Here is a 57671-nt window from a genome sequence, read left to right on the forward strand (position 1 = left end):
ATTCTATAAGAGAAATATTGCAACAGAATGGTTTTAGTACCAATATGCTTGGCGCTATAGACTTTGTGACTAATTATGACCTGTTAATGGAGCTAATAGGAAAAAAGCCTGAGGCAGTCATCTCTATATTAAAGATGAGACATACCTCAGACAATCTAATTCAATTCCTGAGAAAACATATGGAATTATTTGATTTACTTGTATCTGTATCCAGAAAAATGCGTAGAATCAATCCTTTGAAATACAACGGTGATGATTTAAAGGCTGAGGATGCAACCATAATCATCAATTCTCAGTTTATGATTTCAAGGAGAACCCTGTCATTTTTAGTATTTGGTGCAATAGTAATCACTGTCACCTGTATATTTATCTTGTGGCTACGCTAAAAGTTTAGCTAAGAACTCATCACCCTTTGGCGAACACATTCCACATGTATGGGCTACAATTCTATCAAGCTCAGTCTTCTCGTCTGCTCCGCCCTCTAACATTGTGCCATTATATGCATTACCGACTGCTGACTTAACAGTCTTATATTTTGTAGTAAACTGAGTTACCTTATCGTATGTACCAAAAACCTGAATGGTAGAAAACAGCTTTTTAATATTTTCATAATCTTTATTCTTAACGTACTCTGACATCTTTTCATATAATAATGAATCTTCACACTGACCATCTTCAGAATACTTATCTACAAAATCAATAAAATTCTGTCCTAAGCTGATTATGAATGCTTCTTCCTTAGTACCACCAAGCTGCTGCTGCGTCATTCCAATCTTTCTTCTAGTACGAACTGTAATCATAATTCCTCTTCCTCAATACAATCAAAAACGTTACAATATTAAATCAGTTTCCAAAACCTTGACAATTCTATAACATTTCATTTGCCTTGTCAATCACTTTTTTTGTATTTCTTTTTAATGCTTGAAGAAGTTATTGCAAGGCTATAAAATTGTGTCATGAATTATTTAAGCCTTTCTGATTATTTAAAAGCAAAATACGGCACAAAGGTATATAAGCTTTCCCTCACCAGCGGTTGCACCTGTCCTAACAGGGATGGAAGCATCAGCATTGGTGGATGTATCTTCTGTTCAGAAGGTGGTTCTGGAGATTTTGCAGCTGAATATGCTGATTTAGAGGTTCAAATCAAAGAAGCCAGGGCTCGTGTAGATACAAAAATTTCTGCGAAGATACCTGCAAATGAGAGAAAGTACATTGCATACTTTCAGTCTTTCACCAATACTTATGGTGATCAGAAAAGATTAATGGATTTGTATTCCAAAGTGTTAGAATACCCTGAGATTGTAGGACTTTCTATTGGCACAAGACCGGACTGTCTTTCTGATGAGATGATTAGTTTTCTTGCGGAATTAAATCATACTAAAGAAGTATGGGTTGAACTTGGACTACAGACAATTCATGAAGATACCGCCTCACTCATAAACCGAGGCTACGAGCTTTCTGTATTTGAAGATGCTTATCGAAGATTGACTGATGCTGGTCTTAAAGTGGTAGTTCATGTAATTCTAGGGCTTCCTGGTGAATCTGATGAAGATATACTTGAAACTGTAAAATATCTGTCTGACTTGAATCCAACTTTATTTGGAATCAAGCTACAGCTTCTTCATGTTCTAAAAGGCACAAAGCTTGCTGACATGTACGAAGCCAAACCGTTTCGAATATACGAATTAGACGAATATTGTGTTCTTGTTGGAAAATGTCTTAAACTTCTTCCAAAGGAAACAGTTATCCATCGCCTCACTGGAGATGGACCAAAAAAGCTCCTTATCGCCCCACTTTGGAGTGGCAATAAGAAGCTTGTAATGAACACTATGCGTAAATATATTTCTGAGCTTTAATTTTGAACCATATCTATGATACCAGCCACGGCTTTGCTGTATTCCATCAGCTGCTGCTGTGCGCTAGTATCATTTTCTTCAATGATTCTCTTATACTCTACAAATTCAAAATACAATCTATGACTTCCATCAGATAGATCCACCTCTTTTGTATCTGTATTCATATCATTAAATAATACATCATATTCTGTCATACCATTTACATGTGGATAGATACATATTGTGGCGTCAACACCCTGTATAGTAGAAGGTCCTGGAGCATTACAATCCTTGGTGGCTGCGCAAATACATTTAAAGTTGCCATAATCAGCAATTAAAACACCACTTGTATCAACACCTTTTTCCATGTTTGGACTATAGCTGGCTGCCTTTGGCATTCCAAACAAGCCAACCATTGCAGAAAGATTATAAACATTTAAATCTCTAAGTGCTCCACCCGCATGTGAAGCGTCGAATACTGCTGGAGTAGATGTTCCCTCATGGAATGCTTTATATCTTCGAGACATCTGGCTGTAATTGAAATTACAAAGCTTAATATCACCCACAAGTTCTACATCCTTCTGTAGCTGCTTGTAAGCAGGCAGATGATAAATGCTCATAGCTTCAAAAAGCATGACATTATTTTTCTTTGCCAGTTCATCAAGCTGCTTAAGCTCTTCTAAAGTAATAGATATAGGCTTTTCACAGATTACATGTTTACCTGCTTCAATTGCACGCTTTGAATAATCAACGTGCATATCGTTTAAAACACCTACGTAAACTACATCAATATCTGATTTCAAAAGAGCATCATAATCTGTATAAACACCATTAAGATGATACTTTTTTGCTAATTCATTAAGCTTGTCTTCGCTCTGTTTTCTTCCGCTGATGTATATTTCATCAAATCCTATCTCATCTACAAATGACAAAACTTCCTGAACAATTACACCATTTCCTGCTATACCAAGTTTCATAAGTTTATTCTCCTTAATTTATGCAAATATCTGTTTAACCTTTTGTTCATTAATCATTAAGTAAGTCCTCTAGGGCTGACAGCAGCTTTTCGTTATCTTCATGAGATTTGACTGCTACTCTATAGAACCCTTTTTCCAACCCATTATAATCTGAGCACTCCCTAATTAAAATACTATGCTTCAATACTTTTTTATCCAGCTCTGAGTCTGCGCATCTGAACAGGATATAATTTGCATCGCTGGAAAATACTTTTGCACCTAGGTTAGCAAGTCCCTGAGTCAGGTAACTTCTCTCCTTTTCGATCAGCTTGGCTGAGTCCAGTAAATATTCCTTATGTTTCAGACATTCGGCTCCTGCCATTTGCGCAAATATTGAAAGATTCCATTCAGGAAGATGATTCTTCAAGGATGATGCCATTAATTTATCAGCGCAAATGCAGTAACCAATTCTCACGCCCGGTATTGCAAATGTCTTGGTATATGCCCTAAGCACAATCAATGATTTGTGTTTTGTAATATCATAAGCAAGAGAATTCTCCATATCCTTTCCTGTAAGAGCAAGAAAACACTCATCCACAACAAGTACTGTTCCAGCCTTTTCACAGGATATGACTATTTCATCTAAAAGTGACTTTGATATAAGTCTTCCATTTGGATTATTAGGATTGGTCAGAAACATCAAATCTGCTTTTTCAACTTGAATATGCTCCAAAATATCATGATGAATTTCAAAGTCATTATCCTCTGACAACGTGTGATATGAAATACTGCAATCCTGGCATGCACCTTTCACACAAGTCTCATAACCTGAGAAACATGGAGCAAGCAGCAATACCTTTTTAGGTGAAATACTATGGCAAATTGCCATTATTATCTCTGATGCGCCATTTCCATATACTATATTTTCATTTGGAGCATTAAATAGATTTGCAGTTTCCTCCACAAGTCTCTCGTGATAAATATCTGGATACTTATTAGCGTGTAAAACTGCCTCCGTCAAAACCCACTGAACCTCAGAGGGCATTCCCAAAGGATTTATGTTTACTGAGAAATCAGTCCGTATGCTATTCCTGTAAATATCACCACCGTGCATATTAATAAAACCTCACATATTATGGCTGTAGCCAACATCAAAATGTTAGCCCTTTTTATGTCATCCAGTTCTACAGAACGGATTGGTTCGCCAATATATTTTTTATCTACTATCTTTCCAAAATAACTGGCTGGGCCTGCCAGCTGAATTCCAAGTGCACCAGCGCAAACACTTTCAGTCTGTGCCGAATTAGGACTAGCGTGATTAAATCTGTCTCGCTTAAAAATTCTAAAAGCACCAGTCATGCTATAATCTCTGCCTAAAAACAGACAACCTATAATCATCAACACAGCACTAACTCTTGCTGGAATAAAATTCACCACATCATCAAGCTTTGCTGCAGCCCTTCCAAAATCCATATACTTTTCATTTTTATAGCCCACCATGGAATCCATAGTGTTAATGGCTTTGTAAGCAATTCCTAAAACCGGGCCACCTATGGCAAGATAAATAAGCGGAGCTATTATTCCATCTGAAGTGTTCTCGGCAACAGTCTCCACTGCCGCTTTAATAACTCCCTTTTCATCAAGACATGCAGTGTCTCTGCCTACTATCATGGAAACTGCCTTACGACCAACATCCAAACCCTGACTTTTAAGTGCCTTATATACCTTCATACTCTCAACATAAAGACTTTTTGTAGCAATACACTGGTACGTAATTACGGTTTCGATTATAACTCCCAATATTGAATTCAAAGTGTAAGCTACGTGAAGAATAGCAAAACATATCCCGGCTGAAATCGTAATTACGATAATTACCATTATCAGTCCATATCTTCTCTTAAGTTTATTAGTCTTTTCTGGTTCCAGTATCCTCTCAGCTTTATTCAAAAAGAACTCAGTAAGATAGCTTATAAGATTACCGATCCAGCGAACAGGATGTGGAAACCCTATAGGATCACCTACGAAAAGATCTAGGATAAAGCCCGCTAAAAATGCCGTCATGTGATAAATCAATTGAATATCCCTCGCAGTTCTCTACATGATATGAATAGTATTCTCCCCCAAAGATATGACTTAGAATCCCCATGATAGTTCCTCCATGGGCAATCACGGAAATATTATAATAATCCTTACTAATCTCCAATAGCTTATCAAATCCTATTAAAGCTCTGGCAGTGGCCTCCTGTTTACTCTCTCCACCAGGAAATTGTAAATCTCCACCACTGTCTATCCATAACTGATAATCTGGATTTGATGATAGCTCTTTATAATTCTTCCCCTCAAAATCACCAAAATTCGTCTCTTTAAGCTCATCAATGATAATAGGCTCAAGGGCTGGATAAATAATCTTGGCAGTTTTTATACAACGAATCAAAGGACTTGAAAAAACAATATCTGCCTCAGGATAATTCCTTTCCATAATTTCCTTCTCACCTTCTAAGGTAAGCCCTTCATCAGTGATTCCAATATAACAGTTGGTAAGATTTCCAGCTGTTTTTCCATGACGAATAAAAGTAATTGTTCTATCCATTTATTTTATCCTTTGTCCAATTCCGCAAACCACACGGTAAACCTCTGTTGCATCTTTGGCAAGTTCAATCATGATACGACCACAAATCTCTCTCCAGGTCCTGTCATTCTCATCTAAAGGAACGATTCCATTTCCTATCTCATCCGAAATAATTACCCATTCTCCATCATTAACAACCTCTCTTATTTCCGCAAGGATTTCGCTATTGTTCTTCCCCTCTGAAATACGCTTTTTTACAAAAAGATGAAGTTGATTAAAATACTTGGCCTCAGGGAACTCATTTCTTGCAAATTCAGTCTTGCCCTGATAACTTCCACCAACAATTAAAATCATAAATCTACCTCTAATTTAATCTAGAAAATCAATGCATTACCCATCACAGATAAAACTGCGACTGCCACTGCCATCAAAGTCTCTGCACTACACACAAACCAGCCTGCCAAATCACCTGTAATCCCACCAAATTTAGAATATGCTACATAGATATACCTAATCAGTGCAATGACAAGCGCAGCCAAAGAAACTGTCCAATACCACTGTAACAAATATCCAGCTGTGAGCGCGCATAAAATAAACTCAATTGCCAGGAATATAATTACCACCTTATCTTTAGCATTTTTAGCTGAAGTGCTAAGTATTCCATCATTTTTTGCTTTCTTTGAGGAAACAACACAAATCCCACTGACACATCTAGCCGCCACAAATGAAAAGCACCATGCCATAACAGCATTGTCATCCATTAGGAATAAAGCAGAAAAAAGAATTAAGCCAAGGGCAACAAGTCTTATTACCGCAAACGCACCAATATGAGAATCCTTTAATATCTCATGTCTTTTTTCTTTGTCTCCCCATGAAGCCAACGCATCACTTGTATCCATATAGCCATCAATATGAAATCCACCTGTAATAACAATAGGAATTACAATTGCAATGGCAGAAAACACTATATCCCCAATATAAAACATTACTGTAAACTGTCTCCACCAATACACTAAAAATCCAATTATAGCCCCAATAAATGGAAAGAATATCAAGTGATATTCCATATCTTCACTATCCCAATTAAATCTAGGCATTGGAATTCTTGAATACATGGAAAAAGCAACCACTATTGATTTAAGTAATTTCATCTTTCTACTCCTATTCCTACAACAACTTCCACTGATTTGTCAGCCATTCTGGCGATTTCAGCGTTAATCTTTCCTAACGCTCTGAGATATTCTTTTGTATAATCGTCATATTCAAGGCCATCCTCAAAAACGTCGTTTGAAACAATTACCAGCTGGGAAACCTTTTCATCAAGCGTCTTTATATCTTTAATAATTTTATCAACCGTATATGACTCGGAATTAACTTTGCCATCTCTGAACATCTCGTTGGCTACCAGATTGGACATACACTCCAAGAGAATTATGCAGTCCTCACTGGTTTTTATCGTATTTGCAATATCATAAGGCTGCTCAAGGGTAATAAACTCCTTGCCTGCCCTAAGGCTTCTATGCCGTTCAATACGCTCCAGTGACTCGTCATCCTGTGCCTGCATTGTGGCAAGATAATATCGATTTTTACAATTGGACTGGCAAACATAATCCTCTGCATAAGCAGATTTTCCACTGCTGCTGCCACCATAGATCAATGTAATCATTTATTAAATCTCTCGTATTGTTCAACCTCTGAATCCTGAAACTTAAGTGCGTTATGAAAAACCTCATCAGTAAGACGAAGCATATGTGCCATCATAACAGCCCCTGCACCTTCGCCTACTGCCATCTTTCCATCAATAACAGGCTCAATATTGAGCTTGCCTGCGATTTTTCTTGCTACAGGCTCCTTACTGATATGAGATGGAATGATATAATCCTTAGAATTATCAAGTAATCTGTCCGCCACAAGTGCAGAAACCATACTGAGCATTCCATCAAGAATAATTGGCACCTTATATAACGCACCTCCAATAACAATTCCAGTCATTGCCGCAAGCTCAAGTCCACCAAAATTACTACAGATTTCAACTGGGTCTAATCCACTGTATTTTGAAAGTGCCATAGATACTACTGCACGTTTTCTGCTGAAGCCCTCATCATCAAGACCAGCACCTCTGCCAGTGACTGCCTCTGCATTTAAATCAAGTAAGTACCCAGCCATAACTGAGGCTGATGTAGTATTTCCTATTCCCATTTCGCCAATAAGAATAATATTTTTGCCTTCATCCTGACTATCCTTAACCAAATCCATTCCCACCTGAACGGCACGTGAAAACTCTTCCACAGACATGGCTGGTTGCTTAAGGAAATTGCAGGTGCCATACTTAACTCTTCGGTTAAGGGTATAAGGAACTTCTTCAGAATAATTTATTCCCACATCCACAGACAAGACATCTATACCCAGATATTTAGCCATAACACCAGCAGTAGTAACACCCTTGCCAATATTTGTAGCACAGATTCTTGTAACATCCTGGCTTGTTTGGCTAACTCCCTCTTCTACTATGCCATGATCACCACAGCACACAATCAGTTTCATATGGGATAAATCAGGTGCTTTGAATCCCTGTATTGCTGCAATCTTTGAATATACTGCCTCAAAGGTACCAAAACTTCCAATCGGTTTTGCTACCTTATCCCATTCATTTTGCATCTCCTTTAAGGCTTCCTTATCAACAGGCTCTACTTTAAGCTTGTTTTCGAGTACGTCGTCAAATAAATATCTAATGTCCCCCATAATTTTTCATAACCTCCACAAAATTATTTATAAATTCTGGATTGGATGGATAGTAAAGATGTGGAAAACCTATATAACCTCCATTTTTACTATGAATACAATTCCAGCTTTTTCCTCCGAAAGGCTTTGTAGCAACACAGCAATCTCCATTATTATCTGTATCATAATAATGGAATTCATGGCCTTTTATCTGAAGCTCACCCATATCAACTGTTACATAACCAAAACGGACAAGCTTACCTTTCCACTCGACTCTTGCTTTTATTGCACCAACCATATCATATATCTGATTATCTGAATTCTTAATAGAATCTGAAAGATACATAAAGCCACCACACTCTGCAAGAATTGGCATACCGGAATCGATTGCATTTTTGATTGATGCCTTCATACTTTTATTGGAAGAAAGCTCCTTCATATAGTTTTCAGGATAACCTCCTCCTAAGAGGATTCCATCTACCCCATCAGGAAGCTGAGCATCTTTGATAGGCGAAAACTCTACTAGCTTTACACCTGCTTCCTTTAACATTTCCAAATTTTCTTTGTAGTAAAAACAAAATGCTTCGTCTCTTGCCACTGCAAGCACCACACCCACATTTACGAATTTGCTAGAACTATCTTCCTTAATTATATCTAATTCTGCTGCCTCGGATGCTAATTTTTTTAACTCTTCAAGATTAAGGTTCTCTGTAATAACCTCTGCCAAATCATCTATCTTTTTATTAATCTCCGGTACTTCTTCTGGCATTACAAGTCCTAAATATCTGCTTGAAAGCTGCTGATCTTTAATCTCAGGTATGGTTCCAAGATATTTGATACCAAGCTCCTTTTCTATTATCACCCCGAGAGTATTTCCAAAGGCTACACTGGTCCTATTTAGTATTACAGCCTTAATGAGATGATATTCATCATAATCCAAAAAGCCTTTAAGCTGAGCGATGATAGAACGACCTGCACCTTTAGCATCAACCACAAGAACAATAGGCACTGAAAGGGCTCTGGCTAAATCATAACTGGAGCCCTGTGTCTCAACACCCCCAATTCCATCATAGAGACCCATTACTCCCTCAATTACTGCCATGTCACCTGAATATGATTGTACAAAAAGCGACCTTGTAGTGCTGTCATCAGTGAAGAATGTATCAAGATTTCCTGATGGGATTCCAAGAACTGTTCTGTGAAACATAGGGTCAATATAGTCTGGACCGCATTTATAGCTACACAAACTAAGCCCTGAATTTATCATTGCTCGCAATATTCCGCATGTAATTGTAGTTTTTCCGCTGCCACTTCTAGGTGCAGCTATCATAACTCTTGGATACTCCATAATTATTCTCTCGCTAGTTACACTCTCAATCCTAAGAATCACTCCGCTCAGTGTAGAATACTTCGCTTGAGTAATTCTTAGAGATTGATAGCTACTAGCTATCCTTAACTTTCTACCAAAAAAACTATATGCTAAACGATACTATGTATACGGGGTTTTGGCCCTGCATTATGCTGTAGTCGCCTGCCTTCTTAGCCTTTGATATGCTCACCTGAACAACATCTGCATCCTCAATTTCAAATTTCTTTATCACACTGTTGATTTCTGCAATAGTCTCTATGGTCACGGAGTTTATTACGATTCGCATATGCGAATTCATTTTCTTCAGTGTCATAAGAATATCTTCTAATCTTCCACCACTTCCACCGATGAAAACATGAGTCGGTGTTGGAAGATTATCAAGAGCATCTGGTGCAGTTCCTTCTAAAACATAAACATTTTCCAGCATATGTTTTGCTACGTTTTTTCGAATCAGCTGTGTAGCTTCGCTTTTAAGTTCTATGGCATACACCTTAATAGATGGATCTAGTCTTCCCATCTCCACAGCAACAGAACCACTGCCACTTCCAATATCATAAACAACAGCATCCTTATGCAGCTGGAGTTTACAGATAGAAAGCTGCCGAATCTCCTCCTTGGACATAGGAACCTTGTCCCTTATAAAATCATCATCAGAAAGCACTGGTGCAATTACCTTAGGCTGCCAATTGGCATTTTCAATAATGATTGTGCTAAGTCCATCCAGATTATAGGTGCTGCATTTTTCGGCAGTATACCAACCTAATTTTTCATCAGAATATAGATTTGTTCCAATGAATACTCTAAATTTATAACTCTGATTTGTCTCAAGAGAAACGAGAATATCTCCAATATCTCTTATATCCTTACTACCAGATGTGATAACAAAGGTATTTTTATTATGCTTCACTGCATCTATAAGCTCCGGTCTCCACCTCTCCTGAGGGATTCCATGAGAACTCATTATCTTCGAATCCTGCCAGGTAACATTTGCCTTAGCAGCTACTGCATTTATAGATGAGATGCCAGGTAAAATTTTAACGCTGGCATAGCCTGTCTGATTTAATGCTTTGGCAAGATTTGTGGCACCACTGTAAAATCCCGTATCACCAGAAAATAAAACAACTGCCTTTTTTATTCCAAACTGAATACCATCAGCAATCTCCTGAAGGCAAGGCAAAATATCCTTTGCCAGATAATAAGGGTATTTTTTTGCCTGGCTTTCAATGCCAAGGAGCATTCTTGGTGCGCCAAATAAATAATCCGCTTCCTTTACTGCCGAAACCACCTCTGCAGTAACAGTTCCAAAGCCCATTCCAAAACCAGCTAAAGATACTATGATTTTTTTGTCTTCAGTGATGCTTTCTTTTGTAATCTTATGGATATCTAAATCTGGATTTTCAGTAATATTAAATAGCTTAAATATTTCCTCAACCACCTGGTCAAAAGACAAGGCATCTGTTTTTTCTTCTGGTCTTCTAATAACAAAGCAGCGCACACCACAGGCGTTTGCAGCTTCTATTCTGCTGGCCTCACCTGATGATTTTCCACTTTCCTTTAAGACACAAATCTGTGCATTAAACTCTTTAAAAAAAGCAATGTTCATTCCCTTAGAAAATGGCCCCTGCATTGCCACAATCTGATTTCCCTTTAGGCCTAAATTTTTGCAGATTTCAAGACTCTCATCATTAGGAATAATTCTGGCTATAATTCTTTCTTTAAGAGATTCATCCTCACAAAAGGCTGATAGCTCCTTGCTTCCTGTGGTGAGAAAAACATTTCCTGTTGTATTTAAAAGAGCTTTTGCGCATTCTTTAACAGAATCAAAAAAGGTGCAGTTACTATAATCTATCTGCTCCTCTTCCCTGGCTAATCTATAAAAAGGAACGCTGGTATATTTAAAAAGACTGGTCTCAATCTCCTTTTTTACAATTTCTGCAAAAGGATGAGTAGCATCTACTATGGCATCCGGCTTTTCATCCTTATAAAATTCTGCCATTTCATCAGCATTCATCCTGCCTGTATGAATCTTAATAAGTGGTGATTCTGCAACAGGCTCCTTGCCATATTCTGTTGCCACACAGTAAACAGTAGAAATACCTGCAGCCGCAAGAGTAGCTGCCAAGTTCCTTCCCTCTGTAGTTCCACCAAAAATGATTACCTTTTTCATATTTTGTATCCTCTAGGAGTAACCAGTTTATTATTTATGATTTTAGTTCTGGAGCTTCCAATGAAAACTGTAGTGAACATATTTACCTGAGTATCGCGTAATTCCTTTAATGTACATACTGTTCCACTGCAGCCTTCTCTTCCAATATTTTCCACATAGCCACAGGCTCTGTCTTCGTCGGCCCCTACTGATAGCATAATATCGCAGGCCTTTTGTAAATAATCATGTCTTTTATGACTTGAAGGATTGTAAATAGCAATTGCAAAATCCCCTTCAATGGCAGCCTTTAGCCTGCGCTCTATTACCTCCCAAGGTGTAAGCAAATCACTAAGGCTAATGACACAAAAATCGTGATTAATTGGTGATCCTAAAACGGCTGCTCCAGAAATAGCTGCTGTAACTCCTGGAATAATAGAAATGCTATTTTCGGTTATTTCAGAATTCATATTTGCGTATTCTGGAAGAAGCTCATACATAGGAGCTGCCATACCATAAACACCAGCATCTCCGCTGCAGATAAATGCAACATTTTTTCCTACTATAGCAAAATCATAGCAGGCTCTGCATCTTTCAATTTCTTTTCTCATTGGAGTTGTGAAAAACTCCTTCTCTGGAAAAAGTTCTTTTACTAAGTCGATATACACTGTGTAACCAACAATAACATCTGCCTGCTCCATTGCAGAGTAAGCCTCGTCAGTCATCATTGATTTATCTCCAGGTCCCATTCCAACAATATAAATATGTCCTGCCATACTTTCTCCTACCAAGCTAAATATATTTTCCTTCTTTTGGCTTCAGCAAGGGTCATGCCATCCTGCGCCACTTTCTTTTTTACCAGAACGCCACCTTCTCCTGCCAAAAGCAGGGCTGAGCGCTCGCAGACATTTCCTACACCAACCTGTTCTTTAACAAAATCAGATTCTTCAAATTCTCCATTAACTTTATCTAATTCCTCAGATGAGTAGGTAACAAAAAACACACCATAATACTCTGCCAGTTTGATTAATCCTATTTCCTCTGATTTCACATCAATAGACGCTATTGCATAAAGATTTTTTTCAAGCTCATCATCATTATAAAACGTATTTACGAAAGCTTTTAATTCCTCAAATGTTTTTCCTTTTTTACATCCCATCCCAAGAATCAAACGTTTTGGAATAAGCTTAAGTCCTTCGATAATAATTTCATCTTCTGATTCTTTGATATCAAGCGCTTCGCCCTTCAAAGCTTTTGCCGATACCTTTTTAATTAAACTCTTATCAGTAATTAAAAGACCATTTTTCTTAGCAAAAACATCTACCGCAAATACGTTATTTATATCTGTGGCTGTAGTAATAACTGGATTTGCACCAATAGCTTTTCCAATTATTCTTGCAAGATCATTAGCTCCGCCATAATGTCCTGATAAGATTGGAATTACATTTTTCCCCAACTCATCAATCACAATCACTGGACTATCCTTTAGTTTACTGGTAATAAAAGGGGCTATAGTACGAACTGCTATCCCGGTAGAGCCAATAAAAATAATAGGCAAATGCGTATCAAAGCAGTCTTTTGTCCAATCAGACAAAGAAATGTCATCTGGCTTTGTCTCCACAATGAAGATTTTATTAAGTTTATCTGATATCTTTTTACCATTATCAGTAAAATAAACTACTCTAATTATTAACATTTTTACTCCTAGGCTTCCCCTTGAGGGTTGCTAGGCTCCAGTGGAGCCTGTTCAGCAACGACCGAGCCGGAAGGTGAGACAAGGTGGTCCGAAGGTGACTGATGAGGTGTCCTATACATGGTCTCAAAACTTGGATCATAAAGCTTACTCAAAGAATAATTAGACTTCGCAATTACGTTTCCAACAAGTATCACCGCCAGATTGCTAATTCCTTTAGCCTTGGCAGTACTTGCAAGAGTTCCTACCGTACAAATATATTTTTCTTCATCTGGCCAGGTGGCCTTGTAAACAATTGCTGCAGGGGTGTTTTTATCGTATCCGCCCCTAACCAGTCTCTCCTGAAGTTCCTCAAGCATACCAGCACTTAGATAGATTGCCATGGATGCTCCATGAGCTGCAAAACTTTCTATGCTCTCCTTTTCCGGAACTGAGGTCCTGCCCTCCATTCTGGTTATTATCAAAGACTGACTAATATCTGGAAGTGTATATTCCAAATTAAGAGAAGCCGCTGCTCCAAAGCATGCGCTGACTCCTGGGCAGCTCTCATATGCAATATTGTTTTCATCTAAAATATGCATCTGCTCCTGAACAGCACCGTAAATACTTGGCTCGCCAGTATGAAGTCTAACAAGAGTTTTTCTCTCCCTGTCGGATTTAAGCATTACTTCCATAACTTCATCCAAAGTCATAGTGGCACTGTTGTAGATTTCACAGCTGTCTTTCGCATATTCCAAAAGCTCTGGATTAACCAAAGAGCCAGCGTAAATAATCACATCAGCCAGCTGCAAAAGCTTCATTCCTCTTACTGTAATAAGATCTGCTGCGCCACATCCTGCGCCAACGAAATAAATCATAAATCCTCCAATTTATTTTAGTATGCTGTAAATATAATCCATATCTAAATTCTCTCTAACTATGGCTGCAAGCTTATCGTACTCAGCATCCTTTAGTTGCTGGTAATCAACTCCAGCTCCATCTAGATTTAGGCCTTTTGACTGGGCAATTGCCTCGGCAATCCTATATGCCAAATCACCATTATCAAATATTCCATGTACATAGGTGCCCATTAGGTTTTTATTTTGTACGAGAATAATATTCCCTTCGTCGTCTCGTTCAATTATTTCAGGTAAACCTAAATCCTGTTCTATAGTAGTAACACCATTATGAATCTCATAACCAACGAACTCTTCACCGGCGATTGAGGAAAATACATTAGTCAAATCATCAAAGCAATCCTCAGTCTGACTACGATACTTTTCCCCACTAAGAACGGTTTTAAGCGAGAACAGCTCCATACCTCTTATTGAACCGCCTTCCTCTACCGCCTCAGGGTCGTCAATGATATTCCCCATCATCTGGAATCCACCACATATACCTACCACAGGCTTATTAAGTGCAAAGCGCTTAATAGCTGCCTCCATGCCGGATTCTCTCATCCATCTCAAATCAGAGATTGTGTTCTTACTGCCAGGTATAATTACCATATCTGCATCAGTAAATTCTCTTGGATTTGAAATAAAACTGACTTTAACGCCTGGAATATTTTCAAATGGAGCTATGTCCGTAAAATTTGAAATTCTAGGTAATCTTACCACGGCTATTTCTATCGTATTTACGATATCACCATAGTCATAAGTATTTGATAGTCTTTCACTTAGGCTATCTTCATCATCTATCATAAGTCTGGCATATGGAACTGTTCCCACAACAGGTACCTTTCCGCGCTCCTCAAGCATTTCTATGCCAGAATCTAAAAGACTTTTATCCCCTCTAAATTTATTAATAATCAGCCCCTTTACTCGCTGTCTTTCCTGTGGTTCTAAAAGCTCCAAAGTACCTAAAAGCTGAGCAAACACACCACCTCTATCTATATCACCAACTAAAAGTACGGGAGCATCTACCAGCTCAGCCATACCCATATTTACAATGTCATCTCTCTTAAGATTAATTTCAGCAGGGCTTCCTGCTCCTTCTATCACAATGATGTCAGCCCATTCTTCAAGCTTATTGAATGCAGCCATAATATCAGGAACCAATTTTTTCTTATATGCGAAATAATCTCTGGCAGACATGTTTCCAATAGCCTCACCGTTTACAATAACCTGACTTCCGATATCATTTGTTGGCTTTAACAAAATCGGATTCATGTAAACTGATGGTGCCACTCCTGCACATTCAGCCTGCATAGCCTGTGCCCTGCCAAGCTCCAAACCGTCTGCTGTTACAAATGAATTTAGAGCCATATTCTGTGACTTAAATGGCGCCACTTTATAACCATCCTGCTTAAAAATGCGACACAGGGCACCTACCAAAAGACTCTTTCCAACATTTGACATGGTCCCCTGAATCATTATTACTTTTGACATTCTAATAATTTTCCTCTACTGTTTGCAGACTCCGCTAGAAGTCCAAATTCATTTGAATATAAAATGCAATCGAGTTTAATTCTTCCCTGAGCTCTAAAATCCAGATAAAACAATATCTTCTCAAGAACTATGTCCATAGTTGGCTTAAGGTATCCTGCATCATCAATAATATGCAAGGCTTCCTCAGTGTTGAGACATTCAAGTATTTTTCTTGCCAACTCTCCATCACAACCGGCTCTTAAAGCACATGCTGAAAGAATCTCCATTCTGGAATCCGCCTCATGGGAATGTGTATTCATAATGCCACCAGCCACCTTAACAAGCTTTCCAATATGACCTGTTATAAGCATAGCTTCAAAACCAAGCTTGAGGCACATGTCTACAGTCTCTCCAATAAAGTTTGAGCATTTTACACTCTTATCCAAATCATAGCCATAATGCTCCTTCATGAACTTAAGTCCGTAATTTCCTGGAGTAACAATCGCAGTCTTAAAACCTAATTCCTTCTTTTGCTTCAGCTCTACTTCAATTGTATCTATGAGAGCCTTTGCACTCATTGGCTCCACAATACCAGTGGTCCCTAAAACCGAAATTCCATTTACTATTCCAAGTCGTGGATTAAAGGTCTTGCTTGCCAGCTCCACTCCCTCTGGAATAGAAATAATTATCTGAAGCTTTCCATTGAAATCCAATAGCTTGCAAACCTCAGTCACTTCCTTTTCAATCATCTCTCTTGGGACATGATTAATAGCGGCATTTCCAACAGGCTGATCAAGTCCTGGCAAAGTCACTCGCCCTACTCCTTCACCACCATCTATCTCAAGCTCAAGATTCTGTCCTGTTGTAGCCTCAATAGCTGGTGTAATCACACTTACTGTTGCTGTCACATGACAGCCTGTAGTCACATCAGGATCATCTCCGCCATCCTTTATCACAGCGCAACTCACCTGTTTTTCCTGTCGATTCACATCCACAATATCAGCCTTGAACATGATTCCCGCAGGGGTCTCAATTTCAATATTCAGTTTTTCCTGCCCTGTGAAAAGCATGTACGCCGCCGCCTTCGCCGCCGCTGCCGCACAGCTTCCTGTGGTGAATCCTTTTTTTAAGGCTTCCCCTTGAGGGTTGCTAGGCTCCAGTGGAGCCTGTTTAGCAACGACCGAAGCGGGAGCTGAGAATGCTGTCACCGAAGGTGACTGATGAGGTGTCCTTTTTTCAATCATTGATTAATCCTAAATTCTTTCTTATATCATCACAAACTGCAATGAAATTCTTATTAACATCAAAATTTGAATATCTTAACACTCTAATTCCATTTTCATTTAAGAAAGTATCTCGTTTTATATCTTTTATATGCCCCTCTTCCTCATAATGCTGACTTCCATCCAGTTCAATTACAATCTTTTTTTGCGCACAATAAAAATCAACTATATAATTACCAATTATTTGTTGTCTCTTTACAGTTAATGGTAATACCTTTAAACAATCATACCAAAGGCGCTTTTCTTCTTTTGTCATAGACCTTCTCAATTTCTGAGAATTTTTCTTCAGATTTGGATTATAGTTCTCGTTCATATGAACACCTCATCCGTCAGCTTCGCTGACACCTTCCCCTCAAGGGGAAGGCTTGCAGATTTATCTGCATTAACATCAAAGGCTTCCATCTTTTGATGGAAGGCTTCATTTTACAGAGAGTAAATCAATGCATTACAGATAGCGGCTGCGATATTGCTGCCACCTTTTCTGCCTTCATTGATAATGTACGGTACGTCTGAATTAAGAAATAGTTCTTTGGCTGCCACTACATTTACAAAACCAACTGGTACACCAATAACAAACTCTGGAGTAAATATCCCGGCCTCCATCATTTCGTAAAGAGAAATAAGCGCAGTAGGTGCATTACCTATTGCAAAAATAACAGGCTTTCCAAGCTTTGCTGCTCTTTCCATTGATACAGTAGCCCTTGTAACCTGACGTTCCTTTGCCTCTGCTGCCACTTCCTCATCTGCCATGAAACAATGCACCTGCCCACCAAAGCATGCCAATCTTTTCTTGTTTATTCCAGACAAAGCCATATTAGTGTCTGTAACAATGTCTGCTCCATTTCTAATAAGTTCCTTAGCCTTTTCAATGCCCCCCTTTGAGTAACGCATAGTATCTGCATAATCAAAGTCTGCACTGGTATGAATAGTGCGCATGGTTATTGGAGCCTCATCAGGCGGTAAAGTGACGCCTCGCTGCTCCAACTCCTGAGAGATTATTTCAAAGCTTCGTTTTTCAATTTCAGATGGTAGAACAAATTCGATTTTCATAACACCTCAATAATACTATTAGAATATGCCAACAATCCTGAAATGATTCTGTCACCATCACCTGGTTTCATTCCATATATTTTCTCTATATTCTCCCCTGTGAAAATCTCATCAGGGGTTCCAATCTTATAAATCTGTCCATCGCAAATTCCAATCACATGATCCGCGACGGCTGGTACAAATTCCAATTCATGAATAGACATCAACACTGCTATATTCTTCTCTATTGCCAGTTTTTTTATTACAGATAAAATATCAATCTTATACTGAATATCAAGAAATGATGTAGGTTCATCAAGAATCATTATCTCTGGTTCCTGAGCTATTGCACGAGCCAGCATAACCCTTTGTCTTTGTCCGTCACTGATTTTCATAAAGTCCTTGTCAGCAACATCTTCAGCTCCAACAAGACTTATGGCCTCAGCCACCTTTTTTTTATCCTCGGCATTGAGTATTCCCAGCCTTCCTGTATAAGGATATCTTCCTGCTGAAACTACCTCAAAGCAGGTCATAAGTTCTGGATGAATTCTTTCAGTCATTACCATTGAAAGCTTTTTTGCCAGTTCATTATCCATGATTGATTCATCAATATCACCACCAATAAAAAGCTTTCCCGACATCTTTTTAAGTTGTCTTGTAATAGTTTTTAGTATTGTGGATTTTCCCGAACCATTTGGTCCAATTAAGGCTATTATTTCTCCTGGCAAAACCTGAAATGTAGCGTCTGAAATAACAGCCTTCCCATATCCAACTGTTAGATCTCTTGCACTAATTTGTTCCATGTCCTGCCTCCTTACGCTTAATTAAAAGATAAATCACTACAGGTGCAAGTCCAATAGCTGTAACAGCACTAATGCTTAATTCCACAGGCGCAAAAGCAGTACGGGCAATATCGTCACAAACCAATGTAATAATCGCACCTCCTAAAAAGCATGCTGGAATCATCACGATTGGCTTTGAAGTCTTCAAAATACTTCTCATAATATGAGGCACAGCTATTCCCACAAAGGAAATTGGTCCAGCAAAAGCTGTTACTGTACCTGATAACACGCTGGAAAGCATAATTAAAGCAACTCTAAGAGCACTTATATTTACACCCATATTTCTGGCATAGTTTTCACCAAGCTGATAAGCACCTATAGGCTTTGATAAAAAGAATGACATGAAAAGTGATGCTGTAACAAAAATAATTGAAATATAGACATTTTCCCAACTAATACCCGAGAAACTACCTAAAGACCAATTATGAAGATTTACAATATTTGAATCATCCGCAAATGCGATAATGAATTCCGTAATTGCGGAGCAAATATAGCCAATCATCACACCGCAAACTACAAGCATAGACATATTTCTAACTTTCTTTGATAATAACAAAACTATTCCCATAGAAATCAGAGCCCCTGTGAAAGCATTAATAACCATTCCTGCGGAGCTCATGATTTTTCCCTGTCCTAAGTAAACTACCATTGTTAGAGCTACAAAAAGCTTTGCTCCTGATGAAATACCAAGTACATAAGGTCCCGCAATTGGATTCCCAAAGAAAACCTGAAGTAAGAAGCCTGAAACAGCCAAGGCTCCACCCAGAATAATAGCTGCTAAAATTCTAGGAAGCCTTATAGAAATAATGATTTTATCAAGATAAGCATCTCCTGAACTAAAGAGTGCTTTTAAGATTTGTGGCACAGTAATATCTGCGCTGCCCATACCAATGCTCAGCACAAATATAGCAAAAAGCAATATTGTCATTCCCAAAAATTTAATCAAGTAATATCTTTTTTTGTTGTTCAATGTTTAATCCTCTAGCTGATAAATAAATGATAACGACTCATCTTCTTTAACTAAAATATTATGTATATCCTCTATTAATTCTGCCACATCACTGGTCCTTTGAAAATAGCTCTTTTCAATACAATAAACGCTATTTTCTTTGACAGCCTTGAAATCTGCTAATATTTCGGCCTTTGCGACTAATTCGTCTATAGAAGAAAGTTCGCCCTCTATTGTGCTGTTATATATAAGCACATCTGCATCTGCCGCCTGAAGATAGAAATCCTCCATAGTAATCTTAACAGTGGATACTGCAGTGTCTTCAGACTCATTGATATTTGTTGGGACATAATTACCACCTGCCATCCCAACCATTGTAGAAATATAGTCTCCTGGGCGTCTTACCACCACCTGACCATTAGATGAAATAGAAAATACAGCAACTTTCAACCCTGTATTGGATTTTTCCTCCACTTTGCCTACTCGTTTAACCTGTTTTTCGAAGATATCGTTGGCCTCATCCATTTTGTTATATAAAAGACCATAAAATTTAATCCACTCAAGTCGTCCAAGTGGATTTTTTTCGTAGCTAGACTGCTCTACAATAACAGGTATTCCCAATGCTTCCAGCTTTTCCTTAACGGACGGCTTGTGATAAATCATTGTATTTTCAATGGCAAGATTGCAGCCTTCTGTAAGAAGCAGCTCGTAATCAGGCGCTGAATACTTTCCGGCATAAAGAATATCTTTACTTTTCATAAGCTTCTTCGCCTGTGGAATATACCAGTCATTAATGTCCGTACCAGAAAGTCTTACATTTGATAAGGCATCAATGGATTCTAATAAATCCATCACAGATGTAGATACAAGATATGTCTTATCAATTGCACCAAGGACTGTTGCCCCCTTTACATTTCCTTTAAAGGTTCCTGCTTTTTCAGGGTATATAAAATATTGGGCCGCATCTCCCTCACCAATAGTGATAAATGAAAATTGATTTCCATTTTCATCCTGATAGAAATCAACAGAATACTCAGTGGCATACTGAAGCTTTAAAGAAGATACATATGTGTACCCACTCAGGTCTGGCTTTATGGAAGCTGATTCTGATAATACCTCTTTCTCTGCCGCCGCATCTTCATTTTCATTATCTGGTGAATATACAGTAAGAGTGTACTCTATCTCATGAGGAGTACTCATGGCTGTAGTATCACCAATTACAGTAAATGCTTTATCAAACTGTGAAAATGGTATCGTAAATACGGAATGCTCCTCAGGTGTAGCCTCATTATCAAATCTTACGCCATCAACAAGCATATAGTCATAATGAGAGCTGGACCAAACAAGCTTAACTGTCTTGTTCTCTCCTGTTACTGAAACCTCCGCAGGAGATTCCACCGTAGCCTTGCCGCTGCCACCTTCCAAGGTGACCTGACAGCTATAAACTGCACTTTCCTGCCTGGATTCTACAACATTATTCTCTATTAAATTGTCCTTATTAAAAAAGCTGCAGGCTGTAAGACTCAGAGCCAGCACTGCAGCTATTAAACCAAATTTTTTCAAAAAACACCTCATTAACTGCTACTGCAGTCCCGGATCTATTCTTCTACGACTGGGTTTGTAACACTAACCTTGTGGTCGTACCAAACACCCTTCTCGCCGATAAGAGCAAGATCAAACTCTGTATCTAAAGAAGCTACTGGAACATCAAAGCCATGAACCATTTCTGAAGTGCCATCGTCATATGTCACTTCGTCATCTGTAGACTGAAGCCAATTAGCCTCATCGCTCTCAGCATCAGCTGCAAGACCTACATAGAGATTCTGAATCTTGTCTGAAACAAGCGAAATGTGAACTGTAGCCTGACCATCCTTAACAGTAAGAGTACCGTGACCATTCATAGCCTCATTTACATGGAACATGCTGCTGTCTGTATTAAAATCTACCTGATATACTCCATCCTCAAGATCGATTCCAGCTACCTCAGTAGCCTCACTCTCAGTTTCTTCAACTGGCTCTTCCACCTGCTCAGTTTCTGGAGCTGCTGTCTCCTCTACTGCAGTCTGTTCTTCAGTAACCTCTGCTGCCTTATTTCCACAGCCTACAAGAGAGGCTGCCATTGTTAAAACTAATGCTAATGCTAAAAATCTGCTTTTCATTTAATAAATCTCCTATAATACTGCCTTTGTGTGTTCTACATAAATCTTCTGAACATCTTCGATTCCACCAAGTCCTGAAATCTGACAATCAACTGACTCAAAGCTTCCATCTGCTGTAAACATAGACTTCCAAGAGTCATCATCGTCACCAGCCATATCGTTGTTTGCGTGATCACCAGCAACAACCATAAGTGGACGAAGAACTACCTTTTTGAATCCAGCTTCCTTGACAGCTGCGATAATATTCTCGCAAGATGTCTCTTCTGGCTCACCTTCAACTGTACCAATAAATACATTCTTATAACCAAGGTCATTCATCTGTGTCTGCATCTGTGAATATGTAACCTTTGCTGTGTGGCTTGTTCCGTGTCCCATAAATACAAATGCAACACCTTCATCAGCTGCAGCATCAAGACTGTCAAAACCACCTACAGAAACAGCTTCTGCTACAACAGCCTTTGCAACTGTTTCCTTATCCTTGTTTACCTCAGCTGCATCCTTTCCAACCTGACCAAGAAGTGGCTCTGCAACCTTTACTGAATCGAACTTATCTGCATATGCATCAACTGCTTCCATAAGCTCATCATACTCTGCACCGTGCATAAGATGTGTAGGCTGAACAACAAGGTTCTTAACACCATTATCTACTGCTCTATCAAGAGCCTGCTTTACATTATCAATCTTTTCATTATCACGAGCTAAAATGTGATTGATGATAATCTGTGCTGTAAATGCACGTCTTACTGACCAATCTGGATTAGCCTCTGCGATAGCCTTTTCTACACCACCGATATCATTTACACGGCTATCATTGAATGATGTACCAAAGCTTACTACAAGAATTTCGTTCTCACCGATTTCATCCTGATTTAAAGGATCATCCTTAGATGCATCACCTGTATCTCTACCAAAGTAATCTGGATCAGCTTCCTCTCCCTCAACTAATTCCTTTTCCTCATCAGTAAGTGCATCCCAAGCTTCCTTAGCTGCCTTACACTGTGCTTCTGTGTCCTCTGTCCACTCCTGAACATAAATTGCATCAATTAATTTTGCTACTTCCATTGCTCTGTTTACGTTTGCATCTCCATTAGGCTCTTCAAAAACTGCATCGCTGCTTTCTGTTGAATCGGCTGTTTCAGTTTTAGCCTCTTCACTAGTTCCACATGCCACAATACTAAAAGACATAGCCGCAACAAGTAAAACACTTAAAACTTTTTTCTTCATTTTTTATTATACCTCCATTTTTCAGACGGACAAAAATCAAAAGGGTCGCATAGTGCGACCCTCAATTCAATCAAAATCATGAATTAAGATTTGAAAGTCCGCAAATCATTAATTTGAAGACTAGGCAGGTCTCCTGACTTCGATCAACATCTACATTCCCTTCCCAAGCATGCTCAGTGATATAAATGCAGACTCCCTAACACAGTGACGGCTTCGCTCTGGATTCTCACCAGATTCCCTTTTCACCCATACCAACTTCGCAAATACGAAATCTATAGGCACCTAATCTTTTGAAACATATTAAATTCTATGAAAAGTTAACACATTTGACATAGTATGTCAAACCTAAGAAACGTCACTCTTAATTGCAATAACTGAAACTCCAAAAGCTATATTGTCGTTAACAGGATTCTGCCCAATTCTCTTGATATACACATCCATTATAAGTCCTGCTTCTTTTGCGTCTTCAACAAGAACCCAATCCTTTCCTTCATTTGTTTGGACGGCTTGTAAAAACTGTTCTGATGGAAGAGCTTTCTGCTTAATCATTATATGACCAAGATCAGACTGCTCTACATATCCAAGCTTCACCAGGAAATTTGCAAAGGATTTATTATATCGCACTACATATAAGCCATCATTTCTTAACTCTAATATTCCCGTAGGTATCTGCCCCAAAAACTCGTTTGATCCAATGTTAGTAGTATCCGTTGTAACGTCGAGCTCCATTACATTAGTACGGGTAATGGCATCATAATATGACACTTCTTCTTCCCGTTCTATAACATTTCCTATGTTAGCTTCAGCAATTGTATACCACTCATCTAAAGGAATAGGCTTAGCAAAATGGAACCCCTGAAGCTTTCCTGCTCCAACTTCCCTTAAGAACCTAACCTGATCTGCTGTTTCAACACCTTCCACAACAGTATCTATTCCCAACTGTCTTGCCATTTCGATGAGCTTTGTAATAATGACATGATTCTTTTTATTGGTTGCAAATTCACGTATAAAACTCATGTCGAATTTAATCAAATCAACATCAATTTTTTGTAGCATGTTAAGGGACGAATATCCACTTCCAAAATCATCCATCCAAACCTTAAATCCAGCTTCATGGAATCTTCTGATTTGCTCTATTACAAAACCAATCTCTAACGCTGAAACACTTTCTGTTATTTCTATTGTAATTTTATCAGGCGAAATCGAAGATTCATCTACTCTCTTTTTAATTTCCTCAACTATATCGCATAATTGAAAATCAAATCTGGATAAATTGATAGACACCGGAACAATAGGATAACCCTTACTTGCTACCTCTTCCAAATCTCTTAAAACGCACTCCAGAATATATAAATCCAGCTTATGAATAAGCTTAATATCTTCTAATACATATATAAAATGCTGAGGTGGAATCATACCCCTTACTGGGTCTATCCATCTAGCCAAAGCTTCCTCATCACATGCCTGTCCGTTTACAGCTCTGATTATCTGTTGGTAGTAAGGTTTAATCCAACCTTCCTCCATGGCCCTTTCAAAATTATTAATTACATACTCGTAGTTCGTTGCGGATTCATGAATGTTGGCATCATAATAAGAAAATTTAGATACATAGGCACCCTTTTCCCTATCACTGGTCATCTTTGCTCTATCAAATGCTGTTGCTGCAGATATTTCCTCAAATGCATCAGAATAAATACCAACATGTATAGGTACAGTTCTTCCTTCGTTGGCATACTTCATGTCTTCAAATACTTTTTGCAGAATATCCTCCAAGCCCTCAGTTTTAGTGTATACTGCAAAATGGTCAGATCCCATTCGTCCGCAATTCTCATTAGTAAAATATTTTTTTAGAGTATTAGCGGTGGCAATTATAAGATTATCGCCCTCTCTAAGTCCATACTTTTCATTAAAGTATTTCATGCCCTTTAAATCAAAGAATAACATTGCAGGTGCATAGCCCTCTTTGCGATATTTCCGGCCGCCCGCCTCTGCAAGCGAAAGAAAATAAGACATGTTTGGCAGGCCTGTAAGAGTATCATAAAAATTATCTCTTATCAGGCTTTCCTTCGTCATAATATCATTGAAATTAGAAGCCAGCTTTTCAGTAAGCGGATTATCACTATTCAGTCCCTCTACCATATATATAGTAGATGAAAGCATGGTTCCGTTAGGCATAAAGAAATGCTCTCCGTGTGAATGTAAAATCACATAATCATTAATGAGCTTTGACATTGTCCTGTATACACAGTCAAAGTTATCGCCTCCAGCAGCAAATTTTAGTGCGGCATCAGCAACTCTGGCTTTATCATCTGGATGAGTATCTTTGTACATATCATCATCCAAATATGTAATGACATCTTCTCGCTTCATTCCCATAAGCTTACACATTCCATCAGTAACAAGCAGAGTTACTACGCGCTTGTCTATGTACTGATATATTGCCATGGCAATATTCAATCTTTCAAGAGCTTCCTTTTCAATTTCCCCAAACTGATACTTCTCCATGCTCTTAATATCCCCTTTTTATACACTAAATAAATAGGCGAAATCACCTATCGTTTAATAGTATAAAAAAAAATAATGAATTAACTGTTAAAAAAACAATTAAATCATTATTTTAAAAAATTATTTTATATCAAACTGCTCTCTAAGCTCCTGAGCCCGTCTTTCAACCTCTTCAATAAATTCTCTAGATGAAATCAGTCTCGCTCCTGCTCCTCGGATTATTACCTGTTCCAATCCGTCTGAAGTAACTACAGAGATGTCATATTTTTTGCCGTGCTCATGTGTAAATCTTTCAATATAGGCATCTGCTGTCTGAGCTTCCGCTGTAAACACCTGATGAATATTAAGATAATCTGAAGCCGTCACCTCATGTCCCTTAACACGATATGCATCAAAAACAGCAATAACATTGTAATCTGTCATAGCCTTATAATTGCTAAGAATATCAAGAAGCTTTCCTCTGGCTCCATCAAGATTCACATCTAAAACAGCCTTCAGCTCAGGCCAGGCGTATATCAAATTGTAGCCATCTACAAGGAGATATTTCTCCTTAGCCCTAACTTCCTTCGGTGCAGTATATACGTAGTCAGAATCTACCCTTCTAGGTCTGCTGCTATCTCCATAATGCCACCCCTTTTTAGGATTCTTTCCATGATTACTATGTGTAGCCATATGAAGTATCTTATCTATCTCATCTGGATCAAGCCATTCATCAACAGAGTGATTCATTCTTTTTGTAGCCACAACCTCTGATTCATCCGATGTTTTCTGGCTACGACATGGCACGTGGCATTTTTCTTTAACCTCATCCCAATTAACAATAACAGCACTACCGTGAGAACAGAATACGGATGAGGACGGATTGTCCACATCTGAATCAGGATTATAGCCTACAATCTCCTTTACTTCCAGGCTGTTATGACAAGGTAGGTATCCATAAAATGTCAGCGACAGCTGCCCCTCTCCCTTAGTGTAGGTAATGAGTTTGGACTGATAATTTCTTATCTCCGAAGCAGGAGCAGTACCTGTCAGCTTTGACATACCATTATAATCCTCAGGTACATCAAATGAACCAGACATTGTTTCAATATCAGTCATTGCTCGTCCAATGGCATCAGATGGAACCAAAAGTTCAAATTTATAGTATGGCTCCAAAATAGTGGTACCTACTTCCATAAGACCTTGTCTTATAGCTCTGTAGGTTGCCTCTCTGAAATCTCCACCTTCTGTATGTTTTATATGTGACCGTCCACCTACTATAGTAAATTTTATGTCCGTCAGTGGAGCTCCTATTTCAACACCCAAGTGCTCCTTTTCAAGAATATGAGTTTCAATTAATCTCTGCCAGTTTAGAGCCAAATCGTCTGTGGCAACATCAGATGCCACTACTATTCCACTTCCTGCCTCTAAAGGTTCCATTAAAATGTGAGCCTCTGCATAATGTCGTAAAGGTTCAAAATGTCCTACACCCTCCACAGAAGCAGCAATAGTTTCTTTGTATAACACCCCAGATTCTTGGAATTCTACATCATAATTTAATTCTCTTTTAATTTTATTAATGAGAATTTCAGTCTGAACCTCACCCATAAGATTCATTTTTATCTCTTCCTGATGTGGATCCCAGCTAACATTTAAAGAAGGGTCCTCCTCATTAAGTGCAAGTAGCTTAGGGTATGCAAGCTTTGGCACTGTGCCATCTGTAAAGACAAGCTTATACTGAAGGACAGGTCTTAATGAAAGCTCTGCTCTATTGGCTTCTACTCCAAGTCCTTGTCCTGGGAAGGTTTCCTTTGGACCAACAATAGCCACCACATCTTTGGCCTCTGCCTTTTCTACCTGTTGATATTTAAGTCCCGAATATATGCGAAGCTCGTTTACTTTTTCGCCATTTGGAAGAACTTCCTTAACCTTAAGCTCTCCCCCTGTTATTTTTGTAAATGTTAGTCTGGCATCTCTGCCAAGGCTTTCTATTTTATATATTCTTGCACCAAAATCCTTTGCTTTCTCCATGCCATCTGAAAGTAATGCCATAAAATCCATCAGCTCAATCACACCTTCATTCTTCATGGCTGAGCCAGAAAAAACAGGAATTGTCTTTCGTTCTAAAACAAGTCTGCATATTGTCTTCTGACTTAAATCCTCAGTCTCTAAAAATTCCTCCATGGCGTCTTCATCTTCCATGGACATTGATTCCTTATCTGTGAAAACAACACATCTGTCAGAAAGCTGTGTCTTCAAATCCGCCATCACATCATCAAGATTCGCCGTATCCATATCCATTTTATTTACAAAGACAATTGTAGGAATATTGTTATTTTCCAGAAGTCTAAAGATAGTTTTAGTGTGAGACTGAACACCATCTGTGCCAGAAATCAGAAGAATTGCATAATCAAGAGCCCATATTGCTCGCTCTACTTCAGTAGCGAAATCCACATGCCCTGGTGTATCTAAAAGAGTGATAGATTGATTATTGTGTTGAAAAACTGCAGGCTTTGAAAAGATGGTGATTCCTCTGGCCTTTTCCTGAGAATCAGTATCCAAAAAAGCATCCCCATGGTCTACTCGACCAATGGATGCTATCTGGCCTGCATTATACAGAATTGCTTCGGACAATGTAGTTTTTCCCGCATCTACATGTGCCATTATTCCCCATACTGATTTCATTAATTATATCCTCTAAATCCCTTACCTATTATCTCACTGGAATTCGTAATTGCGATAAATGCAGAAGGCTGATTTCTTCGAATATAATTCTTCAGCTCCACTGCCTGCTGTCTCTTAAGGATTGTAAGAATTACGGTCTTTTCCTTATGACCATAGGCTCCTTCAGCTTTATAAACGGTAGCGCCTTTTCCCAAATCCTTCATAATATAATTAACAATAGGCTCTGGGTCATTGCAAATAATAGTGAAATATTTTGCAAGGTTAATATTTTCTATTGTCTCATCAACAACAAGTGATTTTGCCAACAGTCCCACAAGAGAAAAAAGTCCTGTTTGAACATTAAATACAAGGCATGCACATGCAACGATAAAGACATCTGACATGAACAAAGCTGTACCAATATCTACCTTTGTATATTTCTTTAAAATCATTGCTACTATGTCTGTACCACCAGATGATGCACCAAGATTAAAGAAAATCGCTGATGAAAACGCTGGCAATGCCACAGCAAATAATAACTCCAATACTGGTTCTTCTGTAAGAGGCCCATCCATAGGGCAAACCATCTCAAGGATACGAGGCCCAAAGGAAACCAGTAATGTAATATATGTAGTCTTCACGCCAAATTTCTTTCCAAATACCAGGAATCCTATCACTAACAAAATCATATTAATGATTAAGTTAATATTACCTGGTGTTCTAGGTAATAACTGGGCAAGTACAATGGAAATACCACTCACGCCTCCAAAAGAAAAATGGTTAGGGAATTTGAAGAAATATATTCCAATAACCATAACAGCAGAAGCTATGGTAAACATGATATATTCGTAGATATCCTGTTTGTGCATATAAATTTTATGAATCATAATAAACGTAACCCCTTCGGATAATGATTTTTTATCTGACCCTTAACAGCCTTTCCCCATCCTACAGAATATCCATCTACAGTAATGAGTGTCCAGCCATCCTGTACATCAGCCATCACTGACTGTCCTCTAAGATAATTCTGAACATCCTGACCATCAGCTGGTAAATCGAAGCTGTTTTTAACTTCATCCCTTGTGAGTGCTAATGCCAGTGCATGACTAGGTTCAAATCTGTTTTTCTTAAGTGTACCAAGGAAAAGTCCACCTCGAAGTACATGGAGTTTTGAAAAATCAGGACAGTTGTCGGGAAGCAGGTATAACAACACCTCATCCGAGCCCTTCGGGCCCACCTTGTCTCCGCTTCCGCTCCGGTCTGCTCGAACCTGAGGTCCACTGGACCTCTCTCGCCCTTCAAGGGGAAGGCATTTATCTAATGGAATATCAATTCTTAAAAAATCAAAGTATTCTTTAATCTTTTTATTTACTTTCTTTATTGAGATTACCGCTCTATCAGCAGCGCACTCTTCTCTACGACCATCTGAATCTGCTTTCTCCAGGAGAGCCGCATAATGCCCCTCTCCCTTTACCTCATGAGGCCACAAGCGCCTTTCCTCAATAAGAATCATATCTGGATGACGACTGATGAAAGCAGCCACTGCTTCCTCATCCTCCAGTTTTGCAAATGTACAGGTGCTATAACACATTCTTCCACCAGGAATAAGCATCTCGTAAGCTCTGTCTAAAATCTCTGCCTGACGGTCAGCACACATCTCTACGGATTCAAGGGACCACTCATCACATGCATCATGATTCTTTCTGAACATTCCCTCTCCAGAACAAGGCGCATCTACCATTATCTTATCAAAATATTCTGGGAATGTATCTGCCAGCTTATCTGGATACTCAGATGTAACAATGCAATTTCTGATACCCAGTCTTTCTACATTTTCAGATAAAATCTTGGCACGGTTTTTCATCGGTTCGTTTGATACAAGAATTCCTTCACCGTTTAAATAGCCTGCTATCTGCGTAGACTTACCACCAGGAGCGGCACATAAATCCAGACAGATATCCCCTGGAACTGGGGCTAACATTTCTACAGGAAGCTGAGCCGAAGCATCCTGTATATAATATACACCTGCAGCATGATATGGATGAAGTCCTGGTCTGTAAGTCTCATCATAGTAATATCCGTTTTTACTCCAATCCACTTTTCCTGTAAGCATAGATGACATAGTTTCCACTGCCTTATCATCTGCTTTTATAGGATTAAATCTCAGTGCTGATATCTTATTTTCCTCATAAGAACGCAAAAACGCATGGAAGTCAGGGCCTAAGTCCTGCTCCATGCGATTAACAAAATCAATTGGTAAAAAAGATGTATCCATTTACATACGCTCCGGTGCATTGAAACCGAGAAGGTCTATAGCCTTTTCCAGAACGCCCCTTGTAAGCCATAAAAGCTTAAGGTAGCTGGCCTTAACTGCCGCATCCTCCTCAGCCAAAATCTTAGTGTCATGATAAAATCTGTTGAATGCATTTGCTAAATCGTATATGTAAGCACAAATCTTGTGTGGTGCCATCTCCTCATATGCTGATGCAAGAGCTGCCATAAACTTTGTAAGTTCGAGCTGAAGGCCACGCTCTGACTCAGAATGTGCTGGAAGAATAGCTCCATCAAATGAGCTAACTCCTGCCTTTGTAAGGATTGATTTACAACGTACGATTGTATAAAGAATATATGGGCCTGTGTTTCCTTCTGCTGAAGTGAAACGATCAATATCAAAGATATAATCCTTTGATGCCTGATTTGAAAGGTCACCATATTTAACAGCTGAAAGACCAACGATCTGTGCAGTCTTAGCAGCCTCTTCATCATTCATAGTACCATTCTCTTTGATTTTCTCAAGCATCTTCTCTTCTACTTCCTGAAGAAGATACTCAAGACGCATAACACCACCCTGGCGTGTCTTGAATGGCTTTCCATCCTTTCCATTCATAGTACCAAAGCCTACGAAGTAAAGGTTCTTATCTGCTGGAACAATACCAGTCTTCTTTGCACAACGGAATACCTGTGTAAAGTATAACTCCTGACGCTTATCAACAACATATATAACAGAATCTGGATTATAGTCCTTCATACGCCATACAAGTGTTGCAAGGTCTGTTGTATTGTAAAGAGATGCTCCATCTGACTTAAGAATCATACATGGTGGTACCTCTTTTGTATCTGTATCTTCCTTAACATCTACTACAAGAGCGCCCTCTGAAATGTAAGCAAAGCCATCGTCCTTCATCTTCTGAACCATATCAGGGATGTAAGGCTGTGCATCTGATTCCCCCTTCCAAAGATCAAAATCTACATCAAGCTTCTCATAGTTACGCTTTAAGTCTGTAACTGAAACATTAAGAATGTGTGTAAGGAGTGCCTGATAGCCCTTTCTTCCGTGCTGAAGCTCATAAGTAGCTGTCATAGCAGCTTCCTTATATGCAGGATCCTCTTTTGATTTTCCTGAAGCACATGGATAAATCTCCTCAAGCTCTGTAATAGAGAAAGGTGGCTCTGTAGGATATTCTCCATCATAGTTCTCATCAAAATAAACAAGCTCTGGCTTACGAAGCTTAAGCTCAGTAATGATAAGTCCCATCTGAAGACCCCAGTCTCCAAGATGAACATCACCTATTACTTCATCACCCATAAAACGTGCTGTACGCTTAATAGACTCTCCAATGATAGCAGAACGAAGGTGACCAACGTGAAGTGGCTTAGCAACATTAGGTCCGCCGTAATCTATCATAACTTTCTTTGGTGAAGAAACTTTGTCTACACCAAAACGCTCTGTATCATCAGCCATTTTTGAAACGAACTGCGCAATAAACTCGTCTGAAAGATTCATATTAATGAAACCTGGAGGGCAAGCCTCACATTTAGAAAACATGCTGTTTGCAGCAAGCTTCTCTGCTACCTCACCAGCGATGGCGATAGGAGCTTTTTTGTATTCCTTTGCAGCTGCAAGTGCGCCATTACACTGAAACTGGCAAAGATCTGGACGGTTTGAAAGAGAAACCATTCCGTATTTTTCGTCATAGCCACAGGCTGTAAAACCTGCTACAACTTCTTCCTTAATCTGCTGAAGAATTGCTTTCATTCTTATCCTCCATATAAAATCTATTTATAATTTACTTAAAAAAGTCAAATCCACGGTGGTTGATTATACCATAAAAAAGAGAATCCCACAATCGTGGGATTCTCCATAAATCAAGGATTATATACCAATATAACTCAAAATATACATCACAAGAATAATACCCAGACCGATTGTGTTAAGTACTAGTAACTTTTCTCTAGTCTCCTGTCTGAGCTTTACCTGATTAAGTGTTTCCTGTATTCCATTTAGCTTACTTTCCAAAACATCACATTTCTGCTCTAAAGGCAAAGTAATCTCCTCAAGATTTTCCCGAATTGAGTTTTTCAACTCCCTTGTAATTTTTCCGTTCTCACTTGGCTGTTCTAGATCTTTGGAATCAATAAGCTTTTCAAGCACAGTGATACTGTCCTTAAGCCGTGTAAACTCTTCCTTAATATCACGTTCTGCAAAATCCGATAAATCGATAATGTTTTCTTCGCTAATCATGCCGATTCCCCTTTCTGTCTAGAGTTTAGAATAATTTTACCACTTTATTCATAAAAAGAGTATAATAAATCTATGAACTTTTTAGAGGAAGGAGCATCTAAAAAATATGTTAGAAATCGGAATGAAGGGAAATGCAGAAACAGTTGTCACTCTGGACAACACTGCAAAAGCTTTTACAAGTGGAGCTCTGGAGGTTTTTGCAACACCAGCAATGATTTCACTTATGGAAGAAACATGCTGGAAAATGATTCAGCCAGAACTTGAAGAAGGGCTCGGATCTGTAGGAACTAAAGTAGATGTAAGCCATATGGCACCAAGTGCTATCGGCTCCACAGTTATGTGTGAAGCGACACTAATTAGTATTGATGGACGTAAGCTTGTCTTTGAAGTTGTTTGTTCCGACGAAAACGGAATGGTAGGTATGGGTACCCATGAACGCTTCATAATCAATAATGAAAAGTTTATGCAAAAAGCAACTGGACATAAATAAAAAACGGCTGGGACAATTAAGTCCCAGCCGCATTTTTTATTATCCAAAGAATCCAAAGAATTTTTTAATCTTTATTGAAACAGGTGCTGACTCTTCTGAGTATACACGACTGTTTCCACTTCCCTGGAATGAAACTACCTTATAGTAGTATGTCTTATTGTTAGCTACCATAACATCCCAATATCCATTAAAACCGCTAATTGTAGCAATCTTAGTGTACTTGCCATTCTTTGATGTGCTGCGATATACAACATATCCGTCAGCATTAGGATCCTTTGACCAATGAACATAAGCACCGATAAGTGTCTGGCTTATGCTATTGATAGATGGCTTAACAAGCTTAGGTCTTCCAACCTCAACCTCATCCTGAAGTAATGTCTCTTCAACAACTGCTGCCTCTTCGTTATTGATTCCAAATACCTTTGTGCCGATAGTTGTCTTCTGAGACTTAAGTCCCTTCTTAACTGCAAACTGTACAGTCATAAGAGTGCCATTTACTGTCTTTGGAGCTTCTCCAACGAATGCATAGGCAACTCCCTTTGATGCGCCATCTTCAAATGACTTGTTTACGTCCGCATCCGCAAACTTGATACCCTCTGAATCACTCTTGAGCTCAAGAACGCTTGGATCGTATTCAACAGCAACTCTACCATCAGTAACTGTTGTCTTATCTAATGTTACCTTTACAGTAACCTTCTGGCTGTCGCCCTTACCTGTAGACTGAACTGAAGTATGAACAGGTGTCTTCTCAGCAGCTAAAACTGGTGTAGCAGGTATTCCAGTAAGTAATGTAATTGCTGCCATACCGAGAACGACTGCTCTTTTTAAATTCTTATTCATCATTCTCTCCTCCTAACTGGTCCTCTACTACTTCAGAATCCTCATCAGATTCCTCTGACTTTTCTTCCTCGGAAACCTTTGACTCTGGCTCCTCAGAATCATCTTTATCTTCTGTATCTTCTGCCTTTACATCGTCTGTCTTAACATCAGCTGTCTTCTCATCATCAGAAGTCTCTGTATCCTTAGACTTATCGTCCTCAGGCTTTTCTTCGTCCTCTTCAGGCTCTACAACCTTTACCTTAACCTCTGCTGTGAGATGCTTTCCCTTCTTATCTGTAGCAACTGTGTAAACAGTGATAGTTGTTTCACCAGCCTTCTTACCAGTGATTACACCATTCTGTGTTACAGATGCGATACGGCTGTTATCGCTAATCCAAACGAGGCGCTCATAACCTTCTGCTAACCACTTTGGTCCAACAGTAGCTGTAACCTGAGCCTTCTCATCTACCTTAAGCTCAACCTCATCCTTATCAACAGAAAGTTCTGTAACATACTTTGTATCAGCGTGACCAGTATTGTTGAAACGATATACTGATTCATTCATAGCATAGTCGATAACATCTACATAGAATACATCCTCTGGAGCATCGATAGAGATTGTAACATCCTGATCTGGTGTCTCCTGATTTACTGCATACTTACCGATAATTGTCTCCTTATCGCTACCAATTACAAGAACTGAAGCAGCATATCGATTATCGTATAATGTGATGTCATACTTACCATCTTCACCCTTAACTGCATCTACAACAGCTGGAGCTGTATTATCAATTGTCATAGGAGTTGTAAGATACATTCCTGGTGATGTAAGTGTTGTAACATCCTCTACGTCATCATAGTAAGCAGGGATAGCCTGAAGAGTAATGTCAACCTGTGTTCCATCTGGAAGTGGATTTCCATTAGCATCTGTACCAGCCCAGTTGAGTTCCTGTGCTGCAAGTGTCTCCATCCACTGACCTCTGCTTGCATAGTAGAACTCAGCGTAGTTCTCATTTGTAACATTCTCGAAGTACTTCTCGCCAGTAGCCCTATCCTTAATAGTAAGAACTAATCTACTAGCATTTCTGATTAATGTGTAGTACTGAGAACCAAGGTATGTACCATTCTCAGAGCTGATTGCATTTCTATCTGGGATATACTTAGCATCCTCTGTGAAATAGTTAGGAACATAGTAGTTCTCGTTAGCTATTCCAAGTGGGAAGATTGAAAGGAAGTTTGTTCTCTTAACACCTGAGTATGTTACAGCATTAGCTGCATACTCCTTATCATGCCAGTACTGCATGAAATCAAAATCTTCATACATTGGAGAATCAGCCCAGTTTCCATAGAATGCAAGGAATGGAACTGACATGTTTACTGTACCATTTACATAGATGTAACCATCTACATACATACCGTTTTCAAATCCTGCAAGATACTGTCTGTCATCATCTGAAAGGTTGATGTTAACAGAAATCTTTGTGCTATCCTTAACCTCAACAACCTCAAGGCCGAGATTTACATCTGCGTTACCCTTAAGTGCCTTAGAGAATGTGTAAACATCCTTTGTATTAACAACGCCATCCTTGTTGAAATCGAAGTACTCTTCGTTATTCTCAACGATAGCTACTGTCTTGTTTGCGTTTACTACCTGAAGAAGAACCTTACGATCCTTAGCATTTACCTTACCATCATCGTTAAGGTCATATACAAGCTTTGTATCATCAGCTGTAAGTGTTACTGCTGGGTTAAGCTTATGTGATGTGCCAGAGAAGTATGTTGTACCCTCCTCATCATAAAGCTCCTCAGTTAATACTGTTGAATCAAGTACATAGTACTGTGGATCAACATCCATGTTGTAAATATCGAAATCGAATGAGTAAGAACCTGTCTTTGCTGGATCATCGCCAAGAACAGCCTTAACCTTACCATCGTTACCTTCCTTGTCACCAACAAGGATATATGAAGGTGATGAAACTGCATCCTGAACATTTGCAAGACCTGCACCCTGTGCACGAGGTGAGTACTCAAGACCGTTCTCTCTATCATTTCCTTCATATAATGGTGTTGCTGTACTCATAAGAAGTGACTGAGCAAGTGTACGTACAGATACACCATTTAATTCTGCAAGATCATTCTCGCGAATATACTGCTGAACAAGAGCACTCTGGCCTGCGATTGAAGGAGCAGCCATTGATGTACCACTCATAAGGCCATAAGTACCATCATCTCTTGTAGAGAAGATATTTCCACCAGGTGCTGTGATTTCTGGCTTAAGATCAAGTGTGCCTGGAACACCAACTGATGAGAAATCACTCATTGTGTAACCATCAGCTACATCTCTTACTGTCTCAGGAAGTGATGTTACATTGATTGTTCCTTCGTAAACGCCCTCAGCGACCTGCTTACCTGTTGCAGCTACAGCCTGTCCATCAGCCTGTGTGATAGAACATACTGGAATAGTTGCATCAGAGCCCTGCATTGTCATGCTGATTGTACCTGGCTGGTTATTGTAAATTACACAAGCCTTAGCACCAGCTGCTGCTGCGTTCATGTGCTTCTGAGCAAATGTGATAGAACCACGAGATACAAGTACTACCTTATCCTTAACATCTACACCTTCATAATCAGAAGCTTCGCCGATACCATCAAAGTATACGAATGGATACTCAACACCACTCTGATCAGCTGTTGTATCAAGCTCGTAGAAATGTGGTGCAAGTGAATCTGAACCATCAGAGAAGAATACATGCTTATCATCTGTAGTAGCAAAATAGAAAGATGTTAAACCTGAGTTAACAGCACTAGCTACTGTAAGAGCATTGAAGTATGAACCTGGTGAACCAACTGTATCAAGGTTTACATCCTTGCTTAAGTTTACACCGTACATAGAGCTATCTGACCAGCGACCCGAGTTACCAGCTGAGATAGAAACTACTGTACTTGTTCCTTCAAGCTTCTTGAAAATATCGTTGATATAACCTTCTACATCAGAAGACTCACCAGCAGCTGAAGAACCAAGTGAAAGGTTTACAGCATCAGCTTTAAGAAGGATTGCATCCTCAATAGCTGCCATGTAATCATCTGTGTAAGCACCACCGTTTGTACCAAAAACCTTCATTACAATAAGCTGTGCATCTGGAGCGATACCAACAACGCCTGCAGCCTGCTTATCATAACCTGTTGCTGATGCAGCACTTGGTACATAAGTGTTTGCAAGAGAAATACCAGCTACATGTGTACCGTGGTCTCCCTCATCATCATTGTCGTGAGTGATATCAAGGTTGCTATCTACATAGTTAAATGCAAAAGCAACCTTCTCGTTGTTGTAAAGAGTTTCTGCTGTTACATCAGCATCTCTCTTAAATGCATTAAGATTTGGAAGAACATTTGCGATTTCTTCCTTATCAAGAAGATCATAATCAGCTACAGTCTTGCTTGCAGCCTCTGCTGTCTCCTTAAGGTGAGCATCGAATGCACCGCCATCAAATGATGGATGATCGATATCAATACCTGTATCAATTACAGCGATTCTTGTTCCTGCTCCTGTGTAGCCAGCTGTCCATGTGTTATAGCTGCCTACCATATCGCCTGAAGTGATTGTGTTAGGCTCTGCCTCTACCTGTGGGTCGTGCTGTGCTGCTACATAAACCTTAGCTACACCATCAACCTTCTCAATCTCTTCAATATCCTTAAATGCTACATCTGCTGAAATAGCATTTGCTAAAATAGAGAAATTGTAGTTAACATCAAGAGCTTCTCCGTCAAGAGCTTCTCTCTCGATCTTCTCTACTGCTTTCTCCTGCTGAGCTTCGATTTTATCAGCAGCCTTCATAGCAGCCTTATTCTCTGCTAAATCTGCTGTATCAAACCCCTTGTCGAGGACACTGTCGCCCTCCATAACAATAATAACTCTGGTCTGCTCTTCTGGATCCTGAGCTTCTACAGGTGTTTCAACTTCCTCCCCTGTGATAACTTCCTTAGGATCAACAAGACCTTCTTCTTGAGGATCTACTTCCTCAAACAGTGGCTCCTCAGCATCTGATGTCTCTTCAACCTCTGCAGTCTCTTCCTCTGATGCTTCAACATCTTCGGCCTCATCTGTCTCTTCAGAAGCTGTAGCGGCAGCTTCGTCAGAAACTTCTGCTTCGACGGTTACCTCTGCTGACTCGTCAACTGGACTAGCAAGTGCTGTAAGTGCTGGCGACATTGTCATTGCTGCTGCCAGGATTACAGACAATACCTTTTTTGGTATCCAGTTCCTTCTCATATAATGAGTCCTCCCTTTATATTATTTATAAAAAAACGTACCTAACCAGATATAGTCAGATACGTATTTCTATCTATTAGATTTATTTATAAAAATTCCAATTAGGACAACTATTCCCAAAAGCACAGCTATTGCAATTGGTAAATTTACCCCTGGCCTAATACTCGTATCTAAATTATTCTCCTGAACTTCAGCTGTTGTCTCTGAAGTAATAACATCATCTTCTACTGATTCATTAGCCTGTGATTCAGTATTTGATGAATCTTTTGTATGCTCTTTTTCTATATTTTCTTGTGTCTCATCTAAATTTGTCGTCTCTTCTGTCTCGTCTTTTTTCCCTTCTGTGTTGGTAATCTGAGCACCTTTATCAATCTTCACTAATGAAACCTCTGATAACTGCTCAATCGTTTTAGCTTCTGAGTTAGAAACAACTGCAACTATGGCATTACTTGTATCGTCTTTTCTGTTAACCTGAAGAGTCTGGCCCTTACAGACCTTTTCTTCAATAATAGCAATACCCTGATTAATAGAAATCTCATTCGTAAATACGATATATGCATGAACACTATCTTCGGTGATTGTATCCTCAGAAAGTCCTAAATCGTCTTTATTGATAGTAGAATCTCTATCTTGCTGATCTATGCTTTTTTCTATGAATGAGTCTGATGTAACCTCAGTAAAATCAACATTTGCCATATCTTCGTTACTCAAAAAATAAAACTATGTTTAATTAACAGTGTCAATTTAAATTGATAACACTTTCAAGTGCTAAAGTCAAGAAGTTTAAAATAAATTCCTAATAGAAATTTTCTATACTTCGTATTAGGAATTTATTATAGCTATTATCGCCCTCCAACAATCTCTCTGGCGATTTCTATTCTGGTCATTCTTCTGTCCATAGCCTGTTTTTCAATCAGCTTATGAGCCTCCTCCTCAGAGATGTTATTTTCAACCATAAGCAGTATTTTAGCTCTGGAAATAACCTTCATATCAGCAAGCTTCCTCTCAAGCTTTTCATTCTCTTTTTGTGCCATGTTAATACGTCTTTGGGCCACCTTAGCAAGCTTCAATGCCTGCCAGAAGAGCTGCTTATTGATAGGCTTCCCCACAGTGATAACACCATAGTCCTCCACCTGAGCAGAGATTTCCTCTAAGCGCTCTGCCTTAACAAACAGTATTACCTGGCATATATTTTTCTCAGCGATATCTTTCGAAAGCTCTTCTCCACTAGCCCCTCCTATCGGACCATTAATGATACAAATATCAAAATCATAGTCCAGTATGGCACGCTTGGCCATTGGTCCACTTGTAACATCAACCATGTCCATGTAACCATTTTCCTTTAGGAAGGATTTGTAAAAAGAAGTACCCTTTTCGTTATCGCACACAATTAGTGCCCTATCCATTTATTAATACTCCTTAAACTCTGCTCTTAATTGTCTCAATGTAATGAGTAGCAATATCTTTGAAATTGGAATTATTAATAAATTCACTATTCGAAGCACATTCAATAGCATCCTCAATGGTAAGAGGCAGTGTTGCCAAATTTGCTGTTCTATCCTCCGTTAATAATCTTGAATTAATATCAAGAGGTGGTGGCAATTGTTCTTTATTTCTAACACCTGCCAAGCCAGCCTGAATAACAATAGCACTTGCAAGATATGGATTAATACATGAATCAGGTGAACGTAAGATGAAATGCTCACTGTGACCATTAATCTCAGGCACTCTTAAAAGTCTGGAATTGTTCTGGGAAGACCATGTAATATACTTTGGTGCCTCAGTAATTCCAAAACGGTTATACGAATCTTTTCTACAGTTAAGGAAGAGAGTGATGTCTCTCATTCTGTTGAGAATTCCTGCTATAAAGCTCTCTGAAAATTCCTTATCTGTAATCTGGAGATTCTCTCCCTTCTTATAATTGGCCATCTTTATATGAAGACCATTTCCTGGCTTGTCCTCAAGTGGCATTGGATCAAAGGAAGCAAACACACCATTTCTTGCTGCAATATTTTCAACTACATTCTTATATGTAACAAAATTGTCTGCTGTAGTAAGAACATCATCTGGCATAAAGTCAATTTCATTCTGTCCAGGTCCTCTCTCGTGATGAGATGACTGTGGCTTGATACCTATCTCCTCAAGTGTAAGACAGATTTCTCTTCGAATATTTTCACCCTTGTCATTAGGAGCAACATCAAAATAACTACCATTATCAAATGGAATATTTGTTGAATTGTCCTCCTCATCAGTCTTAAATAGATAGAACTCAGATTTTAAACCCATTCTTGTGTTAAATCCTTCATTCTCACACTCTTTTAAAGTATCTTTAAGGAAATGACGATAATCGTATGCAAATGGTGTGCCATCTGCTAAAACAATATCGCAATATAATCTAACTACTCGTCCTGACTGTGGACGCCAAGGTAATATATGAAGTGTGTCAGGATCTGGCTTTAAGAATAAATCCTGATTCTCGATTTTTTCATATCCATTTATAAGGAAGGAATCAAAATTAATTCCCTTTTCAAAAGCTGAACGAAGCTCTCCAGGCATTATGGAAATATTCTTCTGAATACCATATAAATCGCAAAATGCGAGACGAATAAACTTAACGTCGTTTTCTTCAATAAACTCAATTACATCTTCAACTGTAAACTGTGACATATTCCCTCCTAAATAAATCCTTTTATGTAAAAAAAGGGCGCACTTTTTAAGCCTTCTATTGCTCAAAAAATACGCCTTTGTACTCATCTAGAGTACAACAGGCGTATCCTTTTGTAAAGTGTTTTATTAAACTAAATTTAAATTTATTCTACATCCTGTAAAGCTGCAAAATCCTCTTCGCCTGTACGAATCTTAACAACCTGCTCTACGTCATATACGAAGATCTTTCCATCACCAATATGTCCTGTGTAAAGAACCTTCTTAGCAGTCTCGATAACATCCTTAACAGGCACCTTGCAAACTACTACGTCTACACGAATCTTAGGAAGAAGAGATGGCTCTAAAGCTACACCTCTGTAGTATTCAGGAGCACCCTTCTGAACACCACAACCCATTACGTGAGATACTGTCATACCTGTAATACCAAGCTTAAGGAGAGCATTCTTAAGCTTCTCAAGGTTACGCTCCTTGCAAAGGATTTCTACCTTTGTCATACGAGGGCGACCTGCTGCTGTAATCTGTGAAGGTGCGTACTCAACCTCAATAGCCTCCTCAGGAGATGCAAGACCTGCTGCCTCAAGTGTCTCTGAAATAAGACTTGCTGTCTCCTCATCATATTCATCAGAATCAAAGTCATCATCAAGCATGTTGAAGCCTGAATATGCACTTGGAAGACCATGCTCTGTTCTATCAAGACCAACGATTTCCTCTTCTGCTGAAGCACGAAGACCAATAACTGCTTTAATTACTGAGAATGTAATTGCAATTGTTACTGCTGCCCATGTGCCTACTGCAATTATACCAAGTAACTGTATTCCTAATAATTTAAAACCACCACCATAGAAAAGACCTGTAAGCTCACTTGCTGGAGCTGAAGTTGTTGCAAAAAGACCAACTGCAATTGTACCCCAAATACCGTTCATCATATGAACTGCTACAGCTCCAACTGGATCATCAACATGAAGCTTGTAATCAAGAAGCCATACGCCAAATACTACAAGGAAACCTGAAACAATACCAATTACCATAGCACCAAATGCATCTGTAACATCACAAGGAGCTGTGATAGCTACAAGACCAGCAAGTGAAGCGTTAAGTGACATTGAAACATCTGGCTTACCAAACTTAAGCCATGTAAATACCATTGTTGTTACAGTTGCAACTGCAGGAGCAATGGTTGTTGTAACAAAGATTGATGCAAGCTGCTCTAAAGATGTAGCTGCAGCACCATTAAATCCATACCAGCCAAGCCAAAGAATAAATACGCCAAGAGCTCCGAGTGCAATGTTGTGACCTGGAAAAGCGTTTACCTTTGTAATTTTACCATTCTTATCATGACTAAATTTACCAATACGAGGTCCAAGAATTTTTGCACCGATAAGAGCGCAGATACCACCAACCATGTGAATTGCAGCTGAGCCAGCGAAATCATGGAAGCCAAGCTGTGATAACCAGCCGCCGCCCCAAATCCAGTGAGCCTCAATTGGATATATTACAAGTGAAATGACACCTGAATAAACGCAATAGCTAACAAACTTTGTACGCTCTGCCATAGCACCTGAAACAATTGTAGCTGTTGTAGCACAGAATACTAAGTTAAACACGAAATTGCTCCAGTCAAAGTTTGCATAGTTTGTAAAGATTCCAAGTGTTGGTTTTCCAACAAGACCAAAGAGTGTGTCTTCACCAAACATGAGACCGAAACCTAAGAAAACAAACATTACAGTACCGATACAGAAATCCATTAAGTTTTTCATAATGATATTTCCTGTGTTTTTTGCTCTGGTAAAACCGGCCTCGACCATCGCAAAACCTGCCTGCATCCAGAAAACCAATGCGGCACCTATCAGGAACCACACACCAAATAAAATGCTAGTATACTCTTCCATAATACTTTCCTCCTAAATCTTTATTTAAAAAAGCGCGCAACATTCTATCGAATGTCGCACGCCTTTGTGCCTAATATGGCTTCCCCTTGAGGGTTGCTAGGCTCCAGTGGAGCCTGTTCAGCAACGACCGAGCCGGGAGGTGAGACAAGCTGTCAGCTTTAGCTGACTGATGAGGTGTTACTTAACTGAATATAAAATCTCTCCATAAGTTGGATATGGCCAGATATCGCTTGGTACTACTGTCTCAAGCTCATCTACAACCTCTCTAAGCTCATTCATGTCTGCAAAGATTACATCATGGTGGAACTTAGCAAGCTCGTATGTATCAGAAAGCTTCTTTGCACCTTCGATATCCTTCTCAAGCTTCTCAAGTCTCTTATCCATCTCTGTTGTAAGCTTAGCTGCTTTCTCAAGATGCTTCTTCTCAACTGATGAATCAACCTTAAGTCCTGTTGCCGCTTTAGCATTAAGTGTTTCAGCAAGTGTGTACTGATAATCTGATGCAGCTGCCATGATATCCCTCTTAACCATTGAATCAAATGTGAGAGCTTCAATATCGATTACCTTATAGTAATTCTCAAGCTGAATATCGTAACGACTTAAGATTTCCTGCTCTGTAAATACACCGTGCTTAGTAAATACATCAATCGATTTCTTATCAACAAATGCTGGAAGGGCATCTACTGTAGACTTAAGATTCTTAAGACCACGCTTCTTAGCTTCCTTTACCCACTCTTCTGAGTAACCATTTCCGTTGAAGATGATTCTCTTATGAGCTGTAAGCTCTCTCTTAATAAGTTTATCAAGTGCCTTATCAAAGCTCTTTGCTTTCTCAAGCTCCTCTGCAAACTTATCAAGCTCCTCTGCAACGATTGTATTTAAGATTACGTTTGGTCCAGAGATAGATGCTGATGAACCAAGTGATCTAAACTCAAACTTATTACCTGTAAATGCAAATGGTGATGTTCTGTTTCTATCTGTAGTATCCTGTGAAATACTTGGGATAACTGCAGCACCAATTGACATCTTTTTCTTCTTTACATCTGCATAATCCTTACCATCAATGATAGACTCAACAATTGCCTCAAGCTCATCACCAATGAACATTGAGATGATTGCTGGTGGTGCCTCGTTTGCACCAAGTCTGTGATCATTTCCAGCAGAAGCAACAGATACTCGGAGTAACTCCTGATATTCATCAACAGCTTTGATCACGGCTGTGAGGAATAATAAGAACTGGGCATTTTGGGAAGGAGTAGCGCCTGGCTCTAACAGGTTCACTCCGGTATCTGTTGAAATAGACCAGTTGTTGTGCTTACCTGAACCATTGACACCAGCGAAAGGCTTCTCATGGAGCAGGCATGTCATGCCGTGTCTGCCTGCCACTACCTTCATCATCTCCATGGTGAGTTGGTTATGATCGGTTGCTATATTAGTGGTTGAGAAAACTGGTGCAAGTTCGTGCTGTGCTGGAGCAACCTCGTTGTGCTTTGTCTTTGCGAGAACTCCCAGCTTCCACAACTCCTCGTCTAACTCTTTCATGAAAGCCGATACTCTAGGCTTGATTGTTCCAAAATAGTGGTCCTCAAGTTCCTGTCCCTTTGGAGGCTTTGCTCCGAAAAGTGTACGGCCTGTGTAAATTAAATCTGGACGCTTGTTATACATCTCAGAATCAATAAGGAAATATTCCTGCTCTGGACCGACTGTTGTAATAACTCTCTTTACTTCATCATGTCCGAAAAGCTTAAGTACTCTAACTGCTGACTTATCAAGTGCTTCCATTGAACGAAGAAGTGGTGTCTTCTTATCAAGTGCTTCACCTGAGTAAGAGCAAAATGCTGTAGGGATGCAAAGTGTATCATCTTTAATAAATACATAAGATGTTGGATCCCATGCTGTATAACCTCTAGCCTCGAATGTAGCTCTAAGTCCGCCTGATGGGAATGAAGATGCATCAGGCTCGCCCTTAATAAGCTCCTTACCTGAGAAAGTCATAATAACCTTTCCACCTTCTTCTGGCTGAATAAATGAATCATGCTTTTCTGCTGTAACACCTGTCATTGGCTGGAACCAATGTGTGAAGTGTGTAGCACCAAGCTCAATAGCCCATTCCTTCATAGCATGTGCAATTACATTTGCAAGCTCTCTATCAAGTGGACGTCCCTCCTCTACTGTGTTTCGGAGCGCTTTATATGCGTCCTTTGGAAGTCTTTCCTTCATAGTTTCGTCGTTAAAGACTTTAGAACCAAAAATTTCTGTTACCTTGCTCATATCATTATTCCTCCTTTTAAATTCCACTAGCTCCATAATTTGATAATACTCTTGCCGATGGGTCGTTTACGTTGCATCCTTCCCAATTTTTATTTGGCATCCAGAAGTCTACAATCATTTCTGCCTGACCTGGATAATACTTTTCAAATAAATCTCTATAAAGGAGAGATTCCTTTGTGAATGGTGTTCTGTATTCGTATTTACGTTTTGCATTCTCGAGGTCTTCATCTGAATAAATACTATTTGCATACTCCTTTAAGTAATAAACCATTGAATGTCCAACTGCGTCGGAAAATGCCGCCTTCTCTCTGAAGAGAATGTCGTAAGGCAGGTAATCGTCTCCCTCGAATGCATGCCTTAATAAATATTTTCCTTTGTTATACTTATTCATTTTTATTTCAGGATTAATGCTCATAACATAATCCACAAAGGCTAAATCTCCAAATGGAACTCTTGCTTCCATTGAATGAACTGAGATACATCTGTCAGCTCTTAGTACATCGTACATATAAAGCTCTCTCAGTCTCTTCTCTGCTTCAAGCTGAAACTCTTCAGCATTAGGAGCAAAATCTGTATATTTATATCCGAAAATCTCATCTGAAATCTCACCGGTGAGAAGTACTCTCACCTCTGGGAATTCTTTCTTTATACCCTTGCAAATCAGGTACATTCCCATGCTGGCTCTTATTGTTGTGATGTCGTATGTTCCAAGAGCAGCAACAACTTCTTCTAAGGATTCAAGAACGATGTCCTTGTTGATGATAATTTCGTGATGCTCACTTCCAATGTAATCAGCAACTTCTTTTGCATATTTAAGATCGATGGCATCTTCATTCATTCCAATTGCGAATGTTTTGATTGGCTTGTCCATCATCTTCTGTGCAACGGCACATACCAGTGAAGAATCAAGTCCTCCTGAAAGAAGGAAACCAACTGGTGCATCTGCATCAAGTCTCTTTTCAATGCCTGCTACAAGAAGTTCTTTAATCTTTGCTGACGCGTCCTCTACTCCGTCCTTACTGTAAGGCTTGCGCTCTGCCAAATCTCTGTAGCAAATGAACTGACCACCCTTGTAGTAATGTCCCGGTGGAAACGGCTTAACCTCATCTGTAAGACCTATTAAGTTCTTTGCCTCAGAAGCAAACATAATTGAACCAGCTTTATCGTATCCATAGAACAAAGGTCTGATTCCGATTGGATCTCTTGCTGCTACCAAATCGTCTTCCTCTTTGTCGTAGATGACCATTGCAAATTCTGCATCCAGCTTTTCAAACATCTCTGTACCGTATTTACGATACATTGGTAAGATGATTTCACAATCGCTGTCACTTAAGAACTTGTAACCATCTGCTCTCAGCTCTTCTCTCACTGGCTTGAATCCGTATAGCTCACCGTTGCAGATTACATAATTGCCATCCAGTTCAAAGGGCTGCATTCCTGCCTCCGTAAGGCCCATAATTGATAATCTTTGGAATCCCAGGACCGAATCGTTTATGCGTATCACCTTTTGCATATCTGGTCCTCTAGACACTGTTTTAGAGAATGCCGCTTCAAAATCTTTCATGTCGACGTGGCATTTGCTTAAAGCCATAATTGAACACATATAAATCACCTTCCCAGTATGAAACAAAAAAGGCGCCGTGAGAAACACATTAAGTGTTTCTCACGACGCCTTTGTCGTTCCATTGATTTTTATTGATTTGAATAATAAAACTTTGTTAATTCGTTGTCAACAACTTTTTTTATAAATTTGAATATCCCATCAGATATTCATCTACTTCACGGGCACAATCACGGCCCTGACGAATGGCCTTTACAACCAGAGACTGGCCTGTATGCATATCTCCAGCTGTGAATACTTTCTTCACATTTGTGGCGAAAGAATTCGCATTTACGGATGCAACGTTAGTACGTCCATCCACATCTACCTTGAATGCCTTTGTAACATAATCCTGTGAACCAAGGAATCCTGCTGCGATAAGGCAAAGCTGACATGGTACTTCCTTTTCTGTGCCATCAACTGGTACCATCATCTTTCGGCCTGTCTTCTTGTCCACCTGTGACTCTAAAGATACTAAGACTGCAGACTTAAGGTTGCCATTTTTGTCGGTCTTAAATTCTTTGACAGTTGTGGTGTAAACACGTGGGTCATGACCAAACTTTACAATAGCCTCCTGCTGACCGTAATCAGTCTTGCACACAAGTGGCCACTGTGGCCATGGATTGGACTCAGCACGAACATCTGGAGCCTTTGGCATCATCTCCAGCTGAATAACAGATTTACAACCGTGACGAATAGCTGTACCTACACAGTCATTTCCTGTATCACCACCACCTATGATAATTACATCTTTACCTTTGGCAGAAATATATTCACCATCAACAAGCTGCATATTATTAGCCCAGAGGCACTTTGTAGTCGAGGTAAGGAAATCTACAGCAAAATGTATACCCTTAGCCTCCTTACGGCCTGTAGCCGCTATATCTCTAGGATTAGATGAACCACAGCAAAGAATTACAGCATCATATTTTGATACCACATCATTTGCCTTAACGTTATCACCTACATTCGCATTTACGATAAAGCTTACGCCTTCCTGCTCCATTATCTTTACCTTACGGTCAATAATCTGCTTTTCAAGCTTCATGTTTGGAATACCGTAGCGGAGCAAGCCGCCCACTTTATCATTTCTCTCATATACAGTGACACTGTGGCCACGTCTGTTAAGCTGATCTGCCACCGCAAGACCTGCAGGGCCTGAGCCAATTACAGCAACGCGCTTTCCAGTGCGTACCTTTGGTGGCTTTGCATCCGCAAGACCATTCGCATATGCGTATTCAATGATAGCCATCTCATTTTCCTTTGTAGAGACAGCATCACCATTAAGGCCACAGGTGCATGCCTTCTCACAAAGAGCAGGACATACTCTGCAGGTAAATTCTGGGAAATTGCTTGTCTTGTGAAGACGTCTGTAAGCCATCTCATAATTTCCCTGATATACTAAATCATTCCACTCAGGAATCAGGTTGTTAAGAGGACAGCCTGAAGTCATCCCCTTAATTGTCATACCTGCCTGGCAAAATGGAACACCACACTCCATGCAACGGGCAGCCTGCTTCTGCTGCTCCTCCTTTGAAAGTGGTGTATGAAATTCATTAAAATTCTTTATACGGCAAAGAGGACTAACTGCAGAAGCCTCTTTGCGCTCATATTCTAAAAATCCTGTTGGCTTTCCCATGATAATCCTTCCCTCCTATCGACATAACAAATTAAAAGCTTCAATCTGTGCCTGCTCAGAAGACAATCCTTTTTCCTCCATCTGAACGATAGTCTGCATCATCTTCTTATAGTCGAATGGCACAATTCTCTTGAACTTAGGAAGGTACTCGCTGAAGTTTTCGTATACTTCCTTACCCTTCACAGAGCCTGTTGCCTTGACATGCTCCTTAATGATTTCCTTAAGCTCTAAAACATCATATTTATCTGTTACAGTCTCAAGGCTTACCATAGATTTATTAAGCCTCTTATAAAGTGTTGCATCCTCATCAAGAACGTATGCAATACCACCTGACATACCGGCAGCAAAGTTCTTTCCTGTTGTACCAAGAACTACTACACGACCGCCTGTCATGTACTCACATCCATGATCTCCACAGCCTTCTACTACTGCTGTCGCTCCGGAATTACGAACTGCAAAACGCTCTCCGGCAACACCATTTATAAATGCTTTACCACTTGTAGCACCGTAAAGCGCAACGTTACCAATGATGATATTCTCATCCTGCTTGTAGGTCGCTTCCTTTGATGGATAAACTACAAGCTTTCCACCTGAAAGTCCCTTACCGAAGTAATCGTTAGAATCTCCTTCGAGCTCTAAAGTAAGTCCCTTAGGAATAAATGCGCCGAAGGACTGACCACCTGCACCGTGGCAGCTAACCTTGTATGTATCCTCTTCAAGACTCTCTCCAAAGTGACGAGTAAGCTCAGCACCAAGAAGTGTTCCAAGGCTTCGATCTGTATTAGAAATATCTACAGAAAGTTCTCCGGCCTTTCCTGACTTAATTGAGCTTGAAAGCTTCTTAAGAAGAATCTTCTCATCAACAGTCTTCTCAAGCTCAAAGTTATATACATTCTTGTTCTCGTAAGAAATCTTCTCACCCTCGAATGGATTATTAAGAACTGCAGACATATCAACCTTGCCATAGGCACCGTTCTTGCAGTTTTCCTTAACCTTAAGTAAATCTGTACGTCCACAAAGCTCATCTACAGTCTTACAGCCAAGCTCTGCCATGTATTCACGAAGCTCCTGAGCGATAAAACGCATAAAGTTAACAACGTATTCTGGCTTTCCTGCGAAACGCTTTCTAAGCTCTGGATTCTGTGTAGCTACGCCAACTGGGCATGTATCAAGGTTACATACACGCATCATTACGCAACCCATGGTTACAAGTGGGGCTGTAGCGAAACCAAACTCCTCTGCACCAAGAGCACATGCAATAGCTACGTCACGACCGCTCATAAGCTTTCCATCTGTCTCAATAACGACCTTATTTCTAAGACCATTCATCATAAGAGTCTGATGAGCCTCAGCAAGACCAAGCTCCCATGGCAGACCTGCATTGTGAATAGATGACTTTGGAGCTGCACCTGTACCACCGTCATAGCCTGAAATAAGAATTACCTGTGCACCTGCTTTTGCTACACCAGAAGCGATTGTACCTACACCAGCCTCTGATACAAGCTTTACAGAAATACGAGCATCCTTATTTGCATTTTTCAAATCATAAATAAGCTCTGCCAAATCCTCGATTGAATAGATATCGTGATGAGGTGGTGGCGAAATAAGAGCAACACCTGGAGTAGAAAGACGAGTCTTTGCAATCCAAGGGTAAACCTTCTTTCCTGGAAGATGTCCACCTTCACCTGGCTTAGCACCCTGTGCCATCTTAATTTGGATTTCCTTGGCGCTAACAAGGTACTTACTTGTTACACCAAAGCGACCTGATGCTACCTGCTTGATTGCAGAGCAACGGTTAAGACCATCTGGTCCAATCTCATATCTCTCGTCTTCCTCACCACCTTCACCAGAATTTGACTTTCCGTGAAGCATATTCATGGCAATAGCCATAGTCTCATGAGCTTCCTTTGAGATAGAACCATAACTCATTGCACCAGTTTTAAATCTCTTAACGATAGAATCTACTGATTCTACCTCATCGATACTGATACCCTTCTTAGGATATTTAAAATCAATAAGACCTCTAAGGTTTCTAATATTATCCTCTTCATTTACTAAGCTAGTGTATTCCTTAAAGGTATTGTAATCTCCTGTTCTTGTAGAAAGCTGAAGGAGATGAATTGTAGCTGGATTATAAAGATGCTCCTCTGCTCCTGAGCGCATCTTGTGCTGACCTCTTGAATCAAGAGTCTCATCTACATCTAAATCAAGTGGATCAAAGGCATGTGAGTGCTGCATATCCACCTGCTCCTGAATATCCTTTAATGTAATTCCACCAATTCGGCTGATGGTTCCTGTAAAGTACTTATCAATTACATCAGAGCTAATACCTATAGCCTCAAAAATCTTAGCACCCTGATATGACTGAACTGTAGAAATACCCATCTTTGATGCGATCTTGATAATGCCTGAAATAACAGCCTCGTTATATGCATCAATAGCTGCATGGACATCCTTCTGAAGCTGTCCTTTCTGGATAAGCTCAGCGATTGTCTCCTGTGCAAGATATGGGTTGATAGCAGAAGCACCATAACCTAAAAGTGTTGCAAAATGGTGTACCTCTCTAGGTTCACCAGATTCAAGAATAACTGAAAGGCTTGTACGCTTCTTTGTCTGAACCAAATGACGCTGTACAGCGGCAACTGCAAGGAGTGATGGAATTGCCACATGGTTTTCATCAACACCTCTATCTGAAAGAATGATGATATTTGCACCCTCTCTGTTTACTCTGTCTACCTCAACAAAAAGATGCTCGATAGCCTTCTCCAAAGAAGTATTCTTATAGTAAATGATTGGCACTGTTTCAGCCTTAAGACCTGGCACCTTCATAGACTTAATCTTCATCAAATCTGTTGTTGTAAGGATTGGGTTGTTAATCTGGAGCATGTTGCAGTTTTCTTCCTTTTCTTCAAGGACGTTTCCTGCTGTTCCAAGATAAATAGTTGTAGCAGTAACAATCTCCTCACGAATAGAATCGATTGGTGGATTTGTTACCTGTGCAAAAAGCTGCTTGAAGTAATTAAATAATGGCTGATGATGCTTTGATAAAACGGCAAGTGGTACATCAATACCCATTGCACCTGTATTCTCACCACCATTTAATGCCATTGGAAGGATAGAATCCTTAATCTCTTCATATGAATATCCAAAGGCCTTCTGAAGCTTATCTCTCTCAGCCTGAGAATATACTGGCACAGATTCATTAGGAATCTTAATGTCTGCAAGGTGAGCAAGATTTGCATCAAGCCACTGACCGTATGGCTGACGTGCCGCAAATGTAGCCTTAAGCTCGTCATCTGCAATAAGTCTGCCCTCTACAGTATCAACAAGAAGCATCTTGCCTGGCTTTAATCTATCCTTTGCCTTAATTCTGCTCTCCTCGATTGGAAGTACACCAACCTCTGAAGAAAGAATAAGGTAATCATCATTTGTAATATAGTATCTTGATGGGCGAAGACCATTTCTATCAAGAACGGCACCCATAATATCTCCATCTGAGAAAAGGATTGATGCAGGTCCATCCCATGGCTCCATCATTGTTGAATAATACTGATAGAAGTCACGACGAGCCTGCTCCATAGCCTTATTCTTTACCCATGGCTCTGGAATTGTAATCATAACAGCAAGTGGAAGTGGCATGCCGTTCATTACAAGGAACTCCAAAGCATTATCAAGCATGGCTGAATCAGAACCTGCCTGATTACATACTGGGGTAATCTTTGTCATCTCAGATTCAAGAACCTGCGATACCATTGTCTCTTCACGTGAAAGCATCTTATCTGCATTACCCTTTATTGTGTTAATCTCACCATTATGCACAATAAAGCGGTTTGGATGAGCACGCTCCCATGAAGGATTTGTATTTGTTGAAAATCTTGAGTGAACTGTAGCGATAGCTGACTCATAATCAGGGTCCTGGAGATCCTCGAAGAAAAGTCGAAGCTGATCAACTAAGAACATTCCTTTATATACGATAGTTCTGCTAGAAAGAGAAGCTACATATGTATCCTCAGCAGTTTGCTCGAAGACACGACGTGCCACGTAAAGCTTTCTATCAAAATCAAGTCCCTTCTTACAGTCTGCTGGCTTTTTAATGAATCCCTGCATTATATGAGGCATACATTCTACTGCCAGTTTTCCAAGAATTTCTGCCTTTGTTGGAACCTCTCTCCAACCTAAAAATTCCAAGCCTTCCTTCTCTGCAATGATTTCGAACATCTTCATGGCTTGTTTTCTCTTCAACTCATCCTGAGGGAAGAAAAACATACCCACTCCGTATTCTCTCTCATCACCAATAGCAATGCCTGAAGCCTTACAAGCTTTCTTGAAAAACTTATGAGAAATCTGAAGTAAAATACCTACGCCGTCACCTGTTTCTCCAGCTGCATCCTTACCGGCTCTGTGCTCAAGATTTTCTACAATCTTTAAAGCATCTGATACAGTCTGATGAGTCTTGATTCCTTTGATTGAAACAACTGCTCCGATTCCGCAATTATCGTGCTCAAAGGCTGGATTGTATAATCCCATCTGCTGATTGCAATTATCCATGTTCGCTACTCCTTCCACATTTTACATAACAAAAAAGACGTCTAAAGAGACTTCCCCTAAGGAAATTTCTTTAGACGCCTTTGTCTTGTGCAAAACTATACAACTTTTTAAATTTTTATGCAAGGGAATTTTTCTAAAAAATCTCATTTTTCAAGGTTTAATTAGTCCCAAAATCCTTGAAAAATAAGGATTCAAGTGGTATTGTAATTTAAAGTGCTATTGCTTTAAAGTGCTAAATTTATTTAATTCAGAAAGGATGGTTTATGTTATGAAACAAATAAGTAACTTTATCGGAAAGTACATGGCTGTCATTGTACTTGTAGTTGCAGCATTGGCTTTGTTTGTGCCTGCAAGCTGTCTATGGATTCAGACCAGCTGGATTAACTATCTTCTTATGATAGTAATGTTCGGGATGGGTCTTACCATTAAGCCTGAGGATTTTGTTTTAGTATTCACTCATCCAAAGGACATTCTTATTGGCTGTATTGCTCAATTCACAATTATGCCAATACTTGCTTTCCTACTTGGCAAAGCGTTTGGGCTTGAGGCGGGACTTCTGGCAGGTGTAATTCTTGTTGGTACCTGTCCTGGTGGCACATCTAGTAATGTAATTACATACCTTAGCAAAGGTGATGTTGCTTTATCTGTAGGAATGACTAGTGTTAATACACTTCTTGCTCCTCTTCTCACACCAGTTATTACATATTTATTCCTTCGTACAACTGTGTCAGTTGATGTAATGGCAATGTTTATTTCTATTATAAAGGTAGTTATTGTACCTATCGCTCTTGGATTTGTAATCAATCACTTCTTTGGTAAATACACCGCAAAAGTAAAAGAGGCTCTTCCACTTGTATCTGTTCTTGCAATCACTATGATTGTAGCTGCTGTTGTTTCCCACAACTCAGAGCAGATTCTCACTACAGGTGCAGTTATCTTCCTAGTTGTAATCCTTCACAATCTTCTTGGTTATGCATGTGGATTATTACTTGGAAAGGCATTGAAGCTTTCTCTCGCAAAGAAAAAAGCTCTTTCAGTGGAAATTGGTATGCAAAACTCAGGCCTTGCGACCTCACTTGCAGCTACAGCTTTTCCTAATCTCGCAATGGCTACAGTACCAGGAGCAATCTTCTCTGTATGGCATAACATTTCGGGAGCATTACTTGCAAACATCTATCGCAGAATGGAAGAAGGCAAAGAGCATGAGTTGAAGATTAAAGTCTCAGTTGAAGTTACTGATGACGAAAAAAGTAATTTTGCATAGGTTTCTCAGAAAAACAAAAGCCTAAATTTTTTATCATTAACTATTTAAAAAGTACAGCCAGACATCATCTGATGCCTGGCTGTTTTTTATTTATAATAAGTTGTAACTGTCTCACCATTTGAGCCTAGAGGCACCTTGTGATCAAGACCTACAAACTTACCAGTTTTTGAATCAGACCATAGTGTCTGCTTCATCATGTTGTACTTAGCTGAATCCCAGGTTACCCAGTCGCCTTCAAGAAGTCCGCCTGTGTCACCAGAGTTAGGATTAATGCACCAGAAGGTGTGATTGATGTGATTCTTAGCTATGAAATCTGACATGATATTCAGATACTTCTCATTAGAACCACCATCCATGAATCCACCCCACTCACCAATAAGAAGAGGTGCGATATCCTTATCCTGGAGATAGAACCAGCTGTCATACCAAACATCCTCAAGAAGAGTCTTTTCGCTGAAATCCTTCTTGAACCATGTCTGCTCGTAAACTAGTGGGCCGTAATCATGTGGAGAATATACTAACTGATTCTGATACTTTCCAAGGTCTACTGGATATTTTCCAGCGTTTCTGAGGTTTCCACCCCACCATCCCCCGTAATACTTAAGCTCATCTTCTGAAGCATTAGGATCCTGTAAGCCTGAGTTGTAATCATAACCAGCTCTTGGTGTCTCCTCGATACCTTCTACCATAATAAGAAGGTTAGGGTTTACATCGAGGATAGCCTTTCCACAACGGCTAGCTGCATACTGCCAGTTGCACTCATCCTTAGAATCGTCCCACTTAGCTGCAGGCTCTTCGCCTGTAGAATACTTGCCATGTGGTTCGTTTTTAAGATCGCAAGCGATGATTGTATCATCATTCTTATACTCTTTTACAAACCATGTCCAACCATCAATCCAATCCTGTGTGGTGAAGCCCTTAGGTCCATACCAAACATTATAATTGTGACCTGAGTTGTTGGCATCAGCACTATGGCAGTCCATCATAATCTTGATACCATTTTCTCTGCAAAGCTTTACGAATGTATCAAAAATTTCTCTTGAATCCATATCGCTTCCATCAGCTCTTTTAAGCTCTGGATTAGCGTATGTATTTACATTAACTTTTACTTTCTTACCAGCCTTCCAGTCAAGGAGAAGCTCTGTAGAAATTGGCACACGTACAAGGTTGATACCATGATCTGCCATTCCTTCAACTACATCCTTCATATTAGCACTCCACAATCCATGGAATACCTTCTCTGAGCAGTTGAATCCAAACCAGTTTGCACCAGTTAAGAATACCTCACGTCCCTGCTTATCAAGAATCTTATGGCCATCTGTGTGAAGCCAGTCATCTTCCTGAACTGAAGGATCCTCTACCACTGTTGTAGGAGTTGGAGTTGGCGTTGGTGTTGGTGTTGGCTTAACAGTAGGTGTTGGTGTCACAACTGGTGTTGGAGTTGGTGTAGGCTTTGCTGTAGGTGTTGGTGTTACAACCGGTGTTGGAGTTGGTGTAACTACTGGTGTAGGTGTTGGCTTTGGAGTATCAGCCTGTCCATCCCCATTTGCAATAATCTCAACTGTAGAACCAACATGTGTTGAACCTTGAACGCCAAATTCTACTGTGCTACCTGGCTCGATAACTGAATTCCACTCCATTGGAGTGATTTCATAATAGTCACCAGACTCTTTTACCTTAACGTTCCAGCTTGAATCAATTCCAACATCATTCTTGTTCACTTTAAGAGCCCAAGAATCAGCTCTGGTTATTGTATCATTCTTTACCTTAATTAATACCTGGTAGCCTGAGCCCCAATTATTAATTGTATAGGCTGTAGTTAATTCCTTCTCTGCTGCTCTTACACTAAGAGGTGCAAGATTGCATCCTGATACAAGTAATAAGGCAGCTAAAGAAGCGGATAATGTCTTCTTGCAAATAGATTTTTTTTGCACTTTGCACCTCCTACTCTACAGTAATTCCAACTGTTGAGCCTACATGGCCTGATCCCTGAACACCAAATGATGTAGATGCACCTGGCTCAAGAACTGCGTTCCATGACATAGGGGTAATTACATAGTAATCATCTGTCTCGTCAATGTTTACGCACCAGCTAGAATCAATCTGAATGTCGCTCTTATTTACCTTAACTGTCCATGTGTTAGTTGTGATCTTAGAGTCATTCTTAACATTTATTAATACCTGATAGCCTGAACCCCAGTTGTTAATTGAATAATCAGCATTCAAGCTTCCTGAAGGTGTCTCAGTTGGCACTGGTGTTGGAGTTGGTGTTGGCTTTGGCGTAGGTGTTGGTGTTGGCTTTGGTGTAGGTGTTGGTGTTGGCTTTGGTGTAGGTGTTGGTGTTGGCTTTGGTGTAGGTGTTGGTGTTGGCTTTGGTGTAGGTGTTGGTGTTGGTGTTACTACTGGTGTTGGTGTTGGCTCATCAACAACATCTACTGTCTTCTCACCAAGAACTAATGTAGAGCCCTCAAACAGCTGCATTCCCTTAGGTGCAGACATCTGAGAATTGCTTGTTCCGCCAAGTCCTGCTACACATGGGCTTGTAGAATAATCCCACTTACCAGGTGCTGTAATTCTAATCTGAAGCTCGCACTTGCACTCACTCTGTCCACCTGGATAGATTTCAGCGCCTGCAAGATCAAGGTCGATATAGTAAAGACCTGAGTTGCCAGACTTCTTAAAGCTAGAAATCTTTACAGGATGCTGCATATAAGTTGTAGAAACCTTCATATCTGATGCACTGTTTCCTTGTGCGATAACATCGCTAAGGTCGAAGTACATACGAAGCTTAAGATTGTCAGTAACTCTTGCTGGCCATGCTGTATGATTCTCGATAACAGTCTTAAGCTCAACAAAGTTAATCTTGTTGTTCTTATCCTGAGCATTGATGCCAGCCTTAAGAACAAACTCTTCACCATCTGTCTTTTCGATAGCTGTTGGTGTTGTAACGGCACCAAATCCGTTCTTTTCATAGAGATATGCACAAGCGCCTGTGAAGCCTGCATTGTAATCGCAAGCAACCTCGTTTGCCTGATAATCACTACGAACATCCTTGTATGAATCGTCTGCAGAACCAGGTCCACCAACGATAGCACCTACAAGTGTATGTCTTGAATTCTCAGGAGCTGCGTTGAGGTTGTTTGACCAGCAACCATGAGCTGCTCTGTGATGAGGATTCTTAGGAGACTGTGCATTGTAGCCAACCATGAAGTTCTGGCCATTGCTTCCCAGTGTGTAATTGATTGTTCTTTCGATATAAGCATTTGCTCCATCCTTATGAGCTTTATCTGCTTTATCAAGACCAAGATATATTGTATCAATGAATGCCTGGTTGCAAGCATAACGAACTGAGCCCCACTCACTTAAGAATGAAAGTCCACCAGGAGTAATTCTTACTGAATTAGAACCTTCAAGCTTGCCATTC

General features: G+C 39.6%; 45 protein-coding genes and 1 riboswitch (2 of these 46 cut by a window edge). Of the genes, 4 read left to right on the plus strand and 41 right to left on the minus strand.

Annotation, left to right across the window (positions count from 1 at the left end):
* Positions 1–386, plus strand: partial view of an Mbeg1-like protein gene (locus BUA88_RS03405; RefSeq protein WP_072912745.1) — the end only. Its footprint begins 1036 nt before the window's first position; the window shows 386 of its 1422 coding nt (coding positions 1037–1422); the start codon falls outside the window, past its left edge; its stop codon occupies positions 384–386.
* On the opposite strand, the gene BUA88_RS03410 is transcribed toward BUA88_RS03405, so the two are convergent.
* Positions 378–800, minus strand: a complete 423-nt coding sequence (locus BUA88_RS03410) for a hypothetical protein (protein WP_072912748.1) — start codon at positions 798–800, stop codon at positions 378–380. The two genes, BUA88_RS03405 and BUA88_RS03410, sit on opposite strands and share 9 nt — an antisense overlap.
* 156 nt (positions 801–956) lie before the next feature.
* On the opposite strand from BUA88_RS03410, the gene BUA88_RS03415 reads away from it, so the two are divergent.
* Positions 957–1856 (plus strand): tRNA modification radical SAM protein MnmL/YtqA, encoded by a 900-nt coding sequence (locus tag BUA88_RS03415; RefSeq protein WP_072912751.1) that lies wholly within the window; start codon positions 957–959, stop codon positions 1854–1856.
* Here BUA88_RS03415 and BUA88_RS03420 read toward each other — a convergent pair.
* The 28 genes from BUA88_RS03420 to BUA88_RS03555 form a co-directional block, all read right to left on the minus strand.
* Positions 1853–2812: a Gfo/Idh/MocA family protein gene (locus BUA88_RS03420; protein ID WP_072912754.1), complete on the minus strand. Its 960-nt coding sequence runs from the start codon at positions 2810–2812 to the stop codon at positions 1853–1855. The two genes, BUA88_RS03415 and BUA88_RS03420, sit on opposite strands and share 4 nt — an antisense overlap.
* A 49-nt stretch (positions 2813–2861) precedes the next feature.
* Complete coding sequence (locus BUA88_RS03425; RefSeq protein WP_072912757.1) at positions 2862–3905, minus strand: pyridoxal phosphate-dependent aminotransferase; 1044 nt, start codon at positions 3903–3905, stop codon at positions 2862–2864.
* A complete protein-coding gene (gene cbiB, locus BUA88_RS03430; RefSeq protein ID WP_072912761.1) occupies positions 3854–4864 on the minus strand; it encodes an adenosylcobinamide-phosphate synthase CbiB in 1011 nt (336 codons plus the stop codon). The genes BUA88_RS03425 and cbiB overlap by 52 nt, the downstream gene beginning before the upstream one ends.
* Positions 4806–5381: a histidine phosphatase family protein gene (locus tag BUA88_RS03435; RefSeq protein WP_072912764.1), complete on the minus strand. Its 576-nt coding sequence runs from the start codon at positions 5379–5381 to the stop codon at positions 4806–4808. Before BUA88_RS03435 ends, cbiB begins: the two co-directional genes overlap by 59 nt.
* Positions 5382–5714, minus strand: coding sequence for a bifunctional adenosylcobinamide kinase/adenosylcobinamide-phosphate guanylyltransferase (locus BUA88_RS03440; RefSeq protein WP_072912767.1), 333 nt, complete (start codon positions 5712–5714; stop codon positions 5382–5384).
* A 20-nt stretch (positions 5715–5734) separates the two neighbouring features.
* Complete coding sequence (locus BUA88_RS03445; RefSeq protein WP_072912770.1) at positions 5735–6511, minus strand: adenosylcobinamide-GDP ribazoletransferase; 777 nt, start codon at positions 6509–6511, stop codon at positions 5735–5737.
* Positions 6508–7026 (minus strand): bifunctional adenosylcobinamide kinase/adenosylcobinamide-phosphate guanylyltransferase, encoded by a 519-nt coding sequence (locus tag BUA88_RS03450; protein ID WP_072912773.1) that lies wholly within the window; start codon positions 7024–7026, stop codon positions 6508–6510. Before BUA88_RS03450 ends, BUA88_RS03445 begins: the two co-directional genes overlap by 4 nt.
* A complete protein-coding gene (locus BUA88_RS03455; RefSeq protein WP_072912777.1) occupies positions 7023–8102 on the minus strand; it encodes a nicotinate-nucleotide--dimethylbenzimidazole phosphoribosyltransferase in 1080 nt (359 codons plus the stop codon). Before BUA88_RS03455 ends, BUA88_RS03450 begins: the two co-directional genes overlap by 4 nt.
* Positions 8089–9429: a cobyrinate a,c-diamide synthase gene (locus BUA88_RS03460; protein ID WP_072912780.1), complete on the minus strand. Its 1341-nt coding sequence runs from the start codon at positions 9427–9429 to the stop codon at positions 8089–8091. Before BUA88_RS03460 ends, BUA88_RS03455 begins: the two co-directional genes overlap by 14 nt.
* A 124-nt stretch (positions 9430–9553) precedes the next feature.
* Positions 9554–11617: a precorrin-6A reductase gene (cobK, locus tag BUA88_RS03465; RefSeq protein ID WP_072912782.1), complete on the minus strand. Its 2064-nt coding sequence runs from the start codon at positions 11615–11617 to the stop codon at positions 9554–9556.
* The gene (cobJ, locus tag BUA88_RS03470; protein ID WP_072912785.1) at positions 11614–12369 is read right to left on the minus strand and encodes a precorrin-3B C(17)-methyltransferase; all 756 of its coding nucleotides are present in this window, start codon (positions 12367–12369) and stop codon (positions 11614–11616) included. Before cobJ ends, cobK begins: the two co-directional genes overlap by 4 nt.
* An 8-nt stretch (positions 12370–12377) precedes the next feature.
* Positions 12378–13289, minus strand: coding sequence for a cobalt-precorrin 5A hydrolase (locus BUA88_RS03475; RefSeq protein WP_072912788.1), 912 nt, complete (start codon positions 13287–13289; stop codon positions 12378–12380).
* 8 nt (positions 13290–13297) lie between these two features.
* A complete protein-coding gene (gene cobM / locus BUA88_RS03480) occupies positions 13298–14143 on the minus strand; it encodes a precorrin-4 C(11)-methyltransferase (protein WP_083572371.1) in 846 nt (281 codons plus the stop codon).
* A 12-nt stretch (positions 14144–14155) separates the two neighbouring features.
* A complete protein-coding gene (locus BUA88_RS03485) occupies positions 14156–15655 on the minus strand; it encodes a cobyric acid synthase (RefSeq protein ID WP_072912791.1) in 1500 nt (499 codons plus the stop codon).
* Complete coding sequence (gene cbiD / locus BUA88_RS03490; RefSeq protein WP_083572372.1) at positions 15643–16878, minus strand: cobalt-precorrin-5B (C(1))-methyltransferase CbiD; 1236 nt, start codon at positions 16876–16878, stop codon at positions 15643–15645. Before cbiD ends, BUA88_RS03485 begins: the two co-directional genes overlap by 13 nt.
* Positions 16871–17230: an endonuclease domain-containing protein gene (locus BUA88_RS03495; RefSeq protein ID WP_072912794.1), complete on the minus strand. Its 360-nt coding sequence runs from the start codon at positions 17228–17230 to the stop codon at positions 16871–16873. Before BUA88_RS03495 ends, cbiD begins: the two co-directional genes overlap by 8 nt.
* A gap of 110 nt (positions 17231–17340) precedes the next feature.
* Entirely contained in the window at positions 17341–17967 is a 627-nt protein-coding gene (locus tag BUA88_RS03500) for a precorrin-8X methylmutase (RefSeq protein WP_072912797.1), read from the minus strand.
* Positions 17964–18749, minus strand: a complete 786-nt coding sequence (locus tag BUA88_RS03505) for an ABC transporter ATP-binding protein (protein WP_072912800.1) — start codon at positions 18747–18749, stop codon at positions 17964–17966. The genes BUA88_RS03500 and BUA88_RS03505 overlap by 4 nt, the downstream gene beginning before the upstream one ends.
* The gene (locus BUA88_RS03510) at positions 18736–19716 is read right to left on the minus strand and encodes a FecCD family ABC transporter permease (protein ID WP_072913117.1); all 981 of its coding nucleotides are present in this window, start codon (positions 19714–19716) and stop codon (positions 18736–18738) included. The genes BUA88_RS03505 and BUA88_RS03510 overlap by 14 nt, the downstream gene beginning before the upstream one ends.
* A 45-nt stretch (positions 19717–19761) precedes the next feature.
* Complete coding sequence (locus BUA88_RS03515) at positions 19762–21300, minus strand: ABC transporter substrate-binding protein (protein WP_159430877.1); 1539 nt, start codon at positions 21298–21300, stop codon at positions 19762–19764.
* A gap of 35 nt (positions 21301–21335) precedes the next feature.
* Positions 21336–21896 (minus strand): hypothetical protein, encoded by a 561-nt coding sequence (locus BUA88_RS03520; protein WP_072912804.1) that lies wholly within the window; start codon positions 21894–21896, stop codon positions 21336–21338.
* Positions 21897–21908: 12 nt separating this feature from the next.
* On the minus strand, positions 21909–23120 hold the full coding sequence (locus BUA88_RS03525) for a sirohydrochlorin cobaltochelatase (RefSeq protein ID WP_072912807.1): 1212 nt from the start codon (positions 23118–23120) through the stop codon (positions 21909–21911).
* Positions 23121–23226: 106 nt separating this feature from the next.
* A riboswitch (cobalamin riboswitch) is annotated at positions 23227–23421 on the minus strand.
* Positions 23422–23465: 44 nt separating this feature from the next.
* Entirely contained in the window at positions 23466–25625 is a 2160-nt protein-coding gene (locus BUA88_RS03530) for a sensor domain-containing protein (RefSeq protein WP_072912810.1), read from the minus strand.
* 120 nt (positions 25626–25745) lie between these two features.
* The gene (locus tag BUA88_RS03535) at positions 25746–28289 is read right to left on the minus strand and encodes a translation factor GTPase family protein (protein ID WP_072912812.1); all 2544 of its coding nucleotides are present in this window, start codon (positions 28287–28289) and stop codon (positions 25746–25748) included.
* Entirely contained in the window at positions 28289–29155 is an 867-nt protein-coding gene (locus BUA88_RS03540; protein ID WP_072912815.1) for a YitT family protein, read from the minus strand. Before BUA88_RS03540 ends, BUA88_RS03535 begins: the two co-directional genes overlap by 1 nt.
* Positions 29152–30543, minus strand: a complete 1392-nt coding sequence (locus BUA88_RS03545) for an RsmF rRNA methyltransferase first C-terminal domain-containing protein (RefSeq protein ID WP_072912817.1) — start codon at positions 30541–30543, stop codon at positions 29152–29154. The genes BUA88_RS03540 and BUA88_RS03545 overlap by 4 nt, the downstream gene beginning before the upstream one ends.
* The gene (gene argS / locus BUA88_RS03550; protein WP_072912819.1) at positions 30544–32304 is read right to left on the minus strand and encodes an arginine--tRNA ligase; all 1761 of its coding nucleotides are present in this window, start codon (positions 32302–32304) and stop codon (positions 30544–30546) included.
* Between the two features lie 117 nt (positions 32305–32421).
* Positions 32422–32790, minus strand: coding sequence for a hypothetical protein (locus tag BUA88_RS03555; RefSeq protein ID WP_072912822.1), 369 nt, complete (start codon positions 32788–32790; stop codon positions 32422–32424).
* A 106-nt stretch (positions 32791–32896) separates the two neighbouring features.
* Here BUA88_RS03555 and BUA88_RS03560 point away from each other — a divergent pair, with 106 nt between their 5' ends.
* Positions 32897–33280: a thioesterase family protein gene (locus tag BUA88_RS03560; RefSeq protein ID WP_072912825.1), complete on the plus strand. Its 384-nt coding sequence runs from the start codon at positions 32897–32899 to the stop codon at positions 33278–33280.
* Between the two features lie 39 nt (positions 33281–33319).
* Here the strand turns inward: BUA88_RS03560 and BUA88_RS03565 are convergent, their stop codons facing one another.
* The 10 genes from BUA88_RS03565 to gltB all read right to left on the minus strand — a co-directional run bounded on the left by BUA88_RS03565 (position 33320) and on the right by gltB (position 52983).
* Entirely contained in the window at positions 33320–34123 is an 804-nt protein-coding gene (locus BUA88_RS03565; protein WP_083572374.1) for a hypothetical protein, read from the minus strand.
* A complete protein-coding gene (locus tag BUA88_RS03570; RefSeq protein ID WP_072912830.1) occupies positions 34113–38369 on the minus strand; it encodes a S8 family serine peptidase in 4257 nt (1418 codons plus the stop codon). Before BUA88_RS03570 ends, BUA88_RS03565 begins: the two co-directional genes overlap by 11 nt.
* Before the next feature lie 69 nt (positions 38370–38438).
* Positions 38439–39065 carry a hypothetical protein gene (locus tag BUA88_RS03575; RefSeq protein ID WP_072912834.1) on the minus strand — a complete coding sequence of 209 codons (627 nt, stop codon included), beginning with the start codon at positions 39063–39065 and terminating at the stop codon, positions 38439–38441.
* 146 nt (positions 39066–39211) lie between these two features.
* Complete coding sequence (locus BUA88_RS03580; protein WP_072912836.1) at positions 39212–39775, minus strand: ANTAR domain-containing response regulator; 564 nt, start codon at positions 39773–39775, stop codon at positions 39212–39214.
* 13 nt (positions 39776–39788) lie between these two features.
* On the minus strand, positions 39789–41036 hold the full coding sequence (locus BUA88_RS03585; protein WP_072912838.1) for a glutamine synthetase family protein: 1248 nt from the start codon (positions 41034–41036) through the stop codon (positions 39789–39791).
* Positions 41037–41179: 143 nt separating this feature from the next.
* Positions 41180–42925: an ammonium transporter gene (locus BUA88_RS03590; protein ID WP_072912841.1), complete on the minus strand. Its 1746-nt coding sequence runs from the start codon at positions 42923–42925 to the stop codon at positions 41180–41182.
* Between the two features lie 177 nt (positions 42926–43102).
* Positions 43103–45196: a glutamine synthetase III family protein gene (locus BUA88_RS03595; RefSeq protein ID WP_072912844.1), complete on the minus strand. Its 2094-nt coding sequence runs from the start codon at positions 45194–45196 to the stop codon at positions 43103–43105.
* Between the two features lie 16 nt (positions 45197–45212).
* On the minus strand, positions 45213–46799 hold the full coding sequence (asnB, locus tag BUA88_RS03600) for an asparagine synthase B (RefSeq protein ID WP_072912847.1): 1587 nt from the start codon (positions 46797–46799) through the stop codon (positions 45213–45215).
* Positions 46800–46938: 139 nt separating this feature from the next.
* Positions 46939–48435 carry a glutamate synthase subunit beta gene (locus BUA88_RS03605; protein WP_072912850.1) on the minus strand — a complete coding sequence of 499 codons (1497 nt, stop codon included), beginning with the start codon at positions 48433–48435 and terminating at the stop codon, positions 46939–46941.
* Between the two features lie 15 nt (positions 48436–48450).
* Positions 48451–52983: a glutamate synthase large subunit gene (gene gltB / locus BUA88_RS03610; RefSeq protein WP_072912852.1), complete on the minus strand. Its 4533-nt coding sequence runs from the start codon at positions 52981–52983 to the stop codon at positions 48451–48453.
* A 268-nt stretch (positions 52984–53251) separates the two neighbouring features.
* Here gltB and BUA88_RS03615 point away from each other — a divergent pair, with 268 nt between their 5' ends.
* Positions 53252–54247 carry a bile acid:sodium symporter family protein gene (locus BUA88_RS03615; RefSeq protein ID WP_242939570.1) on the plus strand — a complete coding sequence of 332 codons (996 nt, stop codon included), beginning with the start codon at positions 53252–53254 and terminating at the stop codon, positions 54245–54247.
* Positions 54248–54333: 86 nt separating this feature from the next.
* On the opposite strand, the gene BUA88_RS03620 is transcribed toward BUA88_RS03615, so the two are convergent.
* Both BUA88_RS03620 and BUA88_RS15855 read right to left on the minus strand, forming a co-directional pair.
* Complete coding sequence (locus BUA88_RS03620; RefSeq protein WP_072912856.1) at positions 54334–56181, minus strand: cellulase family glycosylhydrolase; 1848 nt, start codon at positions 56179–56181, stop codon at positions 54334–54336.
* 10 nt (positions 56182–56191) lie between these two features.
* A protein-coding gene (locus tag BUA88_RS15855; RefSeq protein WP_083572375.1) for a glycoside hydrolase family 9 protein crosses the window boundary here: on the minus strand, positions 56192–57671 show its 3' portion. Its footprint extends 992 nt past the window's final position; the window shows 1480 of its 2472 coding nt (coding positions 993–2472); the start codon falls outside the window, past its right edge — the gene reads right to left on this strand; the stop codon is at positions 56192–56194.

Source organism: Pseudobutyrivibrio xylanivorans DSM 14809 (genome assembly GCF_900141825.1).
Classification (GTDB): Bacteria; Bacillota; Clostridia; order Lachnospirales; family Lachnospiraceae; genus Pseudobutyrivibrio; species Pseudobutyrivibrio xylanivorans.

Coding starts and splice junctions, on each gene's coding strand:
- BUA88_RS03410 (WP_072912748.1), bottom strand. CDS start 800: ATGATTACAGTTCGTACTAGAAGAAAGATTGGAATGACGCAGCAGCAG.
- BUA88_RS03415 (WP_072912751.1), top strand. CDS start 957: ATGAATTATTTAAGCCTTTCTGATTATTTAAAAGCAAAATACGGCACA.
- BUA88_RS03420 (WP_072912754.1), bottom strand. CDS start 2,812: ATGAAACTTGGTATAGCAGGAAATGGTGTAATTGTTCAGGAAGTTTTG.
- BUA88_RS03425 (WP_072912757.1), bottom strand. CDS start 3,905: ATGCACGGTGGTGATATTTACAGGAATAGCATACGGACTGATTTCTCA.
- BUA88_RS03435 (WP_072912764.1), bottom strand. CDS start 5,381: ATGGATAGAACAATTACTTTTATTCGTCATGGAAAAACAGCTGGAAAT.
- BUA88_RS03440 (WP_072912767.1), bottom strand. CDS start 5,714: ATGATTTTAATTGTTGGTGGAAGTTATCAGGGCAAGACTGAATTTGCA.
- BUA88_RS03445 (WP_072912770.1), bottom strand. CDS start 6,511: ATGAAATTACTTAAATCAATAGTGGTTGCTTTTTCCATGTATTCAAGA.
- BUA88_RS03450 (WP_072912773.1), bottom strand. CDS start 7,026: ATGATTACATTGATCTATGGTGGCAGCAGCAGTGGAAAATCTGCTTAT.
- BUA88_RS03455 (WP_072912777.1), bottom strand. CDS start 8,102: ATGGGGGACATTAGATATTTATTTGACGACGTACTCGAAAACAAGCTT.
- BUA88_RS03460 (WP_072912780.1), bottom strand. CDS start 9,429: ATGGAGTATCCAAGAGTTATGATAGCTGCACCTAGAAGTGGCAGCGGA.
- cobK (WP_072912782.1), bottom strand. CDS start 11,617: ATGAAAAAGGTAATCATTTTTGGTGGAACTACAGAGGGAAGGAACTTG.
- cobJ (WP_072912785.1), bottom strand. CDS start 12,369: ATGGCAGGACATATTTATATTGTTGGAATGGGACCTGGAGATAAATCA.
- BUA88_RS03475 (WP_072912788.1), bottom strand. CDS start 13,289: ATGTTAATAATTAGAGTAGTTTATTTTACTGATAATGGTAAAAAGATA.
- cobM (WP_083572371.1), bottom strand. CDS start 14,143: ATGATTTATTTCGTTGGCGCAGGATGTGGCGCAGCAGATCTTATTACA.
- BUA88_RS03485 (WP_072912791.1), bottom strand. CDS start 15,655: ATGTCAAAAGTAATAATGATTCAGGGGACCATGTCAAATGTTGGAAAG.
- cbiD (WP_083572372.1), bottom strand. CDS start 16,878: ATGATTGAAAAAAGGACACCTCATCAGTCACCTTCGGTGACAGCATTC.
- BUA88_RS03495 (WP_072912794.1), bottom strand. CDS start 17,230: ATGAACGAGAACTATAATCCAAATCTGAAGAAAAATTCTCAGAAATTG.
- BUA88_RS03500 (WP_072912797.1), bottom strand. CDS start 17,967: ATGAAAATCGAATTTGTTCTACCATCTGAAATTGAAAAACGAAGCTTT.
- BUA88_RS03505 (WP_072912800.1), bottom strand. CDS start 18,749: ATGGAACAAATTAGTGCAAGAGATCTAACAGTTGGATATGGGAAGGCT.
- BUA88_RS03510 (WP_072913117.1), bottom strand. CDS start 19,716: ATGACAATATTGCTTTTTGCTATATTTGTGCTGAGCATTGGTATGGGC.
- BUA88_RS03520 (WP_072912804.1), bottom strand. CDS start 21,896: ATGAAAAGCAGATTTTTAGCATTAGCATTAGTTTTAACAATGGCAGCC.
- BUA88_RS03525 (WP_072912807.1), bottom strand. CDS start 23,120: ATGAAGAAAAAAGTTTTAAGTGTTTTACTTGTTGCGGCTATGTCTTTT.
- BUA88_RS03530 (WP_072912810.1), bottom strand. CDS start 25,625: ATGGAGAAGTATCAGTTTGGGGAAATTGAAAAGGAAGCTCTTGAAAGA.
- BUA88_RS03535 (WP_072912812.1), bottom strand. CDS start 28,289: ATGAAATCAGTATGGGGAATAATGGCACATGTAGATGCGGGAAAAACT.
- BUA88_RS03540 (WP_072912815.1), bottom strand. CDS start 29,155: ATGATTCATAAAATTTATATGCACAAACAGGATATCTACGAATATATC.
- BUA88_RS03545 (WP_072912817.1), bottom strand. CDS start 30,543: ATGGATACATCTTTTTTACCAATTGATTTTGTTAATCGCATGGAGCAG.
- argS (WP_072912819.1), bottom strand. CDS start 32,304: ATGAAAGCAATTCTTCAGCAGATTAAGGAAGAAGTTGTAGCAGGTTTT.
- BUA88_RS03555 (WP_072912822.1), bottom strand. CDS start 32,790: ATGATTAGCGAAGAAAACATTATCGATTTATCGGATTTTGCAGAACGT.
- BUA88_RS03560 (WP_072912825.1), top strand. CDS start 32,897: ATGTTAGAAATCGGAATGAAGGGAAATGCAGAAACAGTTGTCACTCTG.
- BUA88_RS03565 (WP_083572374.1), bottom strand. CDS start 34,123: ATGATGAATAAGAATTTAAAAAGAGCAGTCGTTCTCGGTATGGCAGCA.
- BUA88_RS03570 (WP_072912830.1), bottom strand. CDS start 38,369: ATGAGAAGGAACTGGATACCAAAAAAGGTATTGTCTGTAATCCTGGCA.
- BUA88_RS03575 (WP_072912834.1), bottom strand. CDS start 39,065: ATGGCAAATGTTGATTTTACTGAGGTTACATCAGACTCATTCATAGAA.
- BUA88_RS03580 (WP_072912836.1), bottom strand. CDS start 39,775: ATGGATAGGGCACTAATTGTGTGCGATAACGAAAAGGGTACTTCTTTT.
- BUA88_RS03585 (WP_072912838.1), bottom strand. CDS start 41,036: ATGTCACAGTTTACAGTTGAAGATGTAATTGAGTTTATTGAAGAAAAC.
- BUA88_RS03590 (WP_072912841.1), bottom strand. CDS start 42,925: ATGGAAGAGTATACTAGCATTTTATTTGGTGTGTGGTTCCTGATAGGT.
- BUA88_RS03595 (WP_072912844.1), bottom strand. CDS start 45,196: ATGAGCAAGGTAACAGAAATTTTTGGTTCTAAAGTCTTTAACGACGAA.
- asnB (WP_072912847.1), bottom strand. CDS start 46,799: ATGTGTTCAATTATGGCTTTAAGCAAATGCCACGTCGACATGAAAGAT.
- BUA88_RS03605 (WP_072912850.1), bottom strand. CDS start 48,435: ATGGGAAAGCCAACAGGATTTTTAGAATATGAGCGCAAAGAGGCTTCT.
- gltB (WP_072912852.1), bottom strand. CDS start 52,983: ATGGATAATTGCAATCAGCAGATGGGATTATACAATCCAGCCTTTGAG.
- BUA88_RS03615 (WP_242939570.1), top strand. CDS start 53,252: ATGAAACAAATAAGTAACTTTATCGGAAAGTACATGGCTGTCATTGTA.